This window comes from Streptomyces beigongshangae (assembly GCF_019710745.1).
Lineage (GTDB): Bacteria > Actinomycetota > Actinomycetes > Streptomycetales > Streptomycetaceae > Streptomyces > Streptomyces beigongshangae.
Map to the genome: position 1 here is coordinate 57,672 of NZ_JAHKJW010000028.1, position 46,712 is coordinate 104,383.

At 69.7% G+C, this 46,712-nt stretch carries 28 protein-coding genes, 1 tRNA gene and 1 pseudogene (1 of these 30 only partly in view); 24 read left to right on the forward strand and 6 right to left on the reverse strand.

All coding sequences use genetic code 11. The annotated features are described in order from the left end of the window. From KM933_RS22260 to mads5, 17 genes and pseudogenes are all read left to right on the forward strand, one after another. Window positions 1–410, forward strand: a pseudogene (locus KM933_RS22260) (sodium-translocating pyrophosphatase) (it extends 2,045 nt beyond the left edge of the window). 362 nt (window positions 411–772) lie between these two features. Then, window positions 773–1,366: a small secreted protein gene (locus KM933_RS22265; RefSeq protein WP_221354883.1), complete on the forward strand. Its 594-nt coding sequence runs from the start codon at window positions 773–775 to the stop codon at window positions 1,364–1,366. Window positions 1,367–1,480: 114 nt separating this feature from the next. After that, on the forward strand, window positions 1,481–2,995 hold the full coding sequence (locus tag KM933_RS22270) for a DUF7059 domain-containing protein (protein WP_221354885.1): 1,515 nt from the start codon (window positions 1,481–1,483) through the stop codon (window positions 2,993–2,995). Between the two features lie 601 nt (window positions 2,996–3,596). Next, entirely contained in the window at window positions 3,597–3,794 is a 198-nt protein-coding gene (locus KM933_RS22275; RefSeq protein WP_221354887.1) for a hypothetical protein, read from the forward strand. A 395-nt stretch (window positions 3,795–4,189) separates the two neighbouring features. After that, window positions 4,190–7,054, forward strand: coding sequence for a type I DNA topoisomerase (gene topA, locus KM933_RS22280; protein ID WP_221354889.1), 2,865 nt, complete (start codon window positions 4,190–4,192; stop codon window positions 7,052–7,054). Window positions 7,055–7,284: 230 nt separating this feature from the next. Beyond that, complete coding sequence (tmk, locus tag KM933_RS22285) at window positions 7,285–10,410, forward strand: dTMP kinase (RefSeq protein ID WP_221354891.1); 3,126 nt, start codon at window positions 7,285–7,287, stop codon at window positions 10,408–10,410. A gap of 86 nt (window positions 10,411–10,496) precedes the next feature. Continuing rightward, complete coding sequence (locus KM933_RS22290) at window positions 10,497–11,702, forward strand: DNA polymerase III subunit delta' (RefSeq protein WP_221354893.1); 1,206 nt, start codon at window positions 10,497–10,499, stop codon at window positions 11,700–11,702. Window positions 11,703–11,828: 126 nt separating this feature from the next. After that, a complete protein-coding gene (locus tag KM933_RS22295) occupies window positions 11,829–13,424 on the forward strand; it encodes an alpha/beta hydrolase (protein ID WP_221354895.1) in 1,596 nt (531 codons plus the stop codon). 165 nt (window positions 13,425–13,589) lie between these two features. Next, window positions 13,590–13,663: transfer RNA gene (locus KM933_RS22300), tRNA-Thr, on the forward strand. 512 nt (window positions 13,664–14,175) lie between these two features. After that, window positions 14,176–14,361: a hypothetical protein gene (locus KM933_RS22305; RefSeq protein WP_221354897.1), complete on the forward strand. Its 186-nt coding sequence runs from the start codon at window positions 14,176–14,178 to the stop codon at window positions 14,359–14,361. After that, complete coding sequence (locus KM933_RS22310) at window positions 14,358–15,779, forward strand: HsdM family class I SAM-dependent methyltransferase (RefSeq protein ID WP_260333990.1); 1,422 nt, start codon at window positions 14,358–14,360, stop codon at window positions 15,777–15,779. The genes KM933_RS22305 and KM933_RS22310 overlap by 4 nt, the downstream gene beginning before the upstream one ends. 1 nt (window position 15,780) lies before the next feature. Beyond that, on the forward strand, window positions 15,781–17,046 hold the full coding sequence (locus tag KM933_RS22315; protein WP_221354901.1) for a restriction endonuclease subunit S domain-containing protein: 1,266 nt from the start codon (window positions 15,781–15,783) through the stop codon (window positions 17,044–17,046). Then, on the forward strand, window positions 17,043–18,602 hold the full coding sequence (locus tag KM933_RS22320) for a type I restriction-modification system subunit M (RefSeq protein WP_221354903.1): 1,560 nt from the start codon (window positions 17,043–17,045) through the stop codon (window positions 18,600–18,602). Before KM933_RS22315 ends, KM933_RS22320 begins: the two co-directional genes overlap by 4 nt. Window positions 18,603–18,780: 178 nt before the next feature. Then, window positions 18,781–21,045: a methylation-associated defense system DNA methyltransferase MAD2 gene (mads2, locus tag KM933_RS22325; protein ID WP_221354905.1), complete on the forward strand. Its 2,265-nt coding sequence runs from the start codon at window positions 18,781–18,783 to the stop codon at window positions 21,043–21,045. Continuing rightward, complete coding sequence (mads3, locus tag KM933_RS22330) at window positions 21,042–22,370, forward strand: methylation-associated defense system AAA family ATPase MAD3 (RefSeq protein ID WP_221354907.1); 1,329 nt, start codon at window positions 21,042–21,044, stop codon at window positions 22,368–22,370. Before mads2 ends, mads3 begins: the two co-directional genes overlap by 4 nt. Next, window positions 22,367–23,137: a methylation-associated defense system protein MAD4 gene (mads4, locus tag KM933_RS22335; RefSeq protein WP_221354909.1), complete on the forward strand. Its 771-nt coding sequence runs from the start codon at window positions 22,367–22,369 to the stop codon at window positions 23,135–23,137. The genes mads3 and mads4 overlap by 4 nt, the downstream gene beginning before the upstream one ends. Further along, window positions 23,134–24,582 (forward strand): methylation-associated defense system restriction endonuclease subunit S MAD5, encoded by a 1,449-nt coding sequence (gene mads5, locus KM933_RS22340; RefSeq protein ID WP_221354911.1) that lies wholly within the window; start codon window positions 23,134–23,136, stop codon window positions 24,580–24,582. Before mads4 ends, mads5 begins: the two co-directional genes overlap by 4 nt. Before the next feature lie 107 nt (window positions 24,583–24,689). On the opposite strand, the gene KM933_RS22345 is transcribed toward mads5, so the two are convergent. Then, a complete protein-coding gene (locus tag KM933_RS22345) occupies window positions 24,690–24,908 on the reverse strand; it encodes a DUF397 domain-containing protein (protein WP_221354913.1) in 219 nt (72 codons plus the stop codon). Beyond that, a complete protein-coding gene (locus tag KM933_RS22350; RefSeq protein ID WP_221354915.1) occupies window positions 24,887–25,735 on the reverse strand; it encodes a DUF5753 domain-containing protein in 849 nt (282 codons plus the stop codon). The genes KM933_RS22345 and KM933_RS22350 overlap by 22 nt, the downstream gene beginning before the upstream one ends. A 242-nt stretch (window positions 25,736–25,977) precedes the next feature. On the opposite strand from KM933_RS22350, the gene KM933_RS22355 reads away from it, so the two are divergent. Then, window positions 25,978–26,181 carry a hypothetical protein gene (locus KM933_RS22355; RefSeq protein WP_260333993.1) on the forward strand — a complete coding sequence of 68 codons (204 nt, stop codon included), beginning with the start codon at window positions 25,978–25,980 and terminating at the stop codon, window positions 26,179–26,181. Beyond that, window positions 26,178–26,492 carry a hypothetical protein gene (locus KM933_RS22360; RefSeq protein ID WP_221354917.1) on the forward strand — a complete coding sequence of 105 codons (315 nt, stop codon included), beginning with the start codon at window positions 26,178–26,180 and terminating at the stop codon, window positions 26,490–26,492. Before KM933_RS22355 ends, KM933_RS22360 begins: the two co-directional genes overlap by 4 nt. Here the strand turns inward: KM933_RS22360 and KM933_RS22365 are convergent. After that, window positions 26,489–28,618 carry an AIPR family protein gene (locus tag KM933_RS22365; protein WP_221354919.1) on the reverse strand — a complete coding sequence of 710 codons (2,130 nt, stop codon included), beginning with the start codon at window positions 28,616–28,618 and terminating at the stop codon, window positions 26,489–26,491. The genes KM933_RS22360 and KM933_RS22365 overlap by 4 nt on opposite strands. A 149-nt stretch (window positions 28,619–28,767) precedes the next feature. Here KM933_RS22365 and mads6 point away from each other — a divergent pair, with 149 nt between their 5' ends. Genes mads6 through mads8 form a run of 3 tightly spaced genes read left to right on the forward strand, consistent with a single transcriptional unit; the run spans window position 28,768 to window position 40,209 of the window. After that, window positions 28,768–32,943: a methylation-associated defense system protein kinase MAD6 gene (gene mads6 / locus KM933_RS22370; RefSeq protein ID WP_221354921.1), complete on the forward strand. Its 4,176-nt coding sequence runs from the start codon at window positions 28,768–28,770 to the stop codon at window positions 32,941–32,943. Beyond that, window positions 32,943–34,637 carry a methylation-associated defense system protein MAD7 gene (gene mads7, locus KM933_RS22375; protein ID WP_221354923.1) on the forward strand — a complete coding sequence of 565 codons (1,695 nt, stop codon included), beginning with the start codon at window positions 32,943–32,945 and terminating at the stop codon, window positions 34,635–34,637. Before mads6 ends, mads7 begins: the two co-directional genes overlap by 1 nt. A 4-nt stretch (window positions 34,638–34,641) precedes the next feature. Continuing rightward, a complete protein-coding gene (gene mads8 / locus KM933_RS39560) occupies window positions 34,642–40,209 on the forward strand; it encodes a methylation-associated defense system ATP-binding protein MAD8 (protein ID WP_260333978.1) in 5,568 nt (1,855 codons plus the stop codon). A 224-nt stretch (window positions 40,210–40,433) separates the two neighbouring features. Here the strand turns inward: mads8 and KM933_RS22385 are convergent, their stop codons facing one another. Then, window positions 40,434–41,381 (reverse strand): M56 family metallopeptidase, encoded by a 948-nt coding sequence (locus KM933_RS22385; RefSeq protein WP_221354925.1) that lies wholly within the window; start codon window positions 41,379–41,381, stop codon window positions 40,434–40,436. Window positions 41,382–41,624: 243 nt separating this feature from the next. Between KM933_RS22385 and KM933_RS22390 the strand changes: the two genes are divergently transcribed. After that, the gene (locus KM933_RS22390; RefSeq protein WP_221354927.1) at window positions 41,625–42,587 is read left to right on the forward strand and encodes a glycosyltransferase family 2 protein; all 963 of its coding nucleotides are present in this window, start codon (window positions 41,625–41,627) and stop codon (window positions 42,585–42,587) included. A 99-nt stretch (window positions 42,588–42,686) separates the two neighbouring features. On the opposite strand, the gene KM933_RS22395 is transcribed toward KM933_RS22390, so the two are convergent. Both KM933_RS22395 and KM933_RS22400 read right to left on the reverse strand, forming a co-directional pair. Beyond that, the gene (locus KM933_RS22395; RefSeq protein WP_221354930.1) at window positions 42,687–44,402 is read right to left on the reverse strand and encodes a bifunctional 3'-5' exonuclease/DNA polymerase; all 1,716 of its coding nucleotides are present in this window, start codon (window positions 44,400–44,402) and stop codon (window positions 42,687–42,689) included. A gap of 98 nt (window positions 44,403–44,500) precedes the next feature. Beyond that, window positions 44,501–45,226, reverse strand: coding sequence for a Clp protease N-terminal domain-containing protein (locus KM933_RS22400; protein ID WP_221354932.1), 726 nt, complete (start codon window positions 45,224–45,226; stop codon window positions 44,501–44,503). Between the two features lie 74 nt (window positions 45,227–45,300). On the opposite strand from KM933_RS22400, the gene KM933_RS22405 reads away from it, so the two are divergent. Then, window positions 45,301–46,602 (forward strand): DUF2786 domain-containing protein, encoded by a 1,302-nt coding sequence (locus tag KM933_RS22405; RefSeq protein WP_221354934.1) that lies wholly within the window; start codon window positions 45,301–45,303, stop codon window positions 46,600–46,602. Window positions 46,603–46,712: the final 110 nt, after the last annotated feature.

The window sequence follows — 46,712 nt, forward strand, 5'->3', positions numbered from 1 at the left end:
GGCGTGGGACAACGCGAAGAAGCTCGTCGAGGACGGCCACCACGGCGGCAAGGGCAGTGAGGCCCACGCCGCGACGGTGATCGGCGACACCATCGGCGACCCCTTCAAGGACACCGCGGGCCCCGCGATCAACCCTCTGCTGAAGGTGATGAACCTGGTGGCNCGCGGGCCCCGCGATCAACCCTCTGCTGAAGGTGATGAACCTGGTGGCGCTGCTCATCGCGCCGGCCGTGGTCAAGTTCAGCTACGGCGAGGACAAGAGCGTGGGCATGCGGGTCCTCATCGCGGTGGTCTCGCTCGCCGTCATCGTCGGCGCGGTGTACGTGTCCAAGCGGCGCGGCATCGCCGTGGGCGACGAGGGCAACCCCGAACGGGTGGCCAAGTCGCCCGACCCGGCGGTGGCCTCGTGACCGCCGGGGCGTGACGGGAGCGGATTCCGCTCGAAGGGCGGGCGGACGACGCGGACTGACGCGCCGTCCGCCCGCCCTTCGCCCTTCGCCCTTCGCCCTTGGCCCTTGGCCCTTCGCCTTTCGTCCTTCGCTCTTGGCCCTTCGTCCTTCGCCGTGCTCCCGTGCCACGTGCCCTCGTAGGCCCGTTCCCCCACGCGCCCGCCGGCCCTGTGTGCCCGCCGACGGTGTGTGCATGCGCCTGCGGGTACGCCCTGATTCGTGAGCCTTATCTCGCTTGGTGCAAATGGCTTCAAAACGGTCTGAACGGATGTTCGTCACGGTGGGCCCGTCCGCCTGGCGTGTATGTTCCGGGGCCGAGAGCCATGGAAGGGACCAATCCGGTGAACAAGAAGCTCGCGGCCGCACTGTCCGGCGGTGCGGTACTGGTACTGGCGCTGTCGGGATGCAGTGGCGGTGACGACGACGGCGACAAGCTGAACTCCTGGGCCAAGCAGGTCTGCGACGCGGTGCAGCCGCAGGCGAAGAAGATCGCGGCCGCCAACACCGCCATCCAGAAGCAGACTTCGGACAACAGCACTCCGGCGGACGTCCAGAAGACCGACTCCCAGGCTTTCCAGGACATGTCCGACGCCTACAAGGCGATCGGCGGCGCCGTCGACAAGGCCGGGGCGCCGGACGTGGAGGACGGCGAGAAGAAGAAGACGGACGCCGTCAAGGAGCTCGACACCATCTCCGCGTCGTACGGCGACCTCAAGAAGCAGGTCGACGGCCTCGACACCAAGGACCAGGCGAAGTTCGCCGACGGTCTGAAGGGGATCGCCACCCAGCTGGACAAGCTGAGCCAGAGCGGCAGCGACGCCCTCGCGAAGCTGGAGGAGGGTGACGTCGGCAAGGCGATGGCCAAGCAGGAGAGCTGCAAGAGCGCGTCCGCCTCGGCTTCGGCGACGAAGAGCTGACCCCGGCGGGCGCGGCCGCGGCCGTCTGGGCGACCGTGGCAGCCCGGGCGACCGTGGCAGCCCGGGCGACCGCGGCGCGCTCGCCCGGCGCCCGTCGCGCGTCACAATGGGCGGGTGAGTAACACCAGCCTGGCACCGCTGCCCTCGTCCGCCCGCACCGACGTCACCGCGCGGCTGCGGGACGCCCTCCTGGGCGCCTCCTTCAGCGCCGACGGACTGCTCGACCTGCTCGGCGCCCCCGCGTACGCGGCGCTGGCCCGCAGCGAGACCGTGCCCGCGCTCCGGGCCACCCGGGGTGATTCGCCACTGGAGGCGCTCGTACGGTTGTTCCTGTTGCAGCAGCCCGTGTCCCGCGCGCGCGTGGCGGACGTCCTGCCGGTGGAGGACTGCCTGGAGGGCGGCTGGCTGGCCCGCGTCGGCGGGGACGAGGTCGCGGCGGTGGTCGACGTACGGCCGTACGGGGGACCGGGCGGCGAGGACTGGTTCATCGTCTCGGACCTGGGCTGCGCGGTCGGCGGGGCCGGCGGTGTCGGCAGCCGTGACGAAGGTGTCGTACTCGGTGTGGGCGGCGCGTCCACGACGCTCGCGGGCATCACCGTGCGCGCCCCCTTCGCCTCCGCGCTGGATCTCGGCACCGGCTCCGGGATCCAGGCGCTGCACGCCGCCCGGCACGCCACGCGCGTGACCGCGACCGACCTCAACCCCCGGGCGCTGCACATCACCGCGCTCACGCTCGCCCTGTCCGGAGTCCCGGCGGCGGACCTGCGCGAGGGCTCCCTCTTCGAACCGGTTGCGGACGAGACGTACGACCTGATCGTCTCGAACCCGCCCTTCGTGATCTCCCCCGGTGCCCGGCTCACCTACCGCGACGGCGGGATGGCCGGGGACGACCTGTGCCGCACGCTCGTGTCCCAGGCGGGCGACCGTCTGAACGAGGGGGGATACGCGCAGTTCCTCGCCAACTGGCAGCACGTGGAGGGCGAGGACTGGCAGGACCGCCTGCGCTCCTGGGTGCCGCGCGGCTGTGACGCGTGGATCGTGCAGCGCGAGGTCCAGGACGTCACGCAGTACGCCGAACTGTGGCTGCGCGACGCGGGCGACCACCACGGCGACCCGACGGAGTACCAGGCGCGGTACGACGCCTGGCTGGAGGAGTTCGAGGCGCGGAAGGTGAAGGCCGTCGGCTTCGGCTGGATCACCCTGCGCAGGTCGGGGGCGGAGTTCCCGTCGGTCGTCCTGGAGGAGTGGCCGCACCCCGTCGAGCAGCCGCTCGGCGACACCGTGCGCGCGCACTTCGAGCGGTTGGACTACCTGCGGGCGCATGACGACGCGGCCCTGCTCGCCGGGCACTTCAAGCTCGCCGGCGAGATCGTTCAGGAGCAGGTCGGGCTGCCCGGCGCCGAGGACCCGGAGCACGTCGTGCTGCGCCAGCACCGCGGGATGCGCCGGGCCACCAAGGTGGACACGGTCGGCGCGGGCTTCGCGGGCGTCTGCGACGGTACGTTGAGCGCGGGGCGCATCCTGGACGCCATCGCGCAACTCGTCGGAGAGGATCCGGTGCTGCTCCGCGACCGGACCCCGGCCCAGATCCGGCTCCTGGTCGAACAGGGGTTCATCGAGCCGGCCTAGAGCCGACCCTCGCCGGGCGGGACGCCCGGCGCGACGTCCGACGTCACGGATGTCACGTACGTCACGGATGTCACGTACGTCATGTAGGTCACAGACACCGAGCGCGGCAGGCACGCGGGCATGTGGACGGGCGGGCGGGCGGACGGGTGGGTGGGCGGACGGGTGGGTGGGCGGACGGGCGGAAAGCCTTCCGCCCCCGGCGCGGTGTGACGGACTCCACCCGCCGATGTGATCGTCTCGTGCACGCGCGCCGGATCGGCTCGTGCACACGAGTGGTCGACCCTGTAGCAGCCCTGTAGCGATGGTGTGCCCGGGGTGTGCTCGGCGTGTGCCCGCGGTGTGAGCTGCCCCGCACCGGGCGTACGGAACCAGGCGCACGGAACCGGCCGCCTCCCGTTCACCCGGGGTTGGGATCCCGGTCTTCCCGGGATGCCAGCCTCCCGACCCGAGGCACGCGACGGCATGCCATGGCGCGCGACGGCACGCCGCGGCGCGCCGCAGCGCGCGAAAGCACGCGAGGCCGACGCGAGGCCGTCGCAGGGCCGACGCGAGGGCAGCGCAAGGGCGACACGAGGGCGACACGAGGGCGAAGGGACCAGCCATGGAGAGCGGACCGGCCATCTTCACCGGATCGGTGTTCGCCCTGTTCGGGGGCGGGCTGCTGCTGTGGACCGCGGTCCGGCTCAAGCAGCGCGTCCCGGTCGCCCACGGGGTGCACCCCGTGGTGTCGGCGGCGGCCGCCGGCCTGGCCGGGACGGCCGCCGTCCTCCTCGCCGTGTGGTGCCTCACCCGCGTCTGAGAGCGAGTCCGGGCACAGGTCCGGGCGCAGGTCCGGGCACCGGCCGCCGACGGCGCGCGAGCCCGCTCCCGCTGTTCCGCCGTCCGGTGGAGTCCGCCTCCCGGTGTCCGGGAATCGCCGCTCCCCGGCGGGCGCGAGCAAGATCCACACGTACCGGACTCTTCCTCCGCGGTAATTGAGAGGCCACGCTCCGGATGTCCCGGAAACGGCAGGTCGGTACTCCGGGCGGCAGGAATGGCGGGAGTCGGGTTACCGTTCGAGTGGCCGTTGCGGGCTTTTCCCGTTTGACAGGGGGGCGGGATGTACCGTCACACTCCGCAGCGTCAGCATGACCCGACCCCCGGGTTCAAGGCCTGGGGTCAGACCCCCTGCGTCGACCGGAGAGAAGAGCGAAGTTGTCCCCGACCAGCGAGACCGCACACGGCGGCCGCCGACTCGTCATCGTCGAGTCGCCTGCCAAGGCGAAGACGATCAAGGGCTATCTCGGCCCCGGCTACGTCGTCGAAGCGAGTGTCGGGCACATCCGCGACCTCCCCAACGGCGCCGCGGAGGTGCCCGAGAAGTACACCGGCGAGGTGCGCCGCCTCGGTGTGGACGTCGAACACGACTTCCAGCCGATCTACGTCGTCAACGCCGACAAGAGGGCCCAGGTCAAGAAGCTCAAGGACCTGCTGAAGGACTCCGACGAGCTCTTCCTCGCCACCGACGAGGACCGCGAGGGCGAGGCCATCGCGTGGCACCTCCTGGAGGTCCTCAAGCCCAAGGTCCCCGTCCACCGGATGGTCTTCCACGAGATCACCAAGGACGCGATCCGCAGTGCCGTCGCCAATCCGCGCGAGCTCAACCAGCGCATGGTCGACGCCCAGGAGACCCGCCGAATCCTCGACCGCCTCTACGGCTACGAGGTCTCGCCGGTCCTGTGGAAGAAGGTCATGCCGCGGCTGTCGGCCGGCCGCGTCCAGTCCGTGGCGACCCGCCTCGTCGTCGAGCGGGAGCGCGAGCGCATCGCCTTCCGCTCCGCCGAGTACTGGGACCTCACGGGCACCTTCGGCACCGGCCGCGCCGGCGACCGGAGCGACCCGTCGACCCTCGTCGCCCGGCTGACCGCCGTCGACGGCAAGCGCGTCGCCCAGGGCCGCGACTTCGACTCGCTCGGCCAGATCAAGAGCGCCAACACGCTCCACCTGGACGAGGCGAACGCCCGCGCGCTGGCCGCCGCCCTCGCGGACACGGCCTTCTCCGTGCGGTCCGTCGAGTCGAAGCCGTACCGGCGCTCGCCGTACGCCCCGTTCCGTACGACCACGCTCCAGCAGGAGGCCAGCCGCAAGCTCGGCTTCGGCGCGAAGGCCACGATGCAGGTGGCGCAGAAGCTGTACGAGAACGGCTTCATCACCTACATGCGTACGGACTCCACGACCCTCTCGGACACCGCGGTCGCCGCGGCCCGCGCGCAGGTCACGCAGCTCTACGGCGCGAGCTACCTGCCGGACAGGCCGCGTACGTACGCCGGGAAGGTCAAGAACGCGCAGGAGGCGCACGAGGCGATCCGCCCCTCGGGCGACCGCTTCCGCACCCCGGCCGAGACGGGCCTTTCCGGTGACCAGTTCAGGCTGTACGAGCTGATCTGGAAGCGGACCGTCGCCTCCCAGATGAAGGACGCGGTCGGGAACTCCGTCACGGTGAAGATCGCGGGCACGGCCGCCGACGGCCGGGACGCCGAGTTCAGCGCGTCCGGCAAGACGATCACCTTCCACGGCTTCCTGAAGGCGTACGTCGAGGGCGCGGACGACCCGAACGCCGAGCTGGACGACCGCGAGCGCCGTCTCCCGCAGGTCGAGGAGGGCGACCCGCTGTCCGCCGAGGAGATCTCGGTCGACGGCCACGCGACCAAGCCCCCGGCCCGCTACACCGAGGCCAGCCTGGTCAAGGAGCTGGAGGAGCGGGAGATCGGCCGCCCGTCGACGTACGCGTCGATCATCGGCACGATCCTCGACCGGGGCTACGTGTTCAAGAAGGGGACGGCCCTCGTGCCCTCCTTCCTGTCGTTCGCCGTGGTCAACCTCCTGGAGAAGCACTTCGGGCGGCTCGTCGACTACGACTTCACGGCCAGGATGGAGGACGACCTCGACCGCATCGCGCGCGGCGAGGCCCGGGCCGTGCCGTGGCTCAGGCGCTTCTACTTCGGCGAGGGCGACGCGGCCGGCGCCGCCGCCGCGGAGGCCGGCAACGGTGACGGCGACCACCTCGGCGGCCTCAAGGAGCTCGTCACCGACCTCGGCGCCATCGACGCCCGCGAGGTGTCGTCGTTCCCGGTGGGCAACGGCATCGTGCTGCGCGTCGGGCGGTACGGCCCCTACGTCGAGCGCGGCGAGAAGGACGCGGAGAACCACCAGCGCGCCGACGTGCCCGAGGACCTGGCACCCGACGAGCTGACCGTCGAACTCGCGGAGGAGCTGCTCGCCAAGCCGAGCGGCGACTTCGAGCTGGGCGTCGACCCCGTGACGGGTCACCAGATCATCGCCAGGGACGGCCGCTACGGTCCGTACGTCACCGAGGTGCTCCCCGAGGGCACCCCGAAGACCGGCAAGAACGCCGTGAAGCCGCGCACGGCCTCGCTCTTCAAGACGATGACCCTGGACACGGTGACGCTCCAGGACGCGCTCAGACTGATGTCGCTGCCGCGCGTCGTCGGCAAGGACGCCGAGGGCGTGGAGATCACCGCGCAGAACGGCCGCTACGGCCCGTACCTGAAGAAGGGCACCGACTCCCGCTCCCTCACGAGCGAGGACCAGCTCTTCACGATCACCCTCGACGAGGCTCTCGCGATCTACGCGCAGCCCAAGCAGCGCGGTCGCGCCGCCGCCAAGCCGCCGCTGAAGGAGCTCGGGGCCGACCCGGTCAGCGGGCAGCCGGTCGTCGTCAAGGACGGCCGCTTCGGGCCGTACGTCACCGACGGCGAGACCAACGCGACTCTGCGGTCCGGCGACAGCGTCGAGGCGATCACCCCGGAGCGGGGCTTCGAACTGCTCGCGGAGAAGCGCGCGAAGGGGCCCGCCAAGAAGACGGCGAAGAAGGCGCCCGCGAAGAAGGCTCCGGCCAAGAAGGCACCGGCGAAGAAGACGGCCGCCAAGAAGACCGCCGCCACGAAGACGGTGGCCAAGAAGACGGCCACCGCCAAGAAGGCGCCGGCGAAGAAGGCGACGGCCGCCAAGGCGACGGCCGCCAAGGCGACGGCCGTCAAGACGACGACCGAGGACTGAGCGACCGGGACCGAACGGCTGGGGACCGAACGGCCGAGGACCGAACGGCCGAGGACTGAACGGCCGGGACCGGGCGGCTCCTCGTTTCCGGTCGGGGACCGGTCCGTTCGCGGGCCGGATCCGTCACTTCCGGGCCGCCGGACGAACGCCCCGGCACCACTTGGTGTCGTGGGCGTTCGCATGTTCGGGGGCCTCTTCGGGTACTGGACGGCTGCGGATAGGCTGGCGCAATGACGCGAGCCGAGCAGCCAACGGCCCACCATCCGGTCCCTGACGACGCCCTGGTCGCGGATTCGCGGGAGCGAGCCGTCCGGGCGCTGTTGCGCGTACCGCAGCTGAGGCGGCTGTGGGGCGCCCAGCTGGTGGGGGGCGTCGGCGACGCGCTCGCCCTGTTCGTCCTGGTCCTGCTCGCCCTGCAGGCGGCGGTGTCCGACGGCTCCTTCGGCGGCGGCTACCGGGGGGTGGCCCTCGCCGTGGCGGCGGTCTTCGGGGCCCGCATCCTCGCGACGCTGCTCTTCGGGGCGGTGCTCCTCGGCCCGCTCACCTCGCTCACCGCCCAGGACGGTCCGCTCGACCGCCGCTGGACCATGGTCGGCGCGGACGGCGTCCGGGCCGTGCTGCTGATCATCGCGCCCCTGTGGATCGACTGGACACCCGAGAACGCGCTGGCCGTGCTCCTGGTGACGGCGTTCGTGATCGGGGTCGCCGAGCGCTTCTGGACGGTGTGCGGCGAGAGCGCGGCCCCCGCGCTGCTGCCCGCGCCGCCGCCGGAGGGCGCGACGGTACGGCCGCTGCCGGACCACCTGGACGCGCTGCGGCGCCTGACGCTGCGTACGGGGTTCGTCGCGGCGCCCCTCGCGGCGGTGACGCTCGTCCTCGCGGGCCTCGTCAACAACCTGCTGGGCGCCGGGGTCGCGTGGTTCGAGCAGCACCAGGCGGCGCTCGCCTCGTACGTCTGCGCCGGTCTGTTCGCCGCCTCCCTCTCCCTGCTCGTCCTCCTCGAACTGCCCGGCACGCGGACCCCCCGCGCGCGCTCGCCGCTCGAAGGGCTGCGCCGTCCCAGGACCGGCACCGGCATCGACAAGGGCCGTACCGGGGCGCTCCCGCTCCTGGTGCTCGCCTGTGCCGCCGTCGCGGGGGCCGTCGCGGCCGCCGTCGCCGTGGCCGTGCTGCACGCCAAGGACCTGGGCGGCGGCCCGGTGACGTACGGGCTGCTGGTGCTCGCGCTCACCGGGGGTGTCGTGATCGGCATCCGCGGCGCCGCCAGGCTGCTGCCGTCCCTGTCGCGCCGGCGCCTGCTCGCCCTGGCCATCGCCTTCACCGGGATCGCGCTGCTCGCCGCCGGGCTCGTCCCGGACGTCACGACCGTGCTGCTGATCGTCGGCCTCGCGGGCACGGGCGCGGGCGTCGCCGCCAACACCGGACACGCGCTCCTCGACCAGGAGGCCGAGGACTACCGCCGGTCGCGTACGACGGAACACCTGCACGCGGTCGTACGGGTCTTCGTGGCCCTGGGCGTCCTCGCGGCCCCGCTGGTGGCGGCCGCCATCGGACCGCACCGGCTGGAGAACGGCAAGTTCGTCTTCGCGCACGGGGGCGCGGCCTTCACCCTGATGCTGGTCGGCGCGCTCCTGCTGCCGGTCGCCGCACTGGTCCTCGCCAAGACCGACGACCGTTCCGGGGTGCCGCTGCGGCACGACCTGCGGGACGCGCTGCGGGGCGGCGACGACCCGGCGCAGACGCCCGCCGACGCCGGGTTCTTCATCGCCCTGGAGGGCGGCGACGGGGCCGGCAAGTCCACCCAGGCCGAGGCGCTCGCGGAGTGGATCCGCGCCAAGGGCCACGAGGTCGTGGTGACACGTGAACCGGGCGCCACCCCCGTGGGCAAGCGGCTGCGCTCGATCCTGCTCGACGTGTCGTCCGCCGGGCTCTCGCACCGCGCGGAGGCGCTGCTGTACGCCGCCGACCGCGCCGAGCACGTGGACACCGTGGTGCGGCCCGCCCTCGAACGGGGCGCGATCGTGATCTCCGACCGGTACATCGACTCCTCGGTGGCCTACCAGGGGGCGGGCCGCGACCTGTCCCCGACCGAGGTCTCCCGCATCAACCGGTGGGCCACGCACGGGCTCGTACCGCATCTGACCGTGCTGCTGGACGTGGCGCCGGAGACCGCGCGCGAGCGGTTCACGGAGGCGCCGGACCGGCTGGAGTCGGAGCCCGCCGAGTTCCACGCGCGCGTGCGGTCCGGTTTCCTGACGCTCGCCGCCGCCGATCCCGGCCGCTACCTGGTCGTGGACGCCGGGCAGGAGCCCGAGGCCGTCACGACCGTGATCCGGCACCGGCTCGACATGGTGCTGCCGCTCTCCGAGGCCGAGATCAAGGCCAAGGAGGAGGCCCGCAGGGCGGCCGAGGAAGAAGCGCGCCGGCGGGCCGAGGAGGAGGCCGCCCGCAAGGCCGAGGAGGAGCGGCTGGAGCGCGAGCGCCAGGAGCAGCTCGCCCGGCTGCGCGCGGAGGAGGAAGAGCGCAAGCGGCTCGAACTGGAGGAGGCCCAGCGGCGCGAGGCCGAGCGGCAGGCCGAGGAGGCCCGGCAGCGCGCCGAGGCCGCACGCGTGCGTGCCGAGCAGGAACAGGCGCGGCAGCTCGCGGAGGAGAAGGCGCGCGCGGCCGAGGAGGAGCGCCGGCGCAAACAGGCCGAGGAGGAGGCGCGGCTGCGGGCCGAGGCCGAGGAACGGCGCCTGGAGAAGCAGCGGAAGGCAGAGGAGGCGCTGATCCGGGCGGAGGAGGCGCGCAGGGTCGCGGCGGAGGCGGCAGCCGCCGCGGCGGAGGCCGCCGCGACGGCCAGGGCGGCTGCGGCTTCCGGTTCCGGTTCCGTTGGGGCTGGTTCCGGCCGGCAGGCGGACGGTCTGGGCGACGAGAGCACGGTGCAGACGCCCTTGGTGACACCTCCGAGCGCGCCCGCCGACCCGGCCGACGAGACGGCCGTGCTGCCCGCGGTGGAGCGTGGCCCGGCGGCCGACGAGACGGCCGTGCTGCCTCCGGTCCGGCCGGAGCCCGACCCGGAGGAGACGGCGGTCCTTCCGCCGGTACGGGACGCCCGCGGCGGACGGCCGGCGGACGGTCCGGCGGACCGGGTGCCGCCCGGGAACTTCGACGGGGAACGGCCGGGAACCGGCGCCTCCGACGGCGCCACCCGTGAACTGCCCCAGGTCGACGAGCAGGGCAGGCCCCGGCGGCGTCCCCGTTCGGACTGGGCGGAGGAGACCCCGCTGGACGATCTGCCGACGCTGGCGGACGAACTGCTGGGCCCGCGCGAGGACGACGAGCGGGACGGGGGGCGCGGCCGCCGGCGCCCCTGACGGCGAGGTCCTCGGACCCCGCTGTCGGTCCCCTCCCGCACAATGGGACGCGACAGGGCACAGGTGCGACGGAAGGGCGGCACCCCATGACCGTATGGGACGACCTGGTGGGCCAGGAGAAGGTGGGCGAGCAGCTCGCGGCCGCCGCGCGGGACGCCGACGCCCTGGTCACCGCGGTCGCGACCGACGCTCCGCCGCCCGACGCCTCGAAGATGACGCACGCCTGGCTCTTCACGGGGCCGCCGGGATCGGGCCGTTCCACCACGGCCCGCGCCTTCGCGGCGGCCCTCCAGTGCACGAGTCCCGACCGCGCCCTGGGCGGGATCCCCGGCTGCGGATTCTGCGACGGCTGCCACACGAGCCTGATCGGCACGCACGCGGACGTGCAGATCATCCGCACCGACCTGCTCTCCATCGGCGTGAAGGAGACCCGCGACCTGGTCCGCCGCGCCCAGCTGTCCCCGGCGGTCGGCCGCTGGCAGGTCATCGTCCTGGAGGACGCCGACCGTCTCACCGAGGGCGCGGGCAACGTACTGCTGAAGGCCGTCGAGGAGCCCGCACCCCGTACGGTCTGGCTCCTGTGCGCGCCCTCCCTGGAGGACGTGCTGCCGACGATCCGCTCCCGGTGCCGCCACCTCACGCTCCGGACGCCCCCGGTGGCCGCGGTCGCCGACGTCCTCGTACGCCGCGACGGCATCGAGCCGGACGTCGCGGCCGCCGTGGCCCGTGCCACGCAGGGCCACATCGGGCGCGCCCGCCGTCTCGCCACGGACGAGCGGGCCCGCGCGCGCCGCGCCGCCGTCCTCAAGCTGCCGCTCCGGATCGAGGACGTGGGCGGCTGTCTCAAGGCGGCCCAGGAGCTGGTCGACGCGGCCTCCGAGGACGCCAGGCAGGTCGCCGAGGAGACCGACGGCAAGGAGACCGAGGACATGAAGACGGCCCTCGGCGCGGCGCAGGGCGGCCGGATGCCACGTGGCACCGCGGGCGTGATGAAGGAGCTGGAGGACAAGCAGAAGCGCCGCAAGACGCGTACGCAGCGCGACAGCCTGGACCTCGCCCTGATCGACCTGACGACCTTCTACCGGGATGTGCTCGCGCTGCAGTTCGGCACGGATCTGGCCCTCTCCAACACGGAGATGCAGGACACCCTGGACCGGCTGGCCCGCGGTTCGTCGCCCGAGACCACCCTGCGCCGGATGGAGGCGATCGCCGCCTGCCGCGAGGCCCTGGACCGGAACGTGGCACCGCTGCTGGCGGTGGAGGCCATGACGATGGCGCTGCGGGCGGGATGACGTGCGGGCGGGATGACGTGCGGTAGGGACGACGCGCGGCAGGGAGAGGGGTTGACGCCGTCACTCGTACGAGGCACACCTGCGACCCTGTGTCATTGCTCCGTCGCACAGGGTTACGCTGGCTCGATGGACATCAGGCGCCGGCCCGGGTCGTCCCGGGCCCACCGATCCCTCCGCGCGTACGGCACCGCGTTCGCCGCCGTCGCCGGACTCCTCGTCCCCGCCTGCTCCACGGGGAGTTCGACGAGTTCCGTGAGCCCGGCCGGATCGGTGGCGCTGCGCGCGCTGCCCGCGGCCACTCCGTCCGCACTGGCCCCCTACTACGCGCAGCGGCCGAACTGGCGGGCGTGCGGTGTCCCCGGCTTCGAGTGCGCCACGCTGAAGGCCCCGCTCGACTACGCCGAGCCGGGCGGGGGCGACCTCCGGCTGGCCGTGGCCCGCAAGAAGGCGACAGGTCCGGGCGGGCGGCTCGGTTCGCTGCTGGTCAACCCGGGCGGGCCGGGCGGCTCCGCGGTCGACTACCTCCAGGCGTACGCCGGGATCGGCTACCCGGCGAAGGTGCGCGCCCGCTACGACATGGTGGCGGTGGACCCACGGGGCGTGGCGCGCAGCGAGCCCGTGAAATGCCTCGACGGGCGACGGATGGACAGGTACACGCGGACGGACACGACCCCGGACGACGCGCGCGAGAAGGGCGAGCTGGTCGAGGCGTTCAAAAGGTTCGCGGAATCCTGCGGCAAGCGCTCGGCGAAGCTGCTGCGTCATGTGTCCACGGTCGAGGCGGCCCGGGACATGGACCTCGTGCGGGCCGCGCTGGGCGACGACAGGCTGACGTACGTGGGCGCGTCGTACGGCACGTTCCTCGGGGCGACCTACGCGGGTCTGTACCCGGAGCGCGTCGGCCGGCTGGTCCTGGACGGCGCGATGGACCCGTCCCTGCCCGCGCGCAGAATGAACCGGGACCAGACGGCCGGCTTCGAGACGGCCTTCCGGTCCTTCGCGAAGGACTGCGTGAGCAAGCCCGACTGCCCGCTGGGCGGCAAGGGCACGACGCCGGAACGGGTCGGCAGGAACCTGAAGGCGTTCTTCCGGGAACTGGACTCCGCTCCCGTCGGCACGGGCGACGCGGACGGCCGCAAGCTGGGCGAGGCGCTGGCCACGACGGGCGTCATCGCCGCGATGTACGACGAGGGGGCCTGGCCGCGACTGCGCGAGGCCCTTACCACGGCCGTGCGGGACAAGGACGGCGCGGGTCTGCTGGCGCTGTCGGACAGCTACTACGAGCGGGGCGCGGACGGCCGGTACGCGAACCTGATGTCCGCCAACGCGGCGGTCAACTGCCTCGACCTCCCCGCCGCCTTCGGCTCCCCGGAGGAAGTCGAGCAGGGCATCGCCGACTTCGAGAAGGCATCCCCGGTCTTCGGCGAGGGCCTCGCCTGGGCCTCCCTGGGCTGCGCCTACTGGCCGGTGGGCCCGACCGGTGAGCCGCGCCGCATCGAGGCGAAGGGCTCCGCGCCGATCGTCGTGGTCGGCACGACCCGGGACCCCGCCACCCCGTACCGCTGGGCCCGGTCCCTCGCCGCCCAGCTCTCCTCCGGAACGCTCCTCACCTACGACGGCGACGGCCACACGGCCTACGGGCGCGGCAGCGCGTGCATCGACGAGGCGATCAACCGCTACCTCCTCGAAGGCATCCCACCGAAGAACGGAAAGCGCTGCTGAGCGACCGCCCGCCCTGCCGCCGCCCCGCTGTCGCCTTGCCGCCGCCACGCTGCCGACGGGCCGCCGGGAGGCATGCCGGGGGTGCCTCCGGGGCCGGTACGGAGCACCCCCGGAAACTGTGTAGACTTGCTGACGTTGCCGATCGCACCATAGTTCCGGCGACGCGCCGCCTTAGCTCAGATGGCCAGAGCAACGCACTCGTAATGCGTAGGTCTCGGGTTCGAATCCCGAAGGCGGCTCTGTGGAAGCCCCAGGACTCACTCGCCGTGACCTGGGGCTTTTGCTTTGGGTGGATGAGGCGTCGTGGGGAAGCTTGAGCGCGAGGCTGTAGTCGGTCTCAGCTCTGGTTTCACTCGCGGTTTCGGACAGAGCGTGAAGCACGTGTCCATCCGGCGCATAGTGTTTTTGAGGGATGTGCCCTTCCCGTCGTGCGCCACAGCGTCTGACTGATCCGCGTGCGCTGCGGGGTCTTCATGATCCTGAGCATGCCGATCCTCGCTTCATCGAGGATCATGCCGCGACGCAGTGGTTCCCCTCATGCAGACGGCGGCCGTCCAGCCGTGTGCAGGGCGTTGTGTTTTTACATGTCATCAGTGGTTGTTCGCACCCCGGAGGCCCTGATCAGGATCTTGGACAGAAAAACCCAAATCGCATGCTGCATGAGTGTGTCGTCCTCGCTGGTTAGGTTCAGGGAGTCGGGAGCAAGGTCGGATGCTCCGTCACATTCAGTACTGTGGAGAGGAGTTGCACCATGCAGTACAAGGCACTGCTGTTCGTGTTGGTCGTCCAGGCTTCGGTGATCGTAGGGTTGCTGGCCGGGATCCTTCAGTTCGCCGAGGTGGGACAGCTGGTGGGCGCGGTTAGGAGCGGCGGGGCGGCATTCGGTGGCGCCATGGTTCTTGGCATGGCGAGCATCACCTGGCTGTGGACGTCATGACGGCGGGAGCCGAGACCGTCGACCCCCTCGCATTCAGGGGGGTGTGGCGCGCGATCGACGCGTTGTGCGAGGTGGTTGCTTCGGAGGACGCGTATCAGGCCGCGTTTCAGGTGAGCTGGCTGCGTTCCGCGGGCGGAGGGCTCTGGTCGGTCCTGAACAGGCACGGCGGATCTGCGGTACAGGCGCTGAGCGCGGCCTGGGCGCGCGGACAGCTGGACAGTCGTTTCTCGTTGGGGGTGCGTGGCTCGATCGGAGCTGTCGGACTGTTCCCGGAAGCGGACCGACGGCTGGCCGCGTTGATCACCGAGGTGGACGGTGCCGGACCGGCGGGCGGTCTGTTCGACGCCTGCCTCGACCGGTACTCGGCCAAGCTCGGCGAGGGCGGGGACTATTTCACACCTCGGGACATGGCCCGGCTGATGGCGGGGCTGGCCGGACCACGGGCCGGTGAACGTGTACTGGACCCGGTCTGCGGATCGGGAAGACTTCTTGTGGAGGCCGTCCAGTGGGCTCGGCGCCGGAAGCCGGGGGAGGGCGTGCCGCTTCTGTACGGCAGGGACAGCAGTACCGGAGCACGCCGGGTGGCAGCGATGAATTTGGTGCTCAACTCACTGCAAGGAGATCTTGGTGCCGGGTCCGTCGACAGCCTGCGGGGCGGATCCATTGGGTTGGCCGCTGATGTCGTACTTGCCAATCCGCCTTTCAGGATGTCCGGCTGGGGACATGACGAGCTTGTCGGAGATCCTCGCTGGAGCTTCGGCCAGCCGCCCAGGAGCAGCGCGAATTTTGCCTGGGTGCAGCACATCCTGAGCGAACTCGCACCGCGAGGGCGTGCCGTAGTCCTACTGGCGAGCGGTGCCGGGAAGAGCACTCGGGGTGACGAGAGGCAGATCCGACAGCGCATGGTGGAAAGCGATGTGCTCGCAGGTGTCGTGGCCCTCCCCGCCGGCTTGTTTCCGCACACCCGGTTCGGCGCAAGTCTGTGGCTTCTGAGCAAGGACAAGACCGCGCACACCGGCTGGGGAAGGAAATCCCGGCTCGGCGAAGTCCTCTTCATGGACGCGCGCAGGCTGGCCACGCGTGCGGGCCGCTCCCGACGACACCTGGCGGACGGGGAGGTCACGCGGATCTGCCGGCTCTTCGAGGCTTGGCGCGGCGCCGACGACGCCGGAGCCGGCGCGATGTCCGACGACCTCATGGGAGAGGTGAGCTGGTGCCGGTCGGTGCGTCACGAGGTGATCGAGGCGGCCGGGTACGACCTGACACCCGGGAGGTATGCCGGTCCGTCGCCCGCGGCCACCGACATCTCACCCGGTCACGAGGTCGCCGGGCAGAGTCCCAAGGAGGAGCTTTACCGGTGTTTCGGAGAAGTCGCGCGCATCGACGAGCGACTCCGGTCCGTGCTGAGGGGGACGTGAGGTGTACGAGAGCAAGGACGAGGGGGATCGCACACCGGAAGAGGCCGATCTCGCGGCACCGGTCTGGGAGAGCCGTCCCCTGGGCCACCTCCCCGGTGTCGCATCGGTGACGTACGGCATCGTCAAGCCCGGCCCGCACCGGCCCGCGGGAGTGCCCCTGCTCCAGGCAGGAAACATCGGGGGCGGTGTGGTGGACCGGATCCCCTCCAAGATGATCGACGAAGCTGTGCACCGCAGCCACCCGCGGACCTCGCTCGTCATGGGCGACCTCGTCGTCGTTCTGGTGGGCCGGATCGGAGATGCCGCGATCGTCGACGCGGCGCAGCAAGGGTGGAACACCGCCCGGTCGGTCGGTGTCGTCCGCTGCACCGAAGCGGGGCAGCGGTACGGCATCAACACATGGCTCAAGTGGTGGTTGAGGACACCGGAGGTACGCGCTCGGCACTTGGAGGGTACGGCGGGGGCCGAGCACTCCACGCTGCCTGTCACCATGCTCGCGGGACTTCCCGTGCCGCTGCCTCCGCTCGACCTCCGCATGCGGCTTCTCCGCACGATGTCCCTGGTCGAGCGACGCATGGAGTTGAACACCCGGATCGCCGCGTCCGCCATGGAACTCGCGGACGCGCACTTCGCGGGCTACGTGGAGAGGAACCCGGCGGGAAACAAGGATGCGACAGGGCCGGCCGCGGCGATCGCCGACCTGGCGGAGGTGGTCGGTGGGACGCGGCGGCCCGATGGGACGCGGCGGTCCGACGCGGTCGAAGGTGGTGTCCCCGCGGCATGGGCGACGCCCACCGACGTCTTCCGGCACAAGCTCGCCTACTTCGACCGAGCCGATCAGAACGTTGTAACGCCTCCTCACACGGTGTGCGCTCCGGGAACGATCCTGGTCGCACCGAGGCCCGGCGGAGTGGAAACGGTCGTGTCCCGGATTCCCCTGGTTCCCGCACGTGGACTGCTCGCGCTCCGTATCGCACGCGAGGCGGACCGGGTATGGCTGCTGCACGAGCTGCGGTCCCGGAGCAAGGAACTCGTCTCCACGGCGCAAGGGCAGCAAGCGCGTGAAATGAGCCTGAGGGCGTTCTCCCGCTTCACCGTGTCCTGGCCGGACTCCTCCGGGGTGCGTGAACCGTTCGCCCGTATCGCGATGCCGCTCCACGAGCGGGCGGACGCGGCACTTGAGGAGAACCGGGTGCTTGAGTTGCTGATCACGACGGAATTGACGGACTTGATGAAAGTGGCCGAGCGGTCGAAGGACAAGAGGTGAAGCCGGTGCCGTCGCAGGGGAGAAGACTCCTGGAGGTCAAGGAACTGATCTGGAAGGCCGCTGACAGACTGCGCGGAGACATGGACGCGGCCGAGTACCGCTATGTCGTCCTCGGGCTTCTCTATCTCCGTTGTCTGTCCGCTATGTTCGAGGACGCACGCCGTCGGCTCGGCGAGAATTTCGTGGACGATCCGTACGTGTGCGAGGGCGACGGTCTGCGCTGGGTGCCGGAGGCTGCCCGCTGGGACTGGCTGTCCGAGAGGATGGGGGAGCCCGGATGCCCTGCCGGTGAGGTGCTCGACGAGGCGCTGCGCGCTGTGTCGCGGAGCAACCGGGATCTCCGCAAGGTCTTTCCGGACGGCCTCGGGCTGACCGGCCGTGTGGAGGACCGGCGCGTCCTGGAACTGTTCGCATTGTTCGGTGACGGACGCATCGTCGGACATGGGGACCGCCCACCGCAGGACGGCGCGGGGGAGTCGTACGAGTACTTCCTGCGTTCCCTGGACGAGTTCGCCCGCATTGAAGGGAAACGGGGCGCAGAGTTCCACACCCCGGGCAGCGTGGCGAAGCTCCTGGTCGAGATTCTGGAGCCGTACGAAGGACGGGTGTACGACCCGTGCTGCGGTGCGGGTGGGCTGCTGGTCCAGGCTCAGCGGTTCGTTGTGACGCACAAGGGGCGTGAACACGCCGAGGACCTCGATATCTACGGACAGGAGATCAATCAGCGCAGCTGGCAGTTGGCGAAGATGAACCTGGATCTTCACGGGACGGTGTTGTCCGGTCTGGACGATCATTGGGCCGACACCTTCGCCGAGGACCGGTGGCCAGGCCTTGAAGCGGACTTCGTCATGGCAGTCCCGCCCTTCAACATGAGTGACTGGGCGCACCGGGAACATGATCTGCGCTGGCGGTACGGGGTGCCCCCGGCCAGGAACGCCAACTTCGCCTGGTTGCAGCACGTGGTGTCCAAGCTGAACGACCGGGGCAGTGCCGGCGTGGTGCTGGCGAACGGCTCCCTGTCGTCCAAACAGTTGGGGGAGGACCGTATCCGCGCCGCCATGGTGGAGGACGACCTGGTCGCCTGTGTGATCGCACTGCCCGACCGCCTTTTCCGGTCCGCTGGGATTCCCGCGTGCGTCTGGTTCCTGACCAAGGACAAATCGGCGCGGCATACGGGGGACCTGGCCGACCGGCGTGGTGAAGTGCTGTTCCTGGACGCTCGCGGCATGGGGCAGATGATCGGCCGCGCGGAACGTGTACTGACGGAGGCGGATCTCCAGGACATCGCCGGCACGTATCGGGCCTGGCGGGGGACAGGGACCTCGGAGGAATACCGGGACGTGCCTGGCTTCTGCCGCTCCGTGACCCGTGACGAGATCCGCGAACACCGGCACATTCTCAATCCGGGCCGCTACGTGGGCTCGGCGGACAACGCTGAGGAGCGGGGGGAAAGCTCCGCTCAAGGCCGCGTCGACGAGCTGACCCGCGAGTTCCTCGAACTCCTGGAGGAAGCAGAACGAATGGAAAGGGAAATGAGGGGACATTTGGGTGCATGACTGTCCGGCTGTCCCGCCTTTCGAGGCCGGCCCAGTCGTGTCGGTCGGCTGTGTCAGGCGGCTGTGTCGGTCGGCTGCGCTCCCGAGGTCCTCGCCGGGTGTGCGGCCGGCCGTGGGTCCGTCCCCTGCTCACTCCGCGACAACTCGCGCGCACCACGCCGTAAGGTGGGTCAGCGCAATGGGCGGGCCCGTCACGGAGTACGGGTCGGGCGTGGTGGAACTCGGGACGGAGCAGACGGCGGATATGGCGGACGAGCAGTTGGGCCTTGGATTTCCCCTGCCGGAGGAGCCCAAGAAGCAGTCCGGCGGAGCTGTACCGCCGCGCCCGCTCGGGGACGACGAGACGATCGACTACATCACCGGCCGCGACATTCTCAGAATGACTGAGGCCGAGAAGGTCCGGCAGCACATCGCCCGGGTTCTCGTGCACCAGTACGGAATCAGTCCGGACGACATGATGCGCGACTACGTGATCGAGATTCCAGCGGCCGAGGGTAATCGTAAAAGCCGCAAGAAGGTCAGCATCGCGGTTTTCGAGCCCGGGAAGCCGCACCGCCCGGAGCATCTCCGGCGGATCGTCATCACCAAGCCGCGCCCCAAAACCGGCCGTACGGTCACCAAGATTCGTACGCATGAGCAGGCGACGAACGACATCGACGAGCTTCAGTCGCTGATGACCGTGGCGGGACCGCAGTGTCACCTGGGTCTGTGGACCGATGACATCGACCTCTACTTCGTGGAGCGTCTCAGGAAGGACGACGAGGGCCGGGAGCTGCGGTTCGAGGACCGTTTCCGGCCTCTGCCGAACTGGCCGCGCGGGGACGACACGGCGTTCGACGCCGCCCGTGACGCGTCCTCGCTGGCGGAGATCCGGCGAGCGGACAAGTACATGCTCCGCTTCGCCTTCCGGCGCTGTCACAACTACATCCACGGCAACGAGGGACTACCCAAGGACGCGGCGTTCTGGCAGTTCCTCTACGTCCTGTTTGCGAAGATCTACGACGAACGCATGGTCCGTGAAGAGGGCAAGGACCCGCGCTTCCGCATCGAGATCAAGGACCTGGTCAGGACCGAGACCACGGCCGGCGGCGCCAGGCGCAGGGCGGGCAGTCCCGAGGTGGCGGCCCGGGTCAAAGCACTCTTCGACGAGGTCAAGGAGTTCTACAAGAAGCAGGGACTCTTCGACCAGCGTGACGAGCTGACTCTGTCCGTACCCGCGCTCACCTTCATCGTCGGCGAGCTGGCGCCGTACGACCTGGGTACGACCGACATCGACGCCAAGGGCGTGGCGTACCAGGAACTCGTAGGGGACAACCTGCGCGGTGACCGCGGCCAGTACTTCACGCCCAACGAGGCGGTGAAGCTCGTCGTCGACATTCTCGATCCGCAGGCGCACGAGACGGTTTTCGATCCCTGCTGCGGTACCGGCGGCTTCCTGCGCGAAACCCTGAATCACCTGCTGCGCAAGTGGCAGAAGAAAGAGAACGGCACCTTCACCAGCGCCCAGGATCTCGTCCGGCAGATGGCCGACTACCGTCGGCGGCTGGCCGCCTACGCGGAGGAGCACCTTTTCGGGGCCGACTTCGACCCCTTCCTGCGCCGGGCCACCATGATGAGTCTGATGACGCTCACGGACACGGCGGGGCATGCCTTTCAGATGGATTCGCTGGCATTCCCCGATGGCCATCTGCCGGGCAACGACGAGGCGTACGGTTTCCCACAGATAAGGCTGGGCGCGGTGGACGTCCTGATGACGAATCCGCCGTTCGGCTCCGACATCCCCGTGTCCGAGGACATGATCCTCAAGACTTTCCGCGACCGTGGTGGCGATTTCGGCGTCGCCTACAACTGGACGAAGAACCGCGAGGGAGAGCTGACCCGGGAGAAGCCCGCGACCGCGGTCTCCCCCGAGAGGCTGTTCGTGCAGCGTGCCGTGGAGTGGGTCAGACCCGGAGGGCGGATCGGCATCGTCCTTCCGAACGGCATCCTCTCCAACCCGGGCCCCGCCGACGAAGCGGTACGCCGTTTCATCCTGGACCAGTGCTGGGTCCTGGCCAGTGTGGAGCTCCCCGTCGAGACCTTCATCGCCGAAGCCAACGTCAACATCCTCACCACTCTTCTCTTCCTGCGCCGCAAGACCAGGCAGGAGCGGCAGGAGGAGATGGAGTACGGGAATGTCGACTACCCGGTGTTCATGGCGGTCGCGGAGAAGGTCGGCGTCGACCGGCGGGGCAACAAGGTCTTTGTGCGCACTCCGGACGGTGAGGTGGTGACCGAGGAAGAGGTGGAGCGCGAGATCCTGCGGATCGGCGGTGTCGAGGTGCCGCGGGAGATCCGGCGCAGGGTGCAGAAGATCGACAACGACCTGCCGAAGATCGCCGAGGCCTACCACGAGTTCGAGGCGGAGCACCGCCACGAGTTCCCCTGGAACACCAGCGCATGATCACCCGTATCGAGGCGTACAACTACCGCTGCTTCGAGAACCTCGCCGTCGATCTGTCCGGCTTCCATGTGCTGGCCGGGGCCAACGGCTCGGGCAAGAGCACGCTGCTCGACATCCCGGTCCTGCTCGGCGAGCTGATGCGCGCCGAGCGGATCGAGGACGCCTTCCTCCAGCCATCGCCCAGGACCGGCCGGCCGCCGCGCGCCCAGTCCCTGGCCGAGCCCGCGCACCGCGGTCGCGAGGGGGGCTTCGGCTTCGCCCTGGAGGCCCGGCTTCCCCACGAGGTCACCGAGATCATCGCCGAAGCCACCCGGAACCCGCGCTTCCCTCTTCCCACGCATCTGCGGTACGAGCTCCACCTCGCGCCGCTCGACCACGGCCGCGGCATCGCGATCGCCGGGGAGTACCTGGTGCTGTTCGCCGAGGATCGTCCGGTACGTCCGGTGCCGGGGGACCGGGCCTTCGAGGACCCGGACGAGAAGAAGGCCACCGGGCGGGGCGGCAGCCATCGGGTTCGGTGGGTCTGGGAGGAGGAGTGGCGGCCGGTGATCGCCCGCACCGGCGGTCCGGTGGCGCGCTTCACCTCGGAGGTCGGCGGTCAGCCCCCGCTGAGCTGGCAGAGCCCGCAGAGCCGGCTCGCGCTGGACACGGTTCCGTATGACGTGGCGCAGTTCCCGGCCGCCCTGTGGTTCCGTGGTCTGCTGCGCGAGGGCACGCTCGCCTACTCCCCCGACTGGGCCGCGCTCCGCCAGGCCGCCCAGCCCGCCGGCCGTACGCCCCAGCTCGACACCGGCGGCCGTAACACGCCCTGGCTGGCACTGCGCCTCCAGCGCGAGGACAAGGAGCTGTACGACGCCTGGGTGGATCTCGTCAGGATCGCGCTGCCGCAGATCGAGGAGATCGACGTCGTCGAGCGGGAGGACGACCTCCACGCGTACTTCCGTGTGACCTACGCGGGCGGCCACCAGGTCACCTCCTCCGGTCTGTCCGACGGCACCCTGCGGGTGTTCGCCCTGACACTGCTCGCCTTCGCGCCCGACCCGCCGGGCCTCCTGGTCACCGAGGAACCGGAGAACGGCATCTATCCGCAGGCCATCGAGATCGTCATGCAGGCCCTGCAGGCCGTACGGGACAGCCAGGTGCTCGTGGCCACGCAGTCACCACTGGTCCTGGCCAACGTCGAACTCTCCGACGTCCTTGCCACCCGCGTCGACCCCGACACGGGCGCGGTCACCGTCGTACGCGGCGACCGACACCCACGGCTGGCCGACTGGCGCGGTGACCTCGACCTGGGAACGCTCTTCGCCACGGGGGTTTTCGAATGAGCAAGGCCGCGGCGCGACGAGCCGTGCGGGGGAACGGGCCCGCTGGCCGGGTTCCCCGGCAGGCGACCGATCCCGTCGATGACACCGGCAAGCGGGACCTCGTCTTCCTTGTCGCCGACCAGGGCATGAAAGCCATGATCGGAGGGTTCCTGGGCAGGGGGGACTTCGGCCACAAACTGGGCTGCGCGTCGTTCGACTTCGACAGCAGGCGGGACATCAAGCTCGCGCCCCATCATGATTCGGAACTGCCGCTGCGGTCGGGCGCGCTGCTCCAGCCCTGGCGGGGCGAGTACCGGCGCGCGATCGTGGTCCTGGACCACGCGTACGAGAATCCGCTGCCCGTCGACGAGATCCACAAGCGGATCAGTGTCCAACTGGAGGACGTCTGGCCGCAGTTCACGGCTGTCGTCATCGAGCCGGAGCTGGAGAACTGGTTCTGGTCGGACCACGTCGAGATCATCAAGAAGGCCCTCGTGTGGCGGCCGAAGAACGGCGACGACCGTACGCCGCGTCAGGTACTGGAGGAAGCCGGGCTGTGGGATCCGGGCAAGTCCAAGCCCGACGATCCGAAGGCGGCGGTCGAGTACCTGCACAGGAAGAAGTACATCGGTGACATGAGCAACGGCATCTTCCGGCGCTTCGCGGAAACGGTCCCGTCCGTACGCCGCTGCACGGACACGTCGTTCCAGCACCTGATGGCAACGCTGGCGGACTGGTTCCCGGCGGAGAAGACGACGGCATACACGAAGACGGAGTACGCGCAGTGAAGATCGCGGCCAAGGGCAACCCGGTGCGGCTCAACTGGTTGCGGGAGCAGGGGCTGCGGATGGACGCGGCGCCGTATCTTTCGGGGGCGTTCGAGGCGCGGAAACTGTTGGAGCGGTTGTCGGTTCGCAAGGAGCCGCTGGGCGAGCTGACCGAAGGGCACAACGGAGGAATCTTCAATGGGCCTCAGTTCCGTCGGGTCTACGTGCTCGACCCTAAGCACGGCGTGCCGTTCCTCGGCAGCAGAGACATGTTGAGGAGTGACTTTACGGATCTGCCCTTGCTGAAGAAGTCCGATGCCATGTCGGGGAAGTTGTCCTACCTCCGAGTGCAGCCTGGAATGACTCTGATCTCGTGTTCCGGGTTTTATGCCGGTCGAAGGTCGTACGTACGCCCGGACATGGCTGACTGCTGGTCCTCACAGGATGTCCTCAAGGTCAATCCTGATCCGGAAAAAATCAAATCCGGGTATCTGTACGCCTTTCTGGCCAGCCGGTTCGGTGAAGCCCTGGTTAAGGGTTCGGTTTACGGATCAGCCATCAAGCATATTGAGCCGCACCACATCATGGGATTGCCGGTCCCGCGCTTTGATCCGGCAACGGAGCAAGAAATCCACGACCTGGTGGAGGAGGCGGCTGCACTACGGACCGAATTTCAGAAGGGGTCGGTTGAGGCGACCGAGGATCTGTTCAAGACGGCGGGGCTTGAGGAACTTATTGACCTGCGGTGGCACGACGGCCGGGCCAGGAATCTTGGCTTCGAGCAGCGAGGGCTGACGGCTACGACGTTGCGAGCACTTAATTTTGAACCCAGAGCCGAGCGGGTATTGAAGCGGTTGCGTGACGTAGAGCATGTGACGCTTGGTGAAATTTGCAAGGGTGGGCAGTTCAGTCGGGGCTTGCGTTTCATGCGCGTGGACGGCCCTGAAGATCCTCGATACAGCTACCAGTTGGTGGGGCAGCGGCAGGCGTTCTGGCTACGTCCAGTAGGACGTTGGATTAGCAAAGCTAAGACGTCACCCGAAGTGCTGGCGAAGGACGAGACTATCCTCGTCGCCGCCCAAGGGACGTTGGGCGAGAACGAGGTGTTTTGCCGTCCGAGCTTCGCTACTGGGGCATGGTTGTCGTACGCGTATTCGGAGCACTTCCTCCGCATTCGCAGCGGTAATCCTGATATCTCTGGTGCCTACCTTTTTGCTTTCCTCCGGTCCGAGGCTGTGTTCCGTGTCTTGCGTTCCATGTCTACTGGTGGGAAGCAGCAGGACATCCATGAGGAGTTGCGTGCTCAGATTCCAGTCCCTATCCTCACCGCGCCTGACCGGGAACGCATCGCGGAAACGATCCGTACCGCCTATCGGAAGCGTGATGAAGCGGACCTGAAGGAAGATAAGGCTTTGGAACTGTTGGGACAGGCCGTATTGAGGCACAGTGCGACCAAGCGAGGTTGAGGCGGGCGGCTTACGGACACGGGAGCATCGTTCCTTATGACCTCAGGGAACAGGCCGGATGGGCCGATTCCCCGTTCCATAGCCGATCAGGAGTAGGAGCTGGGACGTCAGGCTATAGGTACTGTGCCGTTCGCGAGCGAGACGATGAACGGGCCCCAAGCATCTGGTGTGAAAACCAGTGCAGCAGCAAGAGGCGCCTTGCTGTCGCGGACAGGAACGAGGGCTGGGACATCGTCGGCGACCTCGACGCAGGCGTCTCCTTGTTGCCCGCCGCTGTAGCTGGACTTGCGCCACTGGGCGGTGCTCAGGTCGGGGGTGGCTCGCATAGCTTGAAGTTCTCCATCGCCGCTTCGATCAACTCTGCGGATCCCCTTGGCGGCAGGGCGCAGGCCTTCATGCGATCGTAGTCTCGCAGCTGCCGCATGACGGTTTCCCTGTCGTCGAAGGCTTCCCCGCTCCCAGCGCCTTCCTGGTACACGGTTGTGGAGTTGTCGGGGAGGGTAAGCAGGATGAATGTGCCATTCATCAGCGCTGATGCCCCAACCTCGAACGGGACAACCTGAATCGTTGTGTGTTCGGTTTGGACCAGTGGCAAGAGCGCTGCCAGTTGTTCGTGCATGACAGCTGATCCGCCAACTGCCTGCCGGACAGTCGCCTCGTTGAGGATCCACCAGAAGTTCGGTGAATTGTCTCCGTTGAGAACCTCCTGACGGCTCAGGCGAGCTGCTACGAAGCCGTCGATCTTTTCCGCTCCAGCCCCAGGGTTGCACTCGCGGAACAGCGCTCGCATATACGCCTCCGTCTGCAGCAACCCAGGAACAATGCTGGCTCCGAACTCCTGAATCCGCGCAGCCCGCGCATCCAGCTCCAAGCAGTGGTCGAACCGCCTCGGTGTGTGTTCCCGCTTGACCACCCCCCACAGCCCCTGGAACAACTCACCGGTCCCGAACGCCGCATCCAGCTTCTCCGAGATCGGCGGCAGGGGAAGCCGGTCCGCCGTCTCCACCCCGTGCAGGTGCGTCTTGCTGTAGTTGACCACCTCCGACAGGCGGTCCAGCGACAACTGGGCCAGCTGCCGTTGCCGACGCAGCTCGGTGCCGTACAGCTCCCTCGCTGATCGTGCCGGTTCGAGGTCACGTGCGCCAACTGTCATCCGTGTCGCTCTCCTCATGCCGTTGTTCCAGGTCCCCGGCGGGGACGGATCACCCCTGTCGGGGGTAGCGACGGAGGGCGACGATAAGGACACGAACGGTGATTCCCGCCGCTCGCACGCATCCTTGTCCACGGAGAGCACCAATGGACGCAGCCCAACACCCCCACACCGACGCCCTTTTCGCGTCCCCCACTTCCACTCCTCCCATCCCTCTCACCCCTCCCGCCCTTCCGACCCCCGTCGTGGGCGATCTCGTCTACGACACCGTTCACCGGCGCTACGGTGTCGTGATGGAACGGGCCCGGGGGCGGGTGTACCTCCGGCCCAAGGGAGACGGCCGGGAGTGGGCCGCACGGCCCGAACACATCGTGCTCGCCCGTGCCGGCGAGGCGCTGAACTCGCAGGTCGCCGAAGCCAACGCCCGCAGCCGGGGAGAGCTCCTGTGAAGCGGCAGGCCGCGAAGCCGAGCGTCTACGACCCGCCCGTCGGTCTTCCCGGGATGCCCGTCGGCAGCAGGGTGCACGACAGCGCGACCGGACGAAAGGGCATACTCAGGGACATATTCCACTACCAGGCCGCCGACGAACCGCCGGGCCACGACGCGCGGCCGGCCCGCCGTCTTGTCTTCCTGCGGCCGGTGGGCGGCGGTCTGGAGTGGACCGCCGAGCCGGATCAGGTGGTTCCGGTCGAGTGGAACCACCTCGCAGGGGCCCCCGACGTCCGTCCCCCGGCGCCGGCGGACAGGGGGGCGGACTAGGCACCCGCGTTCAACTCGTCCTCGGCCCGCAGCTCTGCCGCCAGGTCGACCAGGGATCCCTTGCCGGGGATGTGCCAGTACAGGGTTCCCTGGACCTGCTGGTTGTTGCCCATGGCCTCCTTGCGGATCTTGCGGACCAGTGTGCTGGGCGCGTAGGACTGGCCGTCGGCGGCCCAGCGCAGCGGCTTGGACGCGTTCGCCTGCCAGGTCGCGCGGGCGCGGTCGGGGTTCTCGGTCAGCCAGGCGGCCAGCCCCAGGCGGTCGGGGCGGGTGACGGGGCGGAACTCCAGACTCGTATCGGCCGGGATCCGCCCCGCCTTGACGATGAGGCTGACCGCGCTGGTCGAGCGGGCGGGCCTGCCCTGGGTCCGTTCCTCGACGCGGTAGTCGGCGTTGTCGGGTGCCGTCTCTCCCGAGCGCATCGACTCCAGGACGCGGCGCGACACCAGGCGTACGCGCTCCGTGGTGCGCATGCTGGTGAGCATCTGACTGGTCGGTCCGTACGACGTGTCGATCGTGGTCACCAGCCAGCCCAGGGTGCGCTCGACCAGTTCCGGCACCTTGGCCAGCTGGGCTTTCCAGTCGGTGTGTTCGTTGTCGAGACCATCCGTGTCCAGGTTCTGGAAGACGACGTGGCTGATCAGCAGGTCGCCGTTGCTGGCCGCGCTCGCGGCCCGGCCGAAGAGGTTGTCGCTCTGCTCGGCCAGGGCGGCCTTCACCGCGCGCACCAGCTGCACACGGCGCCACACCTCCTGTGCGCTCGGTGCCGTGTTGATCGTCCTGCCGAAGATCTCCTGGTAGTTGCCCTTCTCCCAGAGGAGGGAGATGTCCCGCTTGGCCTTCGCGGCCAGTTCAGGGTTGCGGTGGGTCGCCGCAAGGGCCTCCGCCGCCTCCGTCATGGTGCAGCCGCTGTCAGGGGCGGGCTCCGTCTCGCCGCGCTTCACCACGTAGGTGCGGCCGAGGGAGAGCGCGAAATCGTCCCGGAGACCCGCCTGGATCGGGTCCCGGGACTTCCAGTCCCGTTCCTCGATGGGATTCTGGGTGTTCGTGTTGAGGGTGACCTGGTCGCCGAAGCCCTCGGGGCAGTTCTCCAGGGAGATGATTTTGACCAGGACGCGGCCGTGCTGTGCCGTGGCCGAATTTCGCTGCATGGCTCGGTACATGGCGCTGACCGTCTGCGCGCCGTTGACGACGCTGGCCCCCTCCAGAACGAATCCGGCTCCCGCGCCCGGGGAGAACGCGCCCTTGCCCTTCTTGCGGATCCGGTCGCACAGCAAAGTGATGCCGTTGCTGAAGTACCAGAAATTCTGGGGTTCGTGGAGAAGGGTGGCGCGGATCTTGTCGTTGACGTCGGTGTCGAGCGAGTCGCGGATGTTCCGGGCGAAGAGGTGCCGGTCGTGGGTCTCGTACCATTCGGCGACCTCGGCCGCGGAGAGCGTGCCGTAGTAGGCGGTGAAAGGAATCTCCTCCCGGCCCACGCCCTCGACCCACGCCTCCAGGTCGATCTTCCGGTCGGCGTGGTCGCCGAGGATCTCCTGGTACAGGCCGCGGAGGTCGATGAGCCGCCATTCGATCATCTCCTCGGCCCAGTTGCGCTTCTTGACCTCGGAGTCGAGCAGCGCCCGGATGTCCGGGTGGAGTTCGGTGTCGGTCACCAGCGCCAGCAGCAGAGTGATCTTGGGTGAGCCGCTGTCCAGAGCCTTCTCGAGGGTCTCGGTGTGCTGCTCGATACGCTTGTTGAACCGGGTGAACTCCAGGTTCATCAGGTAGTCGAGACCGCGGAAGAGACGGTCGACCTCACTCTGTCCGAAACCGGCCGTGGCGTTCTCGCTCCATTTCGCCTGGGCCAGCGTGATGTGCGGCCGTCCGCCCTGAGCCGACGCGGACAGCTCGACCGCGATGGCATCGATGCCCCAGTCATCGCGACCGTCGATGACCGACAGGGCCGCCTCCCGGTCCGCGTACCCCGTTTCGCGCTTGACGGCGAGGGCGGCCACCGCGCGACTGAGGAATTTTTCCTTCCGTTTCTTCTCCGACAGTCCGGGCTCATCCGTCATGTCGATGAACGGCTCAAAACGTTCGATCAGTCGTTTGCTCAGATTACGGATGTAGAACGACTGCGACATGGGTCCTCCTGTGACCGATCTGATCGTCGGACACTTTATCCGGAGTGGCGTTTCGGCCCTTGGTACTAAAGTGACTCCGGCACACGGCAGTTGCGGCGCACCTCACTTTCGCGCGCACCTGACCGGCAGGGACGGGGCCCGGGAGACTCATGGCACGCATCATCAAGGTCGGCGACCCCGTCAACGAGGCCGAGCGCATGGTGCTGCGGCATCTCAGGGACCGGGCGCCCGCCGAATGGACCGTGATCCACAACTTCGAGATCTACCGGGGCCGTCAGTGCTTCGAGGTCGACCTCGCGATCCTGACCGACCGGGCCTGCTACCTCGCGGACACCAAGGGCACACACGGGCGCATCGAGGTGCGGGGCAAACAGTGGTTCCCCCAGGGGAGGGCGCCGTTCCCCAGTCCGGTGCGCAAGCTGCGCGAGCACGCCAAGACCGTGGCGAACCTGCTGCGGCAGTCGCACATCTCGGCGGCCCTCGGCTCGGTGTGGTGCGAGGAGCTGGTGATCCTCCCGTTCGACGACGCGGAGCTGGTGGACCGCGACAACCGGGACGAGAAGAACACCGTTCTGCTGAAGGACCTCGTCCCGTTCCTCCGCGCGCACCGCCCGTCCAAGACCGGACCCGTTCTTCCGGTCGGCGGGATGCACGAGGACATCGCGCGTGCTCTGGGTGCCGTGTCACGAGCACAGTCCGGCCCCCGCAGGTTCGGTCTCTACCAAGCCGTCGAGACACTCGCGGAAGCGGACCCGTCGCCGGAGAACGGGGCGGAGGGGGACGCCCGGGACCGGGTGTCGGTCTACCGTGCGGTGCAGCCCGACCAGCCGAACTCGGGGACGTACCTCGTGCAGGTGCACACCGTCGATCCGCTGCTGCCGGACGAGGAACGCACCCGGGAGCGGGAACGGATCGGTAATCCGGTCCAGTCGCTCAACAAACTGCCGCCCAATCCGCACATCGTGCCCTGCGTCCAGGTGGTGCCGCTGGAGGACGAGACCGGATACGCCGTCGTACTCAAGGACGTACAGGCCGACGCGCTGCGGGTGCGGATGTCCGACGGGCCCGGTGCGCTGGGCGCGGACGCCAGGCGACGGATCATGTCGGGCGTGCTGTCCGGACTCGCGCTCGCACACGCGTACCGGGTGGTGCACCGGCACCTCACCCCCGACACGGTTCTGGTGGCGCGCAACGGCACGGCGATGATCACCGGCTTCGACTACGCGCACACCGGACAACGCAGGGCCGGGACCGTCGCGATGGACGCGTACGAGCGCGCCGACGCCGCCTACCTCGCACCCGAGTACCTGGACAGTCCGGACGGCTTCTCCGCCGCTTCCGACATCTTCGCCGCGGGAGTGCTCTTCCACGAGCTGCACACGGGGGAGCTGCCCACGGTCACCGGTGGGAACCGGCTGGTCGACAGCCTGGACGGATCCGATGTCACACCGGAGGTGAGAGAGCTGGTCCGGCGGCTGCTCGCGGCGGACCCGGCGCTCCGGCCGACCGCGCGGGAAGCGATCGCCGAACTGGAGCGGCCGGTGCGCGGCGGCAACGGCGGGGGGACGCCGGCTCCGGGCCCGCCCGACGAGCCCTTCGACTGGGAGAACCCCTACAGCTACCGGGACCTGCCGACCGGCTTCCGGCTCACCGAGAAGTTCCATGTCCGCAAGAAACTCGGGCAGGGCAAGTTCGGTGTCGTCTACCAGGTGTTCAACACCCTCGACGACACCGACGAGGTACTGAAGATCATCACCAATGATCCGGAGTCGGTCGGGCTCCGGCTGAAGGGCGAGTACGGAATCCTGCGTCGCCTCCCGGCGCACCCCAACCTGGTGCGCGTCATCGACGCCGACTGGCTGCCCAAGGGAGGATTCCCCTACCTGCGACTGGAGTTCGTGGAGGGACGGGATCTCCAGACCTCGGCGGCACGTGAGCGCCGGCTGGGAGCCGCCGATGTCGTACGGCTCCTGGAGGACTGCCTGGCCGGACTCGATCACCTGCACCGCAACGGCGTCTATCACTGCGACATCAAGCCCAGCAACCTGCTGTGGACCGTCGACGGAACGAAGCTGCTGGACTTCAACGCGGCGGTGTCGGTCGACTCCACCCTGACACCCACCCTGGGTTCGCCGCGCTACCAGGCCCCGGACTCCGTGACGCGGGGACGCCCGACCCGCGCGGAACTCGCCGACCTCGACCTGTACGCCCTCGGCGTCTCCGCCTACATCGCGCTGACCGGGACGTACCCGTGGCCGGGACGGGCCCAGCCGCCCCGGGAGGAGGATGCGCTCGACCCACGCAGAATCAGTGGTCTGGGTGACCTGAGCCGGGCTTTCGCCGACGTACTGCTGAGATCCGTCAAGCCGCGCCGCGCCGACCGGTTCCCGGACGCAGAGGCGTTTCTGACGGCCGTACGGGCCATAGGGGAGGTCCGAAGGACGCAGGACAGCGTGGACCAGGCCCAGACCCAGACCGAGCAGCAGTGCGCCACGGAGTCCGGGCAGGACGGCACCAACGCGTTCGTCAGCCACCTCCAGACCCTCTACAGCCAGAGCTCCCGGACGAACGCGGGCACTCGCGGGCTCGACCCCGCCCAGTTCCCGCTGTACGTGGCCACGGCTCTGGACACCGCGCTGCGCGACGACGTCCTGGCGGGCAAGCACCGGCTCGTCGTCATCACCGGCAACGCCGGTGACGGGAAGACCGCCTTCCTGGAACAACTGGCCGCCGAGGCGCTCAAGCGCGGTGCCGAGCCGGGCGAGAAGCGCGCCAACGGCGACGACTTCGTCTTCCGGGGCCGTGCCTTCCACACCAACCACGACGGCAGCCAGGACGAGGGGGACCAGGACAACGACGCCGTCCTCGACGCTTTCCTCACGCCCTTCCGGGGGGAGGACGCCGGCACCTGGCCGCAGGACCGTACGTGGCTGATCGCTGTCAACGAAGGACGCCTGACCGATTTCGTCACCGCGCACGCCGACCGCTACCCGCTCCTGGCGGACACCGTCCGTGCGGGACTGGCGAGCGGCAGCGCCGGCCACGGCGTCGCCGTCGTCAACCTCAACGCGCGGGATGTCGTCGCCGATCCGGCCGGCACCGGGGACTCCATCCTGCACCGCATGGTCCAGGCAATGACCGACGCCAGACACTGGAGCGGCTGCGCCTCCTGCGACCTGGCCCCCCGCTGCTACGCCCGGCACAACGCGCAGACCTTCGCGCACCCGACCGCCGGTCCCGTGGTCACCGAGCGGTTGGCCGCCCTGTACCGGATGACCCATCTGCGCGGACGGCTCCACATCACCCTGCGTGATCTGCGCTCAGCCCTGGCCTACCTGCTCACCTCCGGCCGGGACTGTGCCCAGATCCACACCCTCTACCAGCGTCCCGACAGCGTCCAGGAGCGTCTGGACAGCTTCTACTTCACCAGCTGGGCGGGCCTGCACACCGGCGGTGAACACGAACGGGACCGTCTCCTGCGCCAACTGCGGGACCTCGACGTCGCGACCGTGCCCGACCCCCAGCTCGACCGCAAGCTCGACTACGTGGGCCCCGACGGCGGTCACAGCCTGATCTCCGTCGACCAGCGCGGCAGCCACGACGCGGAACTGCTCGCCGACCGGTTCGCGGCGCTGCCCCGCACTCCGTCGGCCGACCCGGAGGAAGCCGCCGCGCACCGCGCCTACCTCGCCGCCGCCCGGCGCCGCTTCTTCTTCGAAAGCCTGGCCGACGACCGTTGGAAGTCCCTGCTCAGCTACCGGGCCGGGGGCAGGTTCCTGGACCTGCTCGACACAGGGGAACCCGGTCAGGCCGAGCTGGACCGGATCATAGAGGCCCTCAACCGGGGCGAGGGACTGCCCGACGCCCTTTACGAGGGCGAGCAGGCGCTGGCCCTCCAGGTCAGGTCCGTGCCCGGCGGGACCGTCCGCAGCCACCGGCTGTTTCCCGCCGGCCGGTTCACCATCGAGGTCGGCAGGCCCGCGGCCTCCGACTACGTGGAGACCAGCCCCCGGGAGATCATCGTCCGCTACCGGGGACGGACACCCGACGGATCCGCCGAGCACCGTGCGGAACTGACGGTCCGCCTGGACCTGTACGAACTCCTCGACCGACTGCACTCCGGTCACCAGCCCGGAGTCGAGGACCGCCAAGGACAGAATCTGGCGCTGGCCGTGTTCAAGAACGCGCTGTCGGCCACCTCGTACCAGGAGGTGCTGCTCACCGCACCGGGCAGCGTGCCGCACCGGATCACCCGGCTGCCGGACGGGGCACTCCGGCTCGGACCGGTGACCGGGCCGAATGACGCGGCGAAGAGGGGGAAGTGATGGTGCTGCGCAAGCGGGACAGCGAGTTCCGGCATCTGGGCGTGTCCTATCTGGAATTCAAACGGGTCGAGATGGACCGGGTCCTGACCGGGTTCCTGATGCGGGTCAACCACAACGGCCAGACCAGCAAGATGGTGCGGGGCAGGACCCTGGCGAAAGAGTTCGTCGACGAGTTCCGGGACGAGGAACACGCCCAGAAGTTCCAGGGCTTCAGGGACTCCCCGGACATCGCACGGCGATGGATCGAGACCCAGCTCCTGGACATGGTCAACCGAGGCAGGCCCAACCAGGCGGTCGCGGGACTGCGGCCGCTGCACGGGCTGACGTACAAATTCCGCAACTACCAGCACTCCCGTGCGTACGGAGCCGACGCTCAGCTCTACGAGATGCTGCGGCACGCGCGCGGCAGGCGCGGGACGATGGCCCTGGACAGGGTCCGCGCGTTCTTCTTCACCGGCCTCGACCCCGCTCTGGGCACCCAGCTGCCCGGCAGCAGCGTCGACGTCGAGACGCAGGCCGTGCTGCACCTCAACAGCCAGGTGAAACAGGACTCCCCGGCGAACGTCAAGGGCTGGTACTCGGCCCCTCCGCTGTGCGTGGGCCAGTCCGACCTGCTCGCCGACGACGTGCTGCGGCTGCTGTCCCTGCAGGACCTGCTGCCGCGTATCGTCATGGTCGAGTACTTGAAGATCCTCTTCGCGTTCCATCTGGCGCTCGGCCAGCTCAAGGCCATGAAGCTGCTGCCGTCCATCGTCGAGCGGTCCGCTGCCGAGCCCACCTGCGGACCCGAGAACTGCCCGTCGGGCGTGGGCGGTCCGGGAGAGGGCTTCGGCAGCTGCCCGTTCCGGGTGGGGCTGCTCGTCGACGCGGCAGGCGTGCCCGGTACTCCCGTCGCCGCTCTCGCGGAGCACAGCGCCGACGTCTGGCTGCGGCGCGTCCCCGGTTTCGTACGCGCGGGCTACTCGGTGCGCAAGCTGGGCGAATTCGCCGATCACCTTGCGGACAGCAGGGAGATCACCAAGCCGTCCCGCGGGTTCTTCACCGTTGCCGAGCTGCTGCAGTACGCGGGGGGCACCTTCCGGGAGCGGCGGGAGCAGTTCTTCGCGTCGCGTATGGACACACTGCTCGACGACACTCCGATCGACGAACAGCCCGAAGGTGTACGCGCGTTGCTCGGCGCGGGGATGGGGCTCGGCGCCTTCGAGCAGTACATCGAGCTGATCATGGCGTACCGCGGCAAGTACCACTACGACTACATCGTCGAGACCGTCGACTCGCTGCTGCTCAAGAACCGTCCCGGCGCGGTCATCACACAACCCCACCGGGGACGACGCCGCTTCGTCATGGACAGCGCGCTTCTGGAGGTCCTTGTCCAGATCGCGCTGCTGCGGCCCAACCCGCGCGGCACCAGGTCACGTTTTCCGTACCACACCGAGCAGTTGAGACTGGACGAGTTCATGGACACACTGCGCACCCGCTACGGGCTCCATGTCGACCGGCTGCCGGCCGACGACGGCTTTCCCACGGCCGGATTCGAGGAGCAGGCGGCTCTGCGGTCGAACACCGAAGCGTTCACCACCCGGATGCGGGAGATCGGCTTCTACAGCGACCTGTCCGACGCTTACCTCACCCAGGTCATCACACCGCGGTTCGGGATCTCCCTGGACGGCACGGTCACGGCAGGCGGGAGGTGACGGCATGGCTCGCGGACTGACGGAGATCTCGGAAGCACAGTGGCGGGACGCCCTGGAACGCGCCCTGCTGCCCCGGCTGGCCGCCGTGCTGCGGGGCAGGCAGCCCGGGCACTGCATGCGCCTGGGGGACCTCGACACGGATCTCGCCGCCCGGCTGGTACGCGGGCTGCGCACCCTCGTGCCCGATGCGCAGGTGTTCGTCCTGGACGACGGGCACGACCGGGTCCCCGCCGACGTGACGGTGACCAGCACCAAACTCGTCGAACTGCGCAACCCCGACGAGGACGGCCGGCTGCGGCCGCCGCTGCTGGTGTTCGTCCCGCCCGGTACCCGCGCCAGCGCCGAGGACTCCTTCGGTATCGCCACCTTCGAGCAGCTCTCCCTGGACGATGTCCACGCGAGGCTCAAGGCCTCCTTGCTGCGCGAACTCCCCGAAACACTGCGGCAGCCCGTCACCGAACTCCTGGACCGACAGGACCGGCAGGTCACGGACGACGGCGTGGTGGCGGACGACCGGGCCGCCGTACGGTACCTGCTGACCCTGCGGGAGAACGACCACGACCCCGACGCGGCCGGCGCGGCGGTCTACCTGCTCGGTCTGATCCCCGACTTCGGCCTGTTCCAGGACATGACGCTGGTGGGTCGCAAAGCGGACCGCAACCGCAGGACCGTCGCCAAACTCACCGAGGCCACCACCACCGACCGACAGCGGATCCTGAGCCTCGGACTGCCCCAGAACTCCTCGTCGGCGCAGGAGTTCGTACGCCGGCTGGTGGGCTTCGCCGCCCGTACCGGTCTTGACAACCCGTCCCATTGGTGCCGGACGATCGCCGTGGACCCGGACAACTGGCCGCTCGCCTTCCACCACTGGCCGCAGGAGAACGCGCCCGGTGACGAACAGGTCGGCATCGAGGTGCACGAACTGACCGTTCTCCCCAAGGCCGGACAGAACAAGGACGACCTGCGCAACCACCCCGCGCTGGAACGGCTCTTCGGCGGACAGTATCTGCTGCCCGGCGGGCTCCCCTCGCTCCCCGTCTCCTTCACCGTCGACCCCGATCCCCGCCATATCGCGGGTCTCGCGAAGTTCTCGGTCCAGATCCTCTCCGAGCACGAGACCGACGAGGACAGCGGCACCACCACCGTCAGCCCGACGGGCTTCACCGCCACACTCTCGGTGGCCAGGACCGCCAAGACGGTCTACAAGGCGAGCATCAAACTGAAGAAGGGCCGCAAGGCCGACTGGGAAGAGGGATGGCACTTCGTCCGGATCACCCCGCTCGACACCAACGGTGACCCCATGAGGGTGGCCGGTGCCGACAGCGCGCACCGGCCGCACGAGAGCGACCGCTTCTACGTCGTCCCCGACGGAGAGTTCGACGACCCGCCCGTCCAGCGCTCCCAGCACGCCCCCGGTCTCGCACAGGCGATCAACCGGTTGCGCTTCACCGCACGGGCGGAGGGCCGTGATCCGTGGCGGGTCTCCTGCCGGGAGGTGGGCTGGGGAACCCGGACGGCCAAGACCTGGCCGCTGCGGGCAGCGTTCGGTCCCGCCGGCCTAATCACCGTCGACCTGCCCATTCCGCTCGCCGAGGCCGAAGAGCGGATACTGGCCAGGCCGCACGCCCTCGAAGGCCCTCGACTGAACGTAGACGCCTCGGGGAAATGGCGGCTGGGCGATGACGAGAGCCCGGCCACCACATCCACCGAGGACAGTGACTTCGGCAGGTACCTCCAGGCACGCGCCACACTGTTCGCGGCCGTGCGCGCTGACGCGGACGGCTCGGCTCCCCTCGTGGTCGAGGGCGGCGACCCGCGTCTGTTCCGCAAGGAGGCCGAGAGCTGCGCGGAGGCATATCTCAAAGCGGTCACCCGCTGTGTCCGTGCGCTGGAGAACCCCCGCGGCGGTACGGCCGAGCCGGTCCGTGCCGAACTCGCGTCGTTGCTGCGCACCGACACCATGACGGTGGAACTGGCCGATGCGCAGGGCGGGCGACGGCTGGTGGTACTCGTCACGCCCACCCACCCGCTGCGGATGCTGTGGTGGTGCGGTCAGGCCGCGCTGGCCGACCACTGGCTCGACCGGATCGAGGGCCAGGACAAGGACCGGGTGCTGGAGACCCTCCACAGCCTTGTCGAACGGCTCACCCCGCTGGGATTTCCGCTTGTCGTGCCGCTCACCACCGGCGAACTGACCTTCGCTGCCGGGCAGCTCACCGACTACTGGCAGGTCTGTCTGCCGAGTGAGACCGCGGACCCCCGGGGAACGGTCTCGCGGCTGGGTTCGGCCCTGGGCGTGAACGACGGCTCGACAGCTTCGGGCATGGTCACCGGTGCCGACCTGGCGGACCGGGTCGAACGCTATGTGCGCCTCCATCCGTACGTGGACAGCCTCGTCGTCAACGCCTTCGGTGTCGGCCGGGGCGAGGTGATGGCCTCGATGCTCACGGAGCTGCAGAGCCGCAGGCACCTGGCCCATCTGCGGTACACGATCCGTCTCTTCACGGACCATCCCCAGGAACCCTGGGTCGGGGAGGCGCTCACCGACCTGTTCTCGCCCGGCTCAGGGCCGCGTGCCGCGGCCGCGGAGGCGTTCGGCACACCGGGCGACCCCTTGCGTCCGAAGCTCGCCGTCGTCGTGCGCGACGCCGCCGAGCTCCGTACCCGCGCAACGGATTTCTCCGCTCACCTGAGTGTTCTGTTCGACCCTTTCGGCGGAGAGCAGTTCGACATCGCGCCCGGTGCCCGCACCTCCGGACGAGTGGCGGCACACGGACTCGTACAGGAACTGACCAGCCACTACGCCGAGGACGAGGAGTTCGCGGCATGGAGCAGACAGCCTCGGCACGGTGCCACGGATCCCGTCGCGGGAGCCGAGGAGACCGGCGACCTGATGGCGGCGCTGCCCGAGGCCCTGTCGGCCGCCGTGGTCGCGGTGACGTCCGGGGAACCGCGTCCGGGACAGCTGCCGCAGATAACGCTGCGGCTGTCGGCCCAGGACAAGGCTCTTCTGCACGACGTACACCAGGCCAGTGACTGGGTCATCACGGTGGACCGGACCCTCGGGGTGGAGTACTTCGACCACGGGCGGGCCGACCGGCCTGAATACGTCATCGACTACTCGGCGACCGCACAGCCCGGCATGGGACACCACATCGTGGTCTCGTCGCGATCGATCGACGAACTGCGCGCGCTGGTCGGACCCGTCCTCGACGACAAACAGCTCAGCATCGAACCACGCCATGTGGCGACCTTCTTCGATCAGCTCAGGGAGCTTTCCGGCAGTTTCGCCTTCAAGCTTGCCGCGCTCGGCAGCAACAGCCGTACCGAGGTCCTCGGGTTGGCCCTGGCCCGGCTGTACCTGCGATATCAAGGCGCCCTCCACAACCAGATCCTCATCCCGCTGGACGCGCACACCGACCTCTACGGTGAGGCACAGCGCCGGGCTGCGGCCGGTGACAACGCGGTCCGGCTGCACCGGACCGACCTGGCCCTGTTCGACCTCGACGCCGAGCGTCAGGTCGTGGTGTGCAGGCTGGTCGAAGTCAAGTGCTACACCGGCGTCGGCGGTCTGGGTGCCTACGAGGCCAAGAAGAAGCAGATCAGCCAGCAGATCGACAACAGCCGGAAAATCCTGACCGACCAGTTCGACCCCCGGGTAGAGCGGCCCGACCGCCCCCTGCAGAACCTCACACTCCGCTCACTGCTCGGCCACTACCTCGCACGTGCGAACCGGTACGGCCTTTTCGACGAGAAGGGGTACGACGAGGCACGATGGCTCCTCGATCACCTCGATCACGGTTACACCCTGGAGTTCGCCGGCAGCGGTCTCATCTTCGACCTGGGCGGGGACGGGACTGATGTCGAGACCGATACGGACATCACATTTCATCGCGTCGGCCGTCGCCAGGTGACCGAGCTGCTGGACGCCGTGGAGACGGAGTACCTCGGCGGATCCGTTCGCAGTGCGAGTCATCTGCTGGCAGAGACGGAACTGGCCGGGATCGACCGCGGCGATGCCACGGCGACCCTGCGTGCACGTATCCGCAACCGCGAGCTACCGGAGGAGCCGGCCCCGCTCAGCGCCGTACTGGACGAGGACTTCACGCAAGGAGGGGCCTACAGCGAGAACGCCGCGGAGGAATCGCCGGGTTCCGTATCGCGGCAGCCGGTATCCGAAACTCCCGTCGAGACGGAGCAGGCATTGGGATCGGCGGCCACCGCTGGGGCGGGCCTAACAGACGAGGGTGCGGCGGAGACCGAGAACACGGATGACGGGACGGAAGCCGGGACGTGGCCGGTGCTGGGCGACGAACCGGAGACACCCACACCGGCACCGCCCAGTCCCTCCCGGACCGGTCCGACGGACAGCCCCCCGCTGCCGGACGTCTTCCTCGGAGTTTCGAAACCGACCATGCAATACGGCCTGCTCGGTATGAGCGCGGGACGGAAAGTGGCCCTCGACCTCAACGAGACCCACACCATTAGTCTGTTCGGTGTTCAGGGCGGGGGAAAGAGCTACACCCTTGGCTCGATCCTCGAAATGGCGAGTCTGCCCGCCGCGGGTATCAATCAGCTTTCGCATCCTTTGGCCAGCATTGTTTTCCATTACAGCGGTTCGGAGGACTACGCTCCTGAGTTCACCAGCATGACCATGCCCAACGATGACCAGGACCAGCTGGCGACCCTCCGGGAACGCTACGGCGTCGAACCCGCAGCGCTGTCCGATGTCCTGCTGCTGGCCCCCGCCGACAAGGTGGAAGAGAGAAGGAGCGAGTACCCGGATCTCGACGTTCGTCCGCTCAAGTTCTCGTCGTCCGAGCTGAAGGCTGCCCACTGGCGGTTCCTGATGGGTGCGGTGGGCAATCAGGCCCTCTACATCCGCCAGCTCGGAAGGATCATGAAAGCAAATCGCGACAGTTTGACGCTGAACACGATCCGGCTCGGGGTCGAGCAGTCGTCCCTCTCGGACACCCTGAAGCAGTTGGCGTACGACCGGATCGAATTGGCTGCCGAATACATCGATGACACTGCTCGGCTGCAGGATCTGGTCCATCCCGGGCGTCTGATCATCGTCGATCTGCGTGACGACTACGTGGGAGAAGATGAGGCGCTTGGCCTGTTCGTTGTCCTGATGCAGCTGTTCGCCGATGCCCGTCACGAGGGACAGGCGTTCAACAAGCTTGTCGTCTTCGACGAAGCTCACAAATACATTCGAAGTCCCGATCTTGTCGACGGGCTGGTTTCCAGCGTCCGCGAGATGCGCCACAAAGGCATGTCCATCCTTGTGGCCAGTCAGGATCCGCCATCCGTGCCGATTTCGCTGATTGAGCTGTCCAATCACATGGTGCTGCACAAATTCACTTCACCCGCGTGGTTGAAACACCTGCAGAAGGCGAACGCCGCTCTGTCCGCTCTGACCGCGGAAAAGATGGCGTCGCTGAACCCCGGAGAAGCCTTCGTATGGTCGGGCAAGGCCACCGATGAAGCGTTCGTCCGGAGTGCGGTGAGGATCAGATGTCGCCCGCGGGTCACCAGGCACGGTGGTTCGACCAGGACGGCTATCGGCTGATTTGGGATTGCCCGAGCGCTGGTACGCCGACTTCGATCGTCCGGGGTCGCCGTCGGCGCCGTGGCCGCCCTTTCAGGTGATGTCACGGAGCATCTCAGAGGTACGCGCGGGGATCGATCCCAATCGCACCAGCATGTGCACCGGCCGATGTGGCGACAAGAGAAACGTTCATGGCGGCTGGACGCGCGCTACGGGACGGGGCAGGTCGAGCCCGTCCGCGACGGCTACGACGTCAGTGTCGTCAGGGCCGGGGCGAAGGTGATGGCCAGGGGGATCAGGGGGGCCAGGGCCGCCGCCGTCGTCGTGCTTCTGCGGTGGGTTCGCGGGAGGCGGGGCGGGGGGTCCAGGAGGCGTTCCACCCGTTGGTGGAGCAGGGGGCGGGGGGTGGCGCAGGACAGGACGCCCCGGTGCTGGTTCAGCTCGATCAGGGCCAGCGCCGTGGTGAGGTGGCCGCAGCGGCGTGATGCCGTGTCGTCGGCGGAGAGTTCGACCAGGCGGTGCGTCTGGTCGCGGAAGTGGCGGAAGACCGGGATGCCGGGGAAGCCGCCCGCAAGGGCCTGGGAGAGGTGCAGGAGCCAGTCGTGGCGGGCGCGGGCGTGGCCGAGTTCGTGGGCCCGGATCGCGTCCAGCTGGTGCGTGGTGAGGCGGTGCAGCGCGCCCGTGGTGACGACCAACTGCGACGGGTTGCCCGGCATCCACCAGGCGTCCGGGTACTCGTCCTCCAGCACGAGCAGCGGGCCGCGCGAGGCCGGAAGACCGGCCGGCAGTTCGGGGGCGCGTTCGCGCAGGTGAGCCCGGCGGAGGTTGGCGCGTCGGCGGGCCTCCACCAGCTCGCGGGCCAGCATGGCCGTGGTCCACGCCGCTCCGCCCGCCAGCAGCAACGTCAGGGCGGTCGTCCAGGGCGGGGCGGCGGCCAGGTCGTACGCCTCGGTGACGGAGGCCGGCGCGGGCGCGAAGACATGGGCGCGGACCGTCCGGAAGACGGCGGAGGCGCTCAGCGCGAGCGACGCCAGACAGCACAGCAGCACCGTGGCGACCAGGCACTGCCACACCCACAGCGCGAGCACCGGCTCCCGTTCGGGCCAGGAGGCGCGGGTCAGGACGCGCGGCGCCACGACCGCGACCGTCAGGGCCACGGCCGCCATCAGCAGGAGGGAGATGGATACGGTCATGTCGTGGGCCCCTTCTCCTCGGCCTGTCGCTGCCGCCGTCACCGTCACCGTTGTCGGCGTCGGCGCCGTGGTCGGGCGAGTGCGCGAACGCGGTGCGGATGGGCGGGCGTAGCGGGTCATGGACACGCTACCCGGCCCCGGGCCCCCGGCCGCAATGAGCCGCAATGAGCGGAGCGGGACGCCACTCTGAAGAACACGCGTATTGGAGGAGTCCTTCCCGTGAACGGCTAGCATCGCTCCCTGATGGTCGGCGAGGCCGAGGCCGAGGCCCAGGGCTGGGTCGGGTCGGGTTGGGGTGGGGTGGGCGTCGTGTCGGTGGGACCGCGGATCGCGGTGGCCGTGGTGACGATGGGGACGCGGCCCCAGGAGGTCGACGCGCTGCTCGCGTCGGTGGCCAAGCAGGACGTCGCGCCCGAGCGGATCGTGATCGTCGGGAACGGTTGTCCGCTGCCGGAGTTCGCCGAGCGCCTGGGCCTGCCCGGTGAGGTCACCGCCGTCGAGGTCGACGAGAACCTCGGCTGCCCCGGCGGCCGCAACGTCGCGCTGCGGCGGTTGCGCGAGCTCGGGGACGTGGACGTCGTCGTCGAGCTGGACGACGACGGACTGCTCGTCGACCCCGATGTGCTGCGGACCGTACGCGATCTGTACGCCGCCGAGCCGCGCCTGGGCATCGTCGGCTTCCGCATCGCCGACGAGAACGGCGAGACCCAGCGGCGGCACGTCCCCAGGCTCGGCGCCAAGGACCCCCTACGGGGCGGCGAGGTGACCTGCTTCCTCGGCGGTGGCCACGCCCTGTCCATGGAGATGCTGGAGCAGACCGGGGACTGGCCCGCCGAGTTCTTCTTCGCGCACGAGGAGACCGACCTGGCGTGGCGGGCCGCCGACGCCGGCTGGACCATCCGGTACGCGCCCGAACTGCTGCTCCAGCATCCGAAGACGTCACCCGCCCGGCACGCCATCTACCACCGCGTCACCGCCCGCAACCGCGTCTGGCTGGTCAGGCGGCGCCTGCCGCTCCCGCTCGTCCCCGTCCACCTGGCGGTCTGGATCGCGCTGACCCTCGTACGGACGCGGTCCGTCGGTGGGCTGCGGGCGTGGTTCGGCGGCTTCGTGGAGGGGGTGCGGACGTCGGCCGGCGAGCGGCGGCCGATGCGCTGGGGGACCGTGTGGCGGCTCACCCGGCTGGGACGGCCACCGGTCGTCTGACCGGGACGGGTGGAGCGGGCCGGTCGGGTGGGGCGGGCGATCGTGCGGTGCGGATGGGTGTGTGGTGCGGGTGAGTGTGCAGTGCGGGCCGGGTGAGGGCTACTTCGCGTCCGCGTAGCACCGTACGACCGCCGTCGTGAACGGGAACCGCACCGGTGTCTCGCCGAACGTCAGCCGGCCCGCCAGTTCCGCCGCCTCCCGGATCGCCTCGACCACCGCGTCGGCCTCCTCCGCCGGGCAGTGCACCATCACCTCGTCGTGCTGGAAGAAGACCAGCTCGGCCGCCATGTCCCGGCACGCGCGCCGGAGCCCCGCCAGCACCAGGAGGGTCCAGTCGGCGGCGCTGCCCTGCACCACGAAGTTGCGGGCGAAGCGGCCCCGGGCACGGGAGTCGGCGGAGGCGTGGCCCGGCATCCAGTCCTGGGCGTCCCCGCGCCCGGCGCCCTCGTCCGGGCCGTCGGTCCGCCCGCTGTCCGGAATCCCCGCCTCCTCCCTCGCGGAGTCCGCCCCGGCCGCAGGCGGGCAGGTGCGGCCCAGCCAGGTCCGTACGAGGCGCCCCTCCTCGCCCGCCCGGGCGGCGTCGTCCACGTACGCCACCGCCCTGGGGAAGCGGCGGCGCAGCAGTGCGAGGTTCCTGAGGCCGTCCCCGGCCGTCTGGCCGTAGATCGCGCCGAGGACGGCGATCTTCGCCTGTGCGCGGTCGCCGGAGAAGGCGCGGTCGGAGACGGCCTGGTAGAGGTCGCCCGCGCGGCCGGCCACCTCCATCAGGCCGGGGTCGCGGGAGATCGCCGCCAGTACGCGCGGCTCCATCTGGTCGGCGTCCGCCACGACGAGGCACCAGCCCGGATCGGCGACCGCGGCCCGCCGGACGACCTTGGGGATCTGCAGCGCGCCGCCGCCGTTGGTCACCCAGCGGCCGGTGACGGTGCCGCCCGGCAGGTACTCCGGTCTGAACCGGCCGTCCCGCACCCAGTCCTGGAGCCACGACCAGCCGTGGGCCACCCAGATCCGGTACAGCTTCTTGTACTCCAGCAGCGGCTTCACGGCCGGGTGGTCGATGCGCCCGATCTCCCAGCGGCGTGTCGACCTCACCTTGATCCCGGCCTGCGCGAAGGCCCTGACGACGTCCGCGGGCAGGTCGGGGCGGACCCGGCGGCCGAACGCGGCCGACACCTCCTCCGCCAGCTCGGCCAGCCGTCGTGGCTCGCCGCCGCCCGCGTACCGCTCGCCGAGCAGTTCGTGCAGGACCTCGCGGTGCACCTGCGCGCTCCACGGCATGCCGGTCGCGTTCATCTCCGTCGCCACGAGCATGCCCGCCGACTCGGACGCCGTGAGCAGCCGCATCCGCTCGGGGTGCGCGGTCGCGTCGTGTCTTCGCTGCTGGTCCTCGTAGACCTCGACGAGCTGGGCCAGCGGCAGGTCGGCGGAGCCGGCGCGCGGCTCGAAGAGCGAGGACTGCGAGCCCGGTTCGGCGGAACGCTGCGGGGGGTCGGGCGGTACGGGGCCGCCGCGCAGCCTCGCCAGGGCGGCGGCGGCCGAACGGGGCTCGCCGAGCCGTCCCTCGTGGCCGAGCAGGAGGGTCTCGGCGGCCTCCAGGTCGTAGCACCGCTCCACGCGGACGCCCTCGGCGCGCAGCCGGGGGTAGACCTCCGCGGTCGCCCGCCACACCCAGCGGGTGACGTCCGGCCGGGAGCGTACGGACTCGGCGAGGTCCGGCTCCCGCAGGATCGGTCCGGCGGGCAGTCCGTCGGGACCGAGGGGGGCGAGCTCGGCGCCGCCGTCCTCGGCCGGTGCGAGAGCCCACCGGTCGGTCATGGGGCGAGTCTCGCAGGAGGGTCTGACAATCGCCCCGGCTCAGCCCCGCCCCACCCCGGCTCGACTCAGCCAGCCCCGCCCCGGTCGGGCCAGGGCGTCTACAGGAGGGGCTTCGTCACCTCCGCCACTGCCGCCGCGACGTTCGCCTCGGCCGCCGGCTTGCCGACGCCGAGTCCGCTCAGCACGCCCGTCCCGGCCTCGTGCTCCAGCAGGGCGAGCAGGACGTGCTCCGTACCGATGTAGTTGTGGCCCAGGCGCAGGGCCTCGCGGAAGGTGAGTTCGAGGACCTTCTTGGCGCCGGCGTCGAAGGGGATGAGCGCGGGCATGTCCTCCGTGCGCGGCGGGAGGGCGGCGGTCGCGGCCTCGCGCACGGCGTCCGGGGTGACGCCCTGCGCGGTGATCGCCTTCGCCCCCAGGCCGTCCGGCTCGGCGATCAGGCCCAGGAGCAGGTGCTCGGTGCGGATCTGGTCGTTGCCCGCGGTCCTGGCCTCCTCCTGGGAGGCCACCACCACGTTCCGGGCGCGGGGGGTGTAGCGGCTGAAGCCCTGGCTCGGGTCGAGGTCCGACTCGGCCTTCGGCACGAACCGCTTCTGGGCCGCCTGCCGGGTGACCCCCATGCTCCTCCCGATGTCCGTCCAGGACGCGCCCGAACGCCGCGCCTGGTCCACGAAGTGGCCGATCAGGTGGTCGGCCACGTCCCCGAGGTGGTCCGCGGCGATCACCGCGTCCTGGAGCTGGTCGAGGGCGTCTTCGTGAACCTTCTTGATGGCCTCGATGAGGTCGTCGAGGCGTACGGAAGTGGTCGCACGTGGATTCGTGGTCATGCGTCAACCGTAGGTTGACAGTAGAGAGGTGTCAACCTTGGGTTGACAGCTGCTTCCCGTGGCACGATCGAGGAATGAGCAGCACGTCCTCCGTGGTCGGCCGCGCTTTCGAGGCCGCCCTCTACGCCGACTCCGACGCGGCCCTCGACGCCGGCGCCTCCCTGCTCGCCGCCGACCCCGCCTCCGACGCGGAACTCGTCCGCCGCGGCGAGGAGTTCGTCGCGGCGGCCTGGCGGCGCGGCTGGCAGCCCGCCGATGTCGTACGGATGGTGCGGCGCGAGCTGGACGACGTCCACGAACGTCTGGTGGCGGAGCTCGTCCTCGCCGAGGCCGGGCGGGACCCCCGCCCCCGGGGCACGCGGTGGGCGGCGCAACTCGACGAGCTGCGGGGCGGCGGCGGACCGGACGCCGGCCCGGATACCGGCTCGGGTGGCGGACCGGACGCCGGCTCGGGTGGCGGATCGGAAGCAGGCTCGGGTGTCGGCTCGGGCGCCGGGCCCGGAGCGCTTCGCCTGGACCGCTTCTCGTACGCGACTGCGGTCCTGGAGCTGTACCGGCTGCTGCTGCGGCTGCCGTCCTTGGAGCCGCTGGACGCGCCGCACCCGCCGCACGCGTCCGCGCCCGGGTCGTCCGCGGGCGCCGGCACCGGAACTGGCACCGGCACCGGCACCGGCACCGCGCGGGACACCCGCATGCTCACCCGTATCCGCGCGCTCCTCGCCAAGGCCGAGGCGACCGGGTTTCCGGAGGAGGCGGAGGCGCTGAGCGCCAAGGCGCAGGAACTGATGGCCCGGCACAGCATCGACGAGGCGCTGCTCGCGGCGCGGACGCACGCCAGGGACACGCCCGGGGCCTGGCGGATCGGCGTCGACCCGCCGTACGAGACCGCGAAGGCGGTCCTCCTCGACGCCGTGGCCGGGGCGAACCGCTGCCGCGCGGTGTGGAACGAGGCATTCGGCTTCTCCACCGTCGTCGGCTTCGAAGCCGATCTGGAGGCGGTGGAACTCCTCCACACCTCCCTCCTCGTGCAGGCCACGACCGCGATGACGAAGGCGGAGGCGGCACAGCGGGCGGGCGGCCGGAAGCGTACGAAGTCGTTCCGGCAGTCGTTCCTCGCCGCGTACGCCCATCGCATCGGCGATCGGCTGGCCGAGGTGGCCGACGCGGCGGAAGGGCGGGCGAGCGCCACGGAGGGGGAGTTGCTGCCGGTGCTGGCGGCTCGCGAGGTCGCGGTCGCGGACGAGACGGAGCGCATGTTCCCCGACACCGTCACGACCCGGATGCGCGGGGTGAACGACGCGGCCGGCTGGGAGGAAGGGGTCGCTGCGGCGGACCGCGCCCAGGTGGGGGCGCGACGGCCGCTGCGGCGGCCCTGAGCGGGGAGCGTTGTCGCGCGCAAGGGTGGGGCCGGGCCGCTCGCGGCCGCGCCCGCCTGCGCCCGTCCCCGCCGTGCGCCTGCGCCCGTCCCCGCCGTGCGCCTGCGCCC

Coding starts and splice junctions, on each gene's coding strand:
- KM933_RS22390 (WP_221354927.1), top strand. CDS start 41,625: ATGGTCGGCGAGGCCGAGGCCGAGGCCCAGGGCTGGGTCGGGTCGGGT.
- KM933_RS22350 (WP_221354915.1), bottom strand. CDS start 25,735: ATGACAGTTGGCGCACGTGACCTCGAACCGGCACGATCAGCGAGGGAG.
- KM933_RS22305 (WP_221354897.1), top strand. CDS start 14,176: ATGCAGTACAAGGCACTGCTGTTCGTGTTGGTCGTCCAGGCTTCGGTG.
- mads7 (WP_221354923.1), top strand. CDS start 32,943: ATGGTGCTGCGCAAGCGGGACAGCGAGTTCCGGCATCTGGGCGTGTCC.
- KM933_RS22395 (WP_221354930.1), bottom strand. CDS start 44,402: ATGACCGACCGGTGGGCTCTCGCACCGGCCGAGGACGGCGGCGCCGAG.
- mads3 (WP_221354907.1), top strand. CDS start 21,042: ATGATCACCCGTATCGAGGCGTACAACTACCGCTGCTTCGAGAACCTC.
- mads4 (WP_221354909.1), top strand. CDS start 22,367: ATGAGCAAGGCCGCGGCGCGACGAGCCGTGCGGGGGAACGGGCCCGCT.
- KM933_RS22400 (WP_221354932.1), bottom strand. CDS start 45,226: ATGACCACGAATCCACGTGCGACCACTTCCGTACGCCTCGACGACCTC.
- mads8 (WP_260333978.1), top strand. CDS start 34,642: ATGGCTCGCGGACTGACGGAGATCTCGGAAGCACAGTGGCGGGACGCC.
- KM933_RS22405 (WP_221354934.1), top strand. CDS start 45,301: ATGAGCAGCACGTCCTCCGTGGTCGGCCGCGCTTTCGAGGCCGCCCTC.
- KM933_RS22345 (WP_221354913.1), bottom strand. CDS start 24,908: ATGCGAGCCACCCCCGACCTGAGCACCGCCCAGTGGCGCAAGTCCAGC.
- tmk (WP_221354891.1), top strand. CDS start 7,285: ATGACGCGAGCCGAGCAGCCAACGGCCCACCATCCGGTCCCTGACGAC.
- KM933_RS22290 (WP_221354893.1), top strand. CDS start 10,497: ATGACCGTATGGGACGACCTGGTGGGCCAGGAGAAGGTGGGCGAGCAG.
- mads2 (WP_221354905.1), top strand. CDS start 18,781: ATGGGCGGGCCCGTCACGGAGTACGGGTCGGGCGTGGTGGAACTCGGG.
- KM933_RS22365 (WP_221354919.1), bottom strand. CDS start 28,618: ATGTCGCAGTCGTTCTACATCCGTAATCTGAGCAAACGACTGATCGAA.
- KM933_RS22265 (WP_221354883.1), top strand. CDS start 773: ATGGAAGGGACCAATCCGGTGAACAAGAAGCTCGCGGCCGCACTGTCC.
- KM933_RS22295 (WP_221354895.1), top strand. CDS start 11,829: ATGGACATCAGGCGCCGGCCCGGGTCGTCCCGGGCCCACCGATCCCTC.
- KM933_RS22385 (WP_221354925.1), bottom strand. CDS start 41,381: ATGACCGTATCCATCTCCCTCCTGCTGATGGCGGCCGTGGCCCTGACG.
- mads6 (WP_221354921.1), top strand. CDS start 28,768: ATGGCACGCATCATCAAGGTCGGCGACCCCGTCAACGAGGCCGAGCGC.
- KM933_RS22275 (WP_221354887.1), top strand. CDS start 3,597: ATGGAGAGCGGACCGGCCATCTTCACCGGATCGGTGTTCGCCCTGTTC.
- KM933_RS22310 (WP_260333990.1), top strand. CDS start 14,358: ATGACGGCGGGAGCCGAGACCGTCGACCCCCTCGCATTCAGGGGGGTG.